Consider the following 57,671-nt stretch of genomic DNA (forward strand, 5'->3'; position numbering starts at 1 on the left):
ATTTATCCCATTTTGTAGTCCATACGGGAAGCCAAAAAGTTGGCAGCAATCGATTTGAACTCCAGGACAAAAAGGAATTTATTGGTCTTGACAATCGCTTAGTGAGGGAGCAGGTGATCGATTATCTTTTTAATAATTACGAAATTACGAATCAGACTCTATTGATTACGAACTCTGATGGAGGTCATGGATATACACCCTATGTTTTCAAAGAAATTGCGAAGGTTTTGCGAATTAAACGGCATGAACATTTTTGGGATGAGTACCATGTAAATAAGGAGTTGAAGAATTATTTAAAATTTTACTCTGAAGAACTATTAGATAGAGCTTTCCAGGCGATTAAGCAACATGATAAGCAGTTGATGAGAACTGTTCTGGATACGACTGAAAGTTATATCGAAACAGAAGAAGAACAAGAGTCATTTGAGAGGTTCAAGAGTAAAATATTGAGAAATTTCCAATACACTAAACCAGCCGAACAAAGAGGATTCAGTCATGCAGGAATAGGGATAATGGAGAGTCAGCATCGTAAGGTCACTTATAGAATGAAAAAAAGAGGAATGTACTGGACGCTTGCTGGAGCTGAAACGATGAGTCGGATAATTGTTTTGAATTATGAGGATTCTTTGAGGGAACTATTCTTTGGTAACTGGAGAGAAGATTATGAAAAATTTATTTCTTTAGAGGAAGTTTCTGCTTATACCATTAAAAAAAGAATAAGTAAAATGTGTAAAGAAAATACATCTAGATATCAATGTTACCCTGATAGTAAAAGGTTATCCTACTTCAGAAAACAATAAAAGTATATAATAAAGTATGTAAAAAGTTATATAACAATAACCTTTGTAAAAAAAGGTCTTTTTGTGCTACAATCAAGCATAAAATGCTTGCACGGTATGTAAAAATGTGTTATAATTTACTTAAATTAATCGAATAAAAAAAGACGAAAAGTGCGCTAACACTTCTCGCCTTACCGAGTAAGAACTCGTCCTTCTTACTCAGTCTTTAATTAATGATACCTGATAAATGTATCAATGTCAAGACTGAGCAAGAAATTTGTTCAGTCTTTTTTTAAAACTCGGTGATGTTCTCCTAAAAAAATTATGAATTTAGGCGTTCTAAAAAATTCTACCGCATACTTTTTTGCTGTACAAGTTTAAAAAAAAGGACAAATGTGATATACTAAAGGACGAGTATTCTATTAGAATTGGAACAAATCATATGAAACAAACAATTATTCTATTATATGGTGGACGCAGTGCAGAACGTGAAGTGTCTGTCTTGTCAGCTGAGAGTGTCATGCGTGCGGTCAACTATGATTGTTTTGCAGTCAAAACCTTCTTTATCAGCCAGTCCGGCGATTTCATCAAAACCCAAGAATTTTCCCAAACTCCTGGACAAGATGAACGTCTCATGACCAATGAAACGATTGATTGGGACAAGAAAATTGCTCCAAGTGCTATCTACGAAGAAGGAGCCGTTGTCTTTCCAGTTCTTCATGGACCTATGGGAGAAGATGGTTCCGTTCAAGGTTTCTTAGAAGTCTTGAAAATGCCTTATGTCGGTTGTAACATCCTATCTTCAAGCCTTGCCATGGACAAAATCACGACTAAACGTGTCTTGGAATCTGCTGGGATTGCCCAAGTTCCTTACGTAGGGATTGTTGAAGGGGATGACTTGGCTTCTAAGATTGCAGAAGTTGAGGAAAAATTAAGTTACCCAGTCTTTACCAAACCATCCAATATGGGTTCTAGTGTTGGTATTTCTAAGTCTGAAAATAAAGAGGAACTTCGCCAAGCTTTAGAGCTTGCCTTCAAGTACGATAGTCGTGTCTTGGTAGAACAAGGGGTAAATGCCCGTGAAATCGAGGTTGGACTTTTAGGAAACTATGATGTCAAGAGCACTCTTCCTGGTGAAGTTGTCAAAGACGTAGCCTTCTATGACTATGATGCCAAATATATCGATAACAAAATTACTATGGATATCCCAGCTAAGATTAGCAATGATGTGATATCGATTATGCGCAAGAATGCCGAAACTGCCTTCCGTGCTATCGGTGGACTTGGATTGTCGCGTTGCGACTTCTTCTATACAGATAAGGGAGAAGTTTTCCTAAATGAGTTAAATACCATGCCAGGCTTCACCCAATGGTCTATGTATCCCTTGCTTTGGGACAATATGGGAATTAGCTATCCAGAACTAATCGAGCGTTTGGTGGAACTTGCCAAAGAAAGCTTTGACAAGCGTGAAGCGCACCTATTGTAAAGACAGACATAAGGGCGGGAAGAGACTTTTTGCCCCTTTTTAAAGGAGTAAACATGAAACTTACGATTCACGAAGTTGCGCGTGTTGTTGATGCAAAAAATGACGTATCAGTCTATCCGGATAGTCCGCTAGTTAAGGCGGAGTTTGATAGTCGCTTGATTGCTGAGGGGGATTTGTTTATTCCTCTCAAGGGAGCGCGTGATGGTCATGATTTTATCGAGACAGCCTTTGAAAATGGCGCTACTGTAACCCTGTCAGAGAAGGAAGTAGCAGATCATCCTTACATTTTAGTAGAGGATGTTTTGACAGCCTTTCAAGCTCTCGCAGCCTACTATCTTCAAAAGGCAGGTGTAGATGTCTTTGCCGTTACAGGTTCGAACGGTAAGACTACTACCAAGGATATGCTGGCGCATTTGCTTTCTACAAACTACAAAACCTACAAAACTCAAGGAAATTACAATAACGAGATTGGGCTGCCTTATACAGTTCTTCATATGCCAGATGATACCGAAAAGCTTGTCTTGGAAATGGGACAGGATCACCTAGGAGACATCCATCTCTTATCTGAATTGGCTCATCCAAAGACAGCTATTGTGACCTTGGTAGGAGAAGCTCATTTAGCCTTCTTTAAAGACCGTTCTGAAATTGCCAAAGGGAAATTGCAAATCGCTGATGGGATGGAAAAGGGTGCCTTGCTTTTAGCACCGACTGATCCAATTGTAGAAGATTATCTACCTGCTGATCAAAAAGTAGTTCGTTTTGGTCCAGGTGTAGAACTCGAAATTACAGAATTAACTGAGCGTAAGGATAGCTTAACCTTCAAGGCTAATTTCTTGGAGCAGGCTCTTGACTTGCCAGTAACAGGTAAGTACAATGCGACTAATGCTATGATTGCATCTTATGTTGCTCTTCAAGAAGGAGTGACTGAAGAGCAAATCCGCCAAGCCTTCCAAAATCTTGAATTGACCCGCAATCGTACCGAGTGGAAAAAAGCAGCTAATGGAGCGGATATCTTATCAGATGTTTACAATGCCAATCCAACTGCCATGAAGTTGATTTTAGAAACGTTTTCTGCCATCCCAGCCAATGAAGGTGGCAAGAAACTCGCAGTTCTGGCGGATATGAAAGAACTTGGAGATCAGTCTGTTCAACTTCATAATCAGATGATTTTGAGCATTACACCCGATGCCCTTGATACCGTAATTTTCTACGGTGAAGACATTGCTGACTTGGCTCAATTAGCCAGTCAAATGTTCCCAATCGGCCATGTGTACTACTTCAAGAAAACAACTGAGGAAGACCAGTTTGAAGCCATGGTTAAGCAGGTCAAGGAAAGTCTTGGCGCACATGACCAGATTCTGCTTAAAGGTTCGAACTCTATGAATCTAGCCAAGCTAGTAGAAAGCCTAGAAAATGAGCACAACTGATTTCGCCAAAGCTATTCAGAGAATGTTAGCTATCACTGATACTGGGTTGACCTATTCAAAGGATCCTTATGACCGTGAACGTTATGAGGATTTACGTCAGATTTTATGGAGTGTCTTGCAGGATCAAACAGAGCTTGATCAAGAGGAATTGACTGCAATTTTAAAACCAACAGGTAGCTATGCAACTCCCTTGATGGATGTAAGGGCATGGATTGTTCAAGATCAGAAGATTTGCCTGGTTAGAGGGCAAGGAGAGGATACTTGGGCATTACCTGGTGGTTTTGGCGAGGTAGGATATTCTCCCAAGGAAAATATCCGAAAAGAAGTTCAGGAAGAAACAGGATTTACGGCAGAAGTAGGCTCTTTATTGGCAGTTTTTGATACCAATCGCTTTCAACTTCAGAACAAGCAGTATGCCAAGTTCGTCTTTGACTGTCAGTTATTGGATGGACAATTTCAAGAAAATCAAGAAATTGCAGAACTTGAATTTTTTGATATCAAGAATCTCCCACCCCTATCTGAAAAACGAATAACCCAAGAACAAATGGAAATTCTATGGCAGGTCTATCAGGGTGAGCGGGAACAATATGTCGATTAGAAGCTTTGTTTTATATTAAGATCGACAGTTTCTTTTACACAAAATTATATGAAATAAATGTAAGCTAGGCTCTATAGAGATGAGTAAGAGACCTGCTTATATGAAAATGAGGAAAGTTACATGAATGTTTGGGATGCTTTATTTAGCACGCAGCCGACGGAGCCACCCCAATTTGACCTTCTTTGGTATGGAAGTCTATTTACTTTATTGGCATTGACTGTATTTCTTGCCTATCGTTATGGTGAGAAAAAAGTTTGTCAACGATTTTTCCAGATTTTACAGGCCGTTCAATTAATTCTACTTTACGGCTGGTATTTGGTAAATCAGATGCCTTTGACAGAAAGTCTACCCTTTTATCATTGCCGTCTGGCAATGTTTATAGTGCTTTTGCTTCCTGGTGTTTCTAGAGTCAAACAGTATTTTGCTGTGCTTGGAACATTTGGGACTTTGGCAGCCTTTGTTTACCCAGTACCAGATCCCTATCCCTTCCCCCACATCGCTATCCTGTCCTTTATTTTCGGACACCTAGCCCTCCTTGGAAATTCCTTGATTTATCTTTTGAAGGACTACGATGCTAGCTTATTGGACTTCAAACGAACCCTAATCATCACATCTTCCCTTAATGCTGTGATTTTTGTGGTTAATCTAATGACGGGTGGAGATTATGGCTTTTTGACAAAACCGCCATTGGTTGGAGACCACGGTCGTTTGATCAATTATCTAGTGGTTACGCTATTCTTGACTTGTGCCATTTATTTAGTCTCTAAAATTTTTCAGACAATCCTTCAGGAACAGGAAGAAAAAAGGTTGAGAATCTGGCAGAAATAAAAAAATATTTTCCCAATCTCTTGACTTTTATCTGAGAATTTTGATACAATAGTAGACGGTATTGTTTACCCCATTTGTAAGGCCCCGGAACCTTTCAAATAACTTGCGGACCGGAACATCCGCCCTGTAAACAAAAACGATATTCATATAGGAGAAATCATGAACAAAACTACATTCATGGCTAAACCAGGCCAAGTAGAACGCAAATGGTACGTTGTTGACGCAACTGATGTACCTCTTGGACGCCTTTCAGCAGTTGTTGCTAGCGTACTTCGCGGAAAAAACAAACCAACATTCACACCACACACTGATACAGGTGACTTCGTAATCGTTATCAATGCTGAAAAAGTTAAATTGACTGGTAAAAAAGCATCTGATAAGATCTACTACACTCACTCAAACCACCCAGGTGGATTGAAATCAATCTCTGCTGGTGAACTTCGTTCTAAAAATGCAGTACGTTTGATCGAGAAATCAGTTAAAGGTATGCTTCCACACAATACTCTTGGCCGCGCTCAAGGTATGAAATTGAAAGTATTCGTTGGAGCTGAGCACACTCACACTGCACAACAACCAGAAGTTCTTGATATTTCAGGACTTATCTAAGGAAAGGAACAATAAAGTATGTCACAAGCACAATATGCAGGTACTGGACGTCGTAAAAACGCTGTTGCACGCGTTCGCCTTGTTCCAGGAACTGGTAAAATCACTGTTAACAAAAAAGATGTTGAAGAGTACATCCCACACGCTGACCTTCGTCTTGTAATCAACCAACCATTCGCAGTTACTTCAACTGTAGGTTCATACGACGTTTTCGTTAACGTTGTAGGTGGTGGATACGCTGGTCAATCAGGAGCTATCCGTCACGGTATCGCTCGTGCCCTTCTTCAAGTAGACCCAGACTTCCGCGATTCATTGAAACGCGCAGGACTTCTTACACGTGACTCACGTAAAGTTGAACGTAAGAAACCAGGTCTTAAGAAAGCTCGTAAAGCATCACAATTTAGTAAACGTTAATTCGAAAGAATTACTATACTTACAAAGAGCACCTTTAGTTGACCTGACACATAGCAGTTTAGTTAAATGGGTTAATATTAGCGAGCCAGGTCGTTTGGCTCGCTTTTTTCGTTGTTTAATTTCCCGATAAAATTATAATAAATGTCAATCTGAATAATTCGATTGCGTTTCGTGCCAGTTGGCTTATGAATAACAATCTTGTCAATCAGTTCATTCACTATCTCAACGGTTAGTTCTGGTAGCTCTGTATATTTCAAAATTCTCGTCATAAACTTGGAGATATTAAGGTTATCTTCTTGTTGTTTGGCGAGTTTTTCGGTTAAGTCAGAAATGGAAGTTTGAAGTTGTCTCTGTTCTTCTTCATAGCTCTGACTTAATTTTACAAAGCGTTCATCTGAAATTTTACCAAGTAGATTATCTTCATAAAGCTTCTGAATAATGGTGTCAATCTCTTTAGAACGGTGTTCATCTTTTTGGAGTTGCTGACGCTGATTTTTGTTGTCTTTATTAAATTGAGCTTGGCTTTGCTGTTCCAACTTTTTCAAAAAGTCTTCTTGGTTGAAGTGGGCTTCCTGAATGGTTTGGCGGAGCTTGCCACTTACAATCTCAATCAGGGCGGATTTTTGAATATAGTGGGGATTTTCACAACCATCAATCGGCTTGCGATATCCAGAACACTTGTAATGGTCGTGGTTAAGTCCATTTTTCTCTTGTGGGCAGAAATAATGCTTTCGCCCACAAGTTCCACAAAAAACCAATCCAGCAAACAAGTTTTCGTGACCAGCCCGATTTTTATACCGTTGATTTGAACGCTTATGACTTCGCATTTTTTGAACAATATCGAAAGTTTCTTGGTCAATTATCGCTTCATGAGTATTTTTGAAAATCAGCCAATCTTCTTTTGGGTTATCTACCTTACGCTTGTCTTTATAGGATTTTTTCCGTGTACGAAGATTAACCGTATGTCCAAGATATTCTTCACGCCCTAAGATAGCGCTTAGGGTTTCTCGCGTCCAAAAATAAGGCAAAGTTTCCACATTTGAACTGGAGGAAATAGGTTTCAAACCAATTTCGATTCGGTGGCGGTCTGGTTTAAAAATTTTGTCATTTTCTAACCCTTTTGCAATCTCCGAAAGGCTTTTTCCGCTTTTCGCTTCTTGAAAAATCCGTTTCACAACTTCGCTGGCAACTGGGTCAATAATCCAATTTTTAGGATTGTTTGAATCTTTTAGATAGCCGTAAGGTGGGTTAGTAGTCACTCGCTCGCCAGCTCTCGCTTTAGCTTGCACCACCGCTCGAATCTTCTTGCTGGTATCCGCCGCATACATTTCGTCCATTAAACTCTTGATTGGCAAGAAAATAGAATTAGTTTCATTAGGTTTATTCGAATCTACGCCATCATTAAGGGCGATAAAGCGAACATCAAAACTAGGAAAAGTGATTTCCGTTAGTTGACCAACCTTGATATAAGAGCGACCCAAACGACTTAAATCCTTAACGACGAAGTTTGAAACTTGCCGATTTTCTACCAAACGCAGAGCTTCTGAAATTGCTGGACGGTCAAAATTTGTTCCACTGAAACCATCATCAACGAAAAGAACTGGATTTGGCAGTTTTTCTCTCGCTACTACATCAAGAAGAATATTCTTCTGATTGATAATTGAGTTACTATCTCCGTCCAGTCCATCATCTTGACTTAAGCGACAATAAACCACCGTAATATCTGAAAGATTTGAAGTATCTACTTGTCTATAATCTGAAATTGTCAAAGTTCTGTTCATGTGTTTTTCTCCTTTTGGAGTTCACACACCTTATACTTCTATTATACCATTTTTACTACTGTTAAAGTAGTGATTTATCGCTTAAAATCAATCTTTCTAGGACATTTTCAAGATTGCGATTTCCAGTAAAACGGTGACGGATTAAGTAAGTCGTTCGACCAATTCGACAAATTTCATCGGCGGTGTATGAAGACTGTTTTGAGTCTCTATCTTGATTCTTCTGGTTCATTCAAAATTCCTCCCTTGATATAATCTGGGTATTCTTCAAGTGTTATTACAGTGAACAGTTCCCAAAAATTGTATAATTCTTTTTGAATCGCTTTCAAAATCGCCAGCTTGCGCTTGTCATCTGGCACAACCCACAAAACATAGGGAAAAACTTCCTTTTGGCGCTGTTCAATACCTGAGCGATAATATTCAATATATTTCTTGCAAGTATTTACAACGCGCGCAAGACTTTCTGTGCTTCGGTCTATTTCCAGAAAATAATGGTCTTCGTAATCGTGATTAACTAACTCTAAATAAGCATCGGGCTTTAAAGTTCTGCCTATACCAGAGAGTTTTTGGTAGCTCCGCCAAGAGTTCGGCTCAAAGGAAAAGGTTTCAAGTGACAGTTTTTCTGAATTTCGAACAGTCTCTAGTGTCTCAACAAAAACTTCCGTAATCGCCAAAGTGTGTTCAACGTGGTGCTGAGTTGGCTCGTATTTATTTTTATAGCGCAAAACAACTGTTTCATCTTGGTTTTTAAGGAATTTTAGTCCCTGAAAAGTAATTTGCCAAACATAAGAAGCAGAGCCACGGCGTGCGCCACCAATCCGCCGTTTTAAGTGTGAAACCAATCCAGCTTTTTTCAGACTTTGAAGCGCAAAATTAGTTCGGCGAATTGCGGTGTCAGCTCTCACGCTATTGGCAAAAAATAATCTTGCTAATTGGTTGGTAGTCGCAAATCTTGCTTGACTTAAAAAGTAAAGAATTTGCGTATCATTATCTATTTTGTAATTCCATTTCATCTGTTTTGTTCTCCATTAAAATTTAAAGGGTGTGCTCCCGTAAAATGTGCTTAGTTACGAAGTAAGTCGTGTGAGTGAAAATCCTGAAATCCTTTATTTGTCAGGGGTTGAAGAATCTTCTTCATCAACACGATTCGAAGAGCGATTGGAACGCTTTCTGCGTCCTAAATCTGTTAGCTGTTGTGGCGAATTGTTGTCTTTCAAAACAGTTTTTTCAAAAATGTAGTTTTCGAATTGGCTTTCAATTTCTGAAATATCTTGTCCGTATCGGCTCAAGCTATTTAAAAATGGCGTGCGACTATCTCTAATTTTTGGTTTAGGTGGGTAGGTCTTACCGATAAGCCAGCGGTAGGTATTTGGTAAGATTTCTGTTCTGATATATACCCAAAATGGTGGTAGGCTGTAAAAATCTTCTTTGTCAATCTCCAGAGTATATTTTGCCATTTCGCGAGCTTCATCAAGATTTAAGCCAAAAACAATTTTATTCGCAACATTAGATTCAATTCCAGCTTTTAACTGGGGTGACATCTGTGCAAGATGTTGGAAGCCAATATTCCAGCCAACATTAAACTGACGAGATTGCGAAAGTGCTTCATCTAAGTTAGCGTTGGGGATTCCTAGGAAACTTGGTGTTTCATCAATATAGATAAAGACCGATTGGCGTTTGCTTGGCTCAACCGAAGACTGGCGCAAAATTAACATCCATAGCATTGAAGTGATTAGGCTACCAATGAGTTTCGCAGATTCTGAACCAATTATCGCTTTATTTAGTGGAATCAATACGATTTTTCGGCTTTTGAAGATTTCTGCAAGACTGAAATTTGGATTAGTTTGTCCCAACATTGCCCGAAGTTGCGGGCGAAGCAAAAACTGGCGGAATTTATTCAAAATGGGGTTTAACATCTGGTGACGTTGAGCTTCACTGAGCAATTCAAACCAGTTCCAGAAACTTTCCAGTCCGATTGGGTCTTTTAACTCTCTTAATAGTTTATTTCGAAAGGATTGATTAGTGAGTAAGCTCGGTAACATCACTAAAGAAGTATTTGGAATGCGCGCCAAAGTTAAAAAACTGTGTGACAAAATATCCAGTGAGTAAATTCCAAAATGTTCAGGATAAAGTCCTTTAAGTAGCTCTAAAAGATAATCTGCGATAACTTCTGGCTCAATACCATATTTAGTTAGTTCAAAAGGATTTATACCGACAATTCGCTTTGAAGTGGGTGAAATCACCACAATATCTTCATCGTGTTCAGTTGGTGTGCGCTCTAATAGTTCATGAGTAAGTTGACCTTTGGCATCCACCACAACGACGCTATGATTTTTAGAGTTTATATCTGATAAAATCAAGTGACTCATAGCGGTGGTTTTTCCACAACCTGTTGAGCCGAGAAAAACGGTGTGCTTTTTGCCAGCTTGTGTTGAAATTTGAATTGGTCTTGATTGACTTTCAACCGTTTGCGCCAAACTTCGCTGATTTTTTCGGTTAATATTGTAGCCTAAAGGTGGCACTACTAATTTAGGGTGAATATTTGGCACACCTGCAATATTTTCTTCCCCAATAGGTAAAAGCATGAAACAAGCTAAGTCTGAAACAGATAAACTATATGGGAAAGCCCAAGAAGGTTGCGCTTGATTAAGTTTTTGGATGGCCAATGGTTTTAATTCAATGGTTGCATTTGATTCCATCATGCGAAAACTACTAAGTAGGCTGTCAAAAAATTCCTTTGTTCGCAAAATACTGCGAGATTGGACACCAAGGCGAATTTCACATTTAAAAGTAGATTGGTTTAGTTTTTGTTTCATCAGCTTTTTGGAGTTTTCAGAAAGCTCAGGAATATTATTCGTAATCACTTGATACCATTTAGCGGATAAATTCGGCAAATCTTTTGGTTGCGGGCGAGGTGGTGAACCTGCGCCAATAACCAACTGAACAACTACTATTTCATCTGGCTGAAGTATTTTTGAAATTGTAAGGCTTGAACGTATCATATTTTCTACAGAATCCGTTTTTAAAGCATAGTGAGACTCTTTGATGTTTACTAACCGCGCAACCGAAAGTTTTTCACGTTTTGAGACCCTTGAAAACTGAATAGTTCGGTGCGATTGAATCAGCTGGTGAATATGACGTTTATCTTGTTCTTCCGTCCCCAGAAGATACTGCACGCGATTTTTATTCATACGAACTTCAAAAACAATGCTTTTACGTCGAGTTAGACCGACCAACTGTCCAAGCAAACTTTTGACGTCTTCTTCAGAAAATGGACGTTGCCAATTCCACTCGCTCCAAGATAAGGCTTCTAACTTTCTTTTCATTTCTACCTCCATTCTTTAGATTTAATAATCCGAAAGGCGAACCAGCCAATGAAAATAACAGCAGTCACTAAAACCAAGAACCACCAAACTTCCAGAATTAGTTTCACCGCCCAGTTAATAAGCCAAGCACAAGCAACAAATCCAAGAATATATGCCATTAGTTTTCTCATAGCTGGTCTCCTTTCTGCCTTCATTTATACAAGAAAATTGGTGAAAAGTTAAATTTCACTACTTTCAGTTTTTATAGCGATTGGAATGAATTTTAAGCAATGAAACAGTAGTATATTTGAACATATTTTGACCATTTGTCTAATCTAAACAATCCTTTTATTTTCTTGAAATTTTTCGCATTTCTGCTTTAGCGACCAAGAAAAGTTCATTGATTTCTTGCCGTTTTTCCAGAAATTCTGCCAGGGCAATTTCTTCTTCGTTATAGTGCTTTTTATCTGCTTGTTTTGGTTTTTCGAACCAATCCCAAAGAAATACAACAACAATGATAATTATAAAAGATATAAAGTAGTCCATCATAAAGCTACCTCATTTCATCTTTTCAGTAGCGTAATAAGTGAATGCTTTTAGAATATAATCTGTATATGCTTTAGCTTCTGGCGTATTTTTGAGTATTTCTGCCTGCGTGAGTGCCAGATTGCCCACTTTATATAAAATATCGCTAGCGAGAAGCTCCAAGGCTTGATTATCTGCCATCGCTTCACTCAGTGTTTTAGCCACTTCTAACTGATAGGGGCTAACAAGTTGATGAAGGTCTACTTTTGGGGTTGATTTTTGAATATGATTCATGAGATTTCTCCTTTGATTTTGGTATAATTTATGTTATAAACATTGTCGACTTTGTTTATGATTATAGTGTAACGAATATTTTTATCTCATTCATCAGGTAAAAAATCTCAGAAATCTCAAGGAGAAATCGTGTGACCGAATTTAGATTAGGATGGTTTTGCTATATTTTGCAAAAATCTGAAAAGAAAAAACGAAACCAAGAAGATTTCGTCAATAGTATTTTGAATAGATTAGTGAGTGAAAACAACCCTAAAATTTCATTTATTCCAGAAATTAACCGTGTTTCTAGTAACCGCCTTTTTACGGGAGACGAAGAAATTCCAGAATTTTACCGCGAAGCTTTGCCGATTAGTGATTTAGGCTTTCAATCTCAAAGGATAGCTGATATTTTCAAAGATTTAAACTGTGACGAAACTTTCGATTATAAGCAAGCTGTTTTTAAAATCAAATCAGCTCTTTTAAACCAAGCCAAAAAAGCTACCGTTGTGTTTGGTAGCGAAAAAATAGAATTACTTAATCATTGCCAAGAAGCTGAACTTTACTTAGCAACTATTTTGATTTTCTTGGTGAATCTTTCGAATATTCCTTCCAAAAACTCAGAGGAATTAAGACAAGCACAAATCATTAACCAGCACATTTTTAAGTATCTTGAAAATGAGGTTTTATTAACGCCATATTCACATAGAAAAGTTATTGAGGAATCTTTAAAAAGCAAACAGCAGATTTTTTATTTTGATTTATATAAGCCTGAAGCGTTAAACGATAATAAAAATCTCGTTTCACCCACTTTAAAAGTTTTGATTCAAGATTCTATTTCCAAAATGCCAATTATCCAGAATGGTTTAATAATTCAAAACGAAACTATCAACGAACGAATTGCACAGTTTATTGGAGAAAATTTTGAGAACAGCCCCACACTAACTTTAATTACTGGATTTTGCCAATCTGAAGCAGATTTTTATAAAGCTTTGGATAGATTTTTACCAAAAGAAGTTATCAATAAAATTTTTATTGTTAAAAGTTTTGCTTTATCTGTAAAAGCCAGTTATGATTATACTGCTTCGAAAATGAAAAATATGATAGCCTTAACAGAAAATGTTGTAAATTATTTAGAGAAAAGAGCTTTCACAACACAAGACAAAACTGAGTTTACTGTAGGTGGAAGTAATTATTTAGAAAATGATGAAATTATTTTTTATTTACTAATTGATTTTACTTTATCTATCAAAAGATAAATGATATAATAAAAATGAAAGGGGATACAATGGATGCTTTTGTCAAAGAAATAAGGATAAAACCTATACCTAAAGGGAAATACTACTCTGAAATTCCATCAATAAATTCCATTGATTCTTTAAATTTGTCTTCTCCTATTACCTTTTTTATGGGCGAAAATGGGAGTGGTAAATCAACCTTACTTGAAGGTATTGCGGTTTCTTTAGGGTTTAATCCTGAGGGTGGAACTGTTAATTTTAATTTTGCAACTAAAGAAACTCATTCAAACCTTAGTGAATATATTCAGATTGTTAGAGGAGCTAAGCGACCACGGGATGGATTTTTCTTGAGGGCCGAAAGTTTTTATAATGTAGCTACTTATCTGGAAGATATATACAGTAGAGAGATTGCTATGGGCTATAAATTAGATTCTTACGGCGGAATCCCTCACGAACGCTCTCACGGTCAGGCATTCTTAGGTCTGGTTTTAAATAAATTTAAACCTAATGGATTATATATCTTAGACGAACCAGAAGCTGCTCTTTCGCCACAAAATCAATTAGCCTTTATGGCAAAAATATATGAACTAACGCAAAGCGGAGCTCAATTCATCATAGCTACTCATTCCCCTATTATTACAGCTTTACCAAATTCAAAAATATACAATTTTAATGAATCTATTCAAGAAATTGATTATCACGATTCTGAAAGCTATCAAATTACCAAGCTTACTTTAGAAAATCCTGAGCTTATATTGCGAAATCTTTTGAAAAAATAAAATAAAAAAGGAGGTTCCTTATGGCTCAATGTGGTGTTTGTAATGGAACTGGAATTTGTCGTTTTTGCAATGGAACCGGTGATGACAGAATAAATAATCCTCACCCCAATCCAAATAATGTTTTTTCTGGTGGAGGTAGTCGTTGTATACAGTGTGACGGGAATGGTAAATGTATAGAGTGCAATGGTTCTGGTGAGGTATAAATTGTAGTATGGAGGTTTGATATAGTGGATTTAAAATTTCAAGATAAAACCATTCAACAATTATCTAACTTAGATAGAGTATACTATTATTCTATTGTTAAGCACGAAGCAAGTTCTTTACATAATTTATTAGAGTTGGCAGAATGGCTTCGATCAGAGGGATTTGAATTAGATGACGTTTTTAATTCAGCTTACGATATATGTTTAGCTATGTATAAAAGAACGGGTATAGCAGATATTAGCTATTTTGAGGGTCTATATGGTGTATTTATTCCTATTTTTCTAAACGGTCAATGGCAGGCTTGCGTGCAGGCAGAGTCACCTAAAAAACTTGTATTAGCCTTATATTGGATTCAAGAACAAGGAGCTAATGCCGATGATTTATATAATAAGTTACTTGATTCAAAAGTAATCAGTTTATGATATTGAGAGCCAAATGGCTCTTTTTCTATATTTCTCCTCTTTTATTCCTGCTACAATAGTAAAGAAAGGAGAAATTTTGACAACCCATAATACTAATAAGCAAGAAAATATCAAAACCATAACTATCGGCTATGCTCGTGTCAGTTCAACAGATAATCGGCAAGAATTAGGGTTATCTGTTCAAAAAGAAGCACTCAGCTTTTGCGACAAGCTCTATGTCGAAAAAGATTCTGGTGGAAATCAGGAGCGAAAACAACTTGACAAAGCTTTAAAAATGGCGAAAAAATATGCCCAGCAAGGTGTTAAAACAAATTTTGTTGTGTATAAATTGGATAGACTTACCAGAAAAATGCTTCACCTCTCTGCTATTATTGAAGATTTAACCAAACATGGTATTCATCTTCAATCAATTCATGAAAATATTGAAACAGATTCTTTAACTGGAAAATTCTTTTGTTTAATGTTGGGTTATGTGGCAGAATGGGAGCTTCAAGCTATTTCTGAACGCACTAAAGACGGACTCCGCAAAGCGAAAGAAAAAGGTGTAAAACTTGGCAATAAAGGAATAGCGAAAGATAAAGAAAAGCAAATTATTGCACAATATCAGCAAAAAGAAATGTCCGTTCGAAATATTGCGAATCAGCTGAGTATTTCCACCGCAACCATATATAATGTGCTAAGGCGCAATAGTATTCAAATAAATAGAAAAAATCACCTATAATTGATTGACAAATCCTTAGAAAAATAGTACATTAAACCTATCAACAGTTTTAGCAAACGGTCGTTTGTTAAAACAATCAAAGTTATCAATAAAAATATGTCAAATGCTGATTTAATAAGGTTTTAGTTACCTTGTTGAATTGGCATTTTTTATTTTTTCATTGTTTTAGTTGACGACCGTTAACTAAAACAAGCTCAACCCCTATTGTAGCAGGGATTTTTTGAGTTTAAATAAGAAAGGGGGTATTTCGTATTTAAATAGATACGAATTTTCATGATTGCTACAAAATATATAAATTTTATAAGGAGAAAGTATGTTACTGGTTATAATTGTAGCTATTGGAGTAATTTTATGGTTTATTAGGAAATCTTCCATTAATAAGTATAGTCAGAAGCAAGAATTGGCTATGAGAATTCTTGAAACAGCTAAACAATTACGTTTAGAGCATCTTGCTGATATTAACGAACTCGGTGGGCAAATGGCTTCGGCAGACCGTGAACAATATATTAGCTTAACTCAAGAAAGAGAGTTAACTGAAACAGTTATACGGGATCTTGAAAACATTATCAGATGTTTGCAAGATATATTGCAATGGAGACCAGAACCATCAGCTGGGCGTAACAAAATACAAATCGCTATTTTTGCCTTACAACGACAAACTGGCTATACTTTGGAGGAATTAGCTCAAGATTTAGGGGTTAAATAATGTAGAAAGAGGTTTTATCATGGGAAATATTAACGCTTGGATTTGTGCTTGCGAAAGAGAGCGTGGAGCTGGAAATAAATGTGAACATTGTAGGCATGCTATTGTTAATGATTTCAGCAATCATATGTGCCAATACTATGGCCAATGCCAAAAGAAATTCGGTTGGTGATAAATATGATTAAACTAATTCGAAAACTCATTTCAGCAATTATTGAATGTCCTATTTGTGGACGAAAAACAAGCGACCGACCAGAACGGTGTAGTCATTGCGGTAATAAACTATAGGAGTATAAGTATGACTGAAAAATGCACAAAATGCCAAGAAGTTTTATGGTTTTATGCAGAAGATAGAGCGCGTGGTAAAGTAATAAAAGTTTGTAAAAATCCTAATTGTACAATGTATAATTTTCAAATCTCCTTTAGTGAACGATAGTTGAATACATGAAAAAGACGGCTCATTTGAACCGTCTTTTAATTAGCTTATAAGATGCATGAACTCAGATTATTTTAGAGTGCTGAGTGTCAGCCAGTCTTTCGGGGTGTTCTTTTTTAAATTTTCTTACTAAATTGGTGCAATTGACACAGTTGTTGCGACTTTAGTCGCTTACAAATGTGGCTGCAATCTGACAAAGTCAGTTGCCTCAAAACGTTAATCAATACGATTATATCAACGTTTACAGACATTCAAGAATTTTCTCTTGGATGTCTTTTTTTGCTTAAAAATCAATAATTTCCCTGAAAAATTCCCTGAGATTTCCCTTAATCATTTTTTGAGATTCCTAAAAGCAATTTCACCGACTGTCTGATTAACTGTATCAGCTGTATTTACATATATTTTTGTTACCTGTTTATCGCTATGAGTTAGAGCTTCAGAAATAGTCTCAAGTGAAATACCTGCTTGTTTAGCAAGATGTTGGAATTTATGAGGTCCTTGATGGATATTATTTTTCTTCATAGTATGTTGTGTTATAATGTAGATACGATATGAAAAAATTAAGATATCTCTTTAAATGCTGTAAATGTCACTTTGTGTGAACATGAGTACATTTGAATTTAGAGAATGATAGGAGATGGTTTAGAATGATAAGTTTAGAGCTGATGTCTGAAGAAAATAGCATAGATATTTATTATTTTGAAAAAGAAAATCGGGAGTATTTTGAGCGAAGTTTACCTCCTAGACCAGCTCACTATTTTGACTTAGAAGGTTTTAAAGAAATTACAAGGGAATTGTTAAGGGAACAAGAGAGCCATGATGTCTACATGCATCTTATTAGAGATGCACAAGGTATTATGGTCGGAAGAATCAATTTAAGTGTTTTAGGGAAGGATAGAAAAACAGCAGAACTTGGATATAGGATCGGGGAAAATGTTACCAATTTAGGTTATGCAAGTGAAGCGGTTAAACTCGTTTTAGAAAAGGCCTTTACTACTTATGGTTTACATAGGATTATCGCAGGGACGGCAACGGACAATCTGGCTTCTCAGAGAGTGCTTTTAAAAAATGGTTTCACCTTTAGTAAAATCATAGAAAATGACTTTCAAATGCATAACGAGTGGATTCATACGGCAGTATTTGAGATAAGGAATCTATAGTATCATCATTGCCAGTCGTTTGCCAAAACTCAACATTCCCAGTAGACATTCGTCTACTTTTTGTATATAATAAAACTAAACCAAAATGGTTGAATGTTGAAATATAGAATCAACCAACGCTGAAACATCACACTAGGAGGGAAGTCATGTACCAACCAGAAAAACTTAAGGCTCGGAGAAAAGAGCTAAAGCTAACACAGAAGGAAATTGCAGAGCAGCTTGGCATTAGTTTTCAGGCTTATTCGGCTTGGGAACGTGGAGTCAAGGAGCCTTCTGAAGAAAAGGTTGCTCAGCTAGAGAAAATCTTAAAAGTACCAAAAGGCTATTTTACTCAAATCGAAATTGTCCGTCTCTACAATAGTCTTTCTAACCAAGGGAAAGAAAAGGTGGTAGTCTATGCTCGCAACCTGGTTCAAGAAGAACAAGCTAAGAAGGTAACGGCCATGCCAGAAAAACTTTTCGAGTATCATGTCTACGAACGCATGTCAGCTGGGATCGGTGCTTCAGTTTATGATGATCGAAACTTTGACACGGTTTACTTTAATGAGGAACTAGCTCACGATTTTGCTTCCTGGGTCTCTGGGGATTCTATGGAACCCAAGTATCAAAATGGTTCCGTGGCTCTGATTCGAGAGACTGGATTTGATTATGATGGCGCTGTCTATGCAGTGGTTTGTAACAACCAGACCTATATCAAACGGGTCTATCGAGAAGAAGATGGCTTGCGTTTAGTTTCCATCAATCCTAAATACAAGGATATTTTCATCTCTTATGAGGAAGATCCGCGGATTGTAGGCATTATCGTGGGCAACTTTGTACCGATGGAGGGATAGCCTATGGGCTACTTTGATTATTCCAGAGAGCCCAAAAGTGATATTGCCTTTGTCGATATGAAGTCCTTTTATGCCAGTGTTGAGTGTGTGGAAAGAGGACTTCATCCTCTTAAAACTTCCCTTTGTGTCATGAGTCGAGCGGATAATTCTGTTGGGCTTATTCTTGCCTCCTCACCTATGTTCAAAAAGGTCTTTGGGAAAGCAAATGTAGGCCGTGCTTATGACCTGCCCTTTGATATTAAGACGCGTAAATTTTCCTACTACAATGCCAAGAAACAAGGCTTGCGGACAGACTCAGACTATGTGAAATTTATCGAAGACTGGGCTCAAGTGACCGTCATTGTCCCTCCTAGGATGGATAAGTATATCGCGGTCAATATGGACATCCAGCGTATTTTTCAGAATTATGGCAGTCCAGATGATATTTATCCCTACTCTATTGATGAAAGTTTTATTGATTTGACTAGTTCACTTAATTATTTTGTCCCAGACCAGCAGATTTCTCGCAAAGATAAGCTGGATATGCTTTCGGATCGTATCCAGAGGGATATCTGGCGGCAGACAGGGATTTACTCGACGGTCGGCATGTCTAATGCCAATCCTCTGCTTGCTAAGTTGGCCTTGGATAATGAAGCCAAGCGTACACCGACTATGCGAGCCAATTGGTCTTACCAAGACGTGGAAGATAAGGTCTGGTCCATTCCAAAGATGACCGATTTTTGGGGGATTGGACATCGGATGGAGAAGCGCTTGAATAACCTGGGGATTTATTCGATTAAAGAATTAGCCAATAGCAATCCTGATGTCCTGAAGAAAGAACTTGGTCAAGCTGGACTTCGCTTATGGTTTCATGCCAATGGGATTGACGAGAGTAATGTTCATAAACCCTATAAGCCAAAATCTCATGGTCTAGGCAATTCGCAAATTTTACCGAGAGATTATGTCAAGCAGCGAGATATCGAAATTATACTCCGAGAGATGGCTGAGCAGGTGGCTATCAGGCTTCGAAGAGCTAGTAAAAAGGCGACAGTGGTATCTATCCATCTTGGTTTTTCTAAGCATGAAGAACAACGGTCGATTCATACTCAAATGAAGGTTGAACCAACCAATAGCACGAGTCTTTTAGTCAGCTATGTATTGAAATTATTCCATAGTAAATACACTTCTGGAGCTGTTAGGAGTGTTGCCATCAGTTATTCAGGATTTGTGGACGAATCCTTTGCTTTGATTTCTCTTTTTGATGATGTTGATAAGCTAGAAAAAGAAGAAAGGCTCCAGACGGCCATTGATTCTATTCGAGAGCAATTCGGCTTTACTTCTCTCTTGAAGGCGACTGCCTTAGAGGATGCATCTAGAAGTATTGCCAGAAGTAAGCTGATCGGAGGGCATTCTGCTGGAGGATTAGATGGACTCAAATGATTGATCGTTCTTACTTACCTTTTCAATCCGCGAGGGACTACCAGGATCCAGGAATGCAGAAGTGGATGGGATTTTTCTTATCGGAGCATACGAGTTCACTCAGTGAAGAAAAAAATCGTGTCGATTTATCGACTGATTTGAATTCAGTTGAGAAGTTGTTGTTACTTTCCCAGCTATACGTCGGACGACTAAAAGGCTCTTTTGTGGTCAAGGAGAAAAATCATAAAAGCACGATATTGGGTGAACTAAGAGAATTGTCTCCTCAAGAAATCTCTGTTAAAACGGATGAGGGCTATAGATTGATAAGGGTAGATGATATTCTCGCAATCCAATTATGTCAGGAGGAAGTTCATGACTAGGAAAGAGCTTTATGAAAACAAACTACAGATGGACTATTTCTCAGATGACTACATTCGTTTTGAAGAAGATTTCCAAAAATACTCTGCCATGAATGTACCTCTGACTTTCCTGATTGACGACATTCTACGAACCATGGCCATCAACCCAAAGAACTACTTTGTCTTGAACAAGGAAAATGCCAAGGATGGCAGAGATCATTATTATTTTGAGATAGATTATTGCGTAGGATGTAGAAAATTTCACTATAAAAAGCATGTGAATAGATAATTTGAACGCTACGACAGATGAAGCCTATATTTATTTTGAAAATAAATTACCCAGTGAATTAGCACCCCTAACAGAGAGTGCTAAAACATCATAAATTCATCAAGTGATTTGAAAATTTTAAGAATAGCGGAAAAAACGTTAAAAATGTTTGATCAGTAGATAAATATATCGATGACTATATTTTTTATCATATTGTAAAATAAAAATTTCTGAAAATTTTTTTATGGATCTGAAATTTTCTCCACAAGAATACAAAGACTAGTAGATTTAAGAATGTATAGACCCCGAAAGTTAAATTTTTCGGGGGTGTAGTACAGAGGAATCCCTCCTTCTCAAAGCTTCTCTTTTGTCATGAGTTACGTGGTTTGTCCTGTAATATTAAGAAATGCAAATCTTCTGAACTATAATGCCAAGCAATAATACTTGCCAACAGATCCACCCTATGTGAAATTTATCTAAGCTTGGTTCCGAGTGCTTGTGCTTGCTCCTTATAGAGGTTGCAGTCAATATGGTGGAAATTTAGACCATTTAATGCATTCTAGAGAGTCCGATTTGTCATCAAAATAACATCTTTTTCTTAGTTCGCGTCATGGATTTGTAATGAAAATGTACTTTCTTTGTAAAAATCAAAATGCTATAATTCTCTAAACAATTTTCCTTGAACAGGGAGGTTATTATGAAAAAATATAGATTGTTTAAGAATCCTTTCTTGGCGCGTCTGCTTGGATTGCTGATGGTATTTCTCTTCCTATCAGCATTCACCGCACCTGAAAAACCAGACTATGGTATCTACGATCCAAATCATTATTTGACAGAGGACACTATCACACAAATTCGTGATTTGAATGAAGCCAATAGTAAAAAGGCAGAAAAGCTTCAAGTGGGTGTCTATATCGTAGATAGTCTTGAAGGAGAAAGTATTGAAACGGTCGCTAATGAGACGGCTAGAGCCTGGAAGGTAGGTTATTCAGGAGATAATTTTGGAAGTTTGATTGTGGTAGCTGTTCAAGATCGTAAATCAAGAATTGAAACCAGTAATAATACCGTAATTAGAATAACGGACTACCAAACCAAGCAATTGTTGGCAGCCAGTCGTACAGATTTTAAAAATGGGGACTATAGTAAGGGAATTCTAGCGATTGCCAAAGGTTTGGATAATCAGTTTTATAAGGGAACTGGAACCTTTTCATCTGATGATACGTCATTTGCAGATGCTTCTGCAAAAATCAGACGTTACTCCGATAGCATCAGTGGTAAAAAATCCAGTCGAAATAGAAGTAGTTCCTCAAATGACCGTCAAAACAGTGAACCTATGGACAATATGTTTGGGGTCGGGATCATTATTTATTTCATCGTCATCTTTATTGCCATTATCAGAGGAGGTGGAAGTTCTCGTAACGATGACTCGTCTAGTGGTGGCTGGTGGATCAGTGACTCATCCGATTCGGACTCGTCTTGGTCAGACTCAGGTTCAGATTCTTCTGGTGGCTGGGACGGCGGAGGCTTTGATGGTGGAGGTTCATCTGATGATTGGTAATGTCAGTATAAAATTTAAAGAAATGAGTAGGTTTAGATATGAAAAATAAAGGAATCATTTATGTATTGAGCATTTTGCTAGCAATTATCTTGCTGGGAGGTTGCTCGGTCGTAGGTACTTATAACGGTCTTGTCTCCGAACAGACCAAGGTAGAACAAGCTCAAGCAAATGTAGCGACAGCCCTCCAACGTCGTTCAGACTTGATTGGAAATCTGGTAGAGTCTGTAAAGGGACAAATGAACCATGAGACAGAAGTCTTTACCCAGATTGCAGAAGCACGTGCAAAAATTGGGAATGGCTCTGTTACTTCAAAGGAAAACCAAGAGGCTCAAGGTGAGTTGAGTTCAGCTATTTCACGCCTGCTTGTGTTGACGGAGAACTATCCTGAGCTTAAGAGCAATCAAAATGTGGAACAACTCATGACGGAGTTGGCTGGAAGCGAAAATCGTATTTTTGTAGCCCGCAAGGATTACAACCAGGCAGCAACTGACTACAATCAAAAATTAAGAAGCTTCCCAACTGTTCTCTTTGCTAATATGATGAACTTTAAAGAAGCAGAAACCTTCAAAGAAAGCGAAGAAGCCAAGACAGCTCCAAAGGTTGACTTTAGTACTTCTACATCAAAACAGTAGACTGGTTGTTTATTTCTAAGACTTGCAAGATCTGGAAACTACTTTCCAGGTCTTTTTGCTATAATAAAAATAGGAAACAGTTTTGGAGGTGAGGAGATGGAGAAGTTGCTACAATTGCTAGTTTTAGTGCCCTATTTTTACTTTTTTAGTTGGCAAAGGAAGGTACAACCAGGAAGTAAGCACTTTTCATTCCTTTACTATTTTTACTGGATTTATTTACCTCTCATGGCCTTGTTTAGTCTAGCTTTCACTCTTTTTTCGCTAATCTTATTTAATTTTATTTTACTAGAGCCCAAGGATCTAGCTAGGTGGTTGATATGGATAGTTTTAGTCCTTTTATCCTTACTCAATGACTGGATAGTTTATACTGGTCTAAAATTTATGAAAAAACTGAAGTTGGAAAAGAAGAAGGCTAATCTTCCTTGAGAGAACTGAGGAAATTCTTGTCTAATAACTGAAGATGATTCGTTTCTCAATGCTAAGTTAAGTAGAAGTTCAAATTAGGGAAAAATGAAGCTAAGAGTAGGAATTTTAAAGGGAACTAATCTTGATGATTAGCTCTTTTTTGCTCTAAGGGAAAACGGAATATTTCTTGAAAAAATTGGGCAAATATGCTACAATAAAAAGAACATTCTAAAATATTCAGAATTTAAAGTAAGGAAAAAAATGGCAAATTTACTAAAAACAATCATCGAAAATGATAAAGGCGAACTCCGTCGCTTGGAAAAGATGGCGGACAAAGTCTTAAGATATGAAGATGAAATGGCTGCGTTAACAGACGAGCAATTGCAAGCAAAAACAGAAGAATTCAAACAACGCTATCAAAATGGTGAGACTCTTGACCAACTTTTGTATGAGGCGTTTGCTGTTGTACGCGAGGGAGCTAAGCGTGTTCTTGGTCTTTTCCCGTATAAGGTTCAGGTTATGGGGGGAATCGTTCTTCACCATGGTGACGTTCCTGAGATGCGTACTGGTGAGGGGAAAACCTTGACAGCGACTATGCCAGTATACCTTAACGCCCTTTCAGGTAAAGGTGTACACGTAGTTACGGTCAATGAGTATCTATCAGAACGTGACGCGACTGAGATGGGTGAGTTGTACTCATGGCTTGGTTTGTCAGTAGGGATTAACTTGGCAGCCAAATCTCCAATGGAGAAAAAAGAAGCTTATGAGTGTGATATCACTTATTCAACAAACTCAGAGATTGGTTTCGATTATCTTCGTGATAACATGGTCGTTCGTGCCGAAAATATGGTTCAACGTCCACTCAACTACGCCTTGGTCGATGAGGTTGACTCAATCTTGATCGACGAAGCTCGTACTCCTTTGATCGTTTCAGGGGCCAATGCAGTTGAAACCAGTCAACTCTACCATATGGCTGACCATTTTGTGAAGTCTTTGGATAAGGATGACTATATCATTGATATTCAGTCTAAGACAATTGGTCTATCTGATTCTGGTATTGACAAGGCTGAAAGCTACTTCAAACTAGAAAATCTCTACGATATCGAAAACGTAGCCTTGACTCACTTTATCGACAATGCCCTTCGTGCTAACTACATTATGATTCTTGATATTGACTATGTGGTCAGCGAAGAGCAGGAAATCTTGATTGTCGACCAATTTACCGGTCGTACTATGGAAGGTCGTCGTTATTCTGATGGTTTGCACCAAGCTATTGAAGCAAAAGAAGGTGTGCCAATCCAGGATGAAACCAAGACATCTGCCTCAATCACTTACCAAAACCTCTTCCGTATGTATAAGAAATTGTCTGGTATGACGGGTACAGGTAAGACTGAGGAAGAAGAATTCCGTGAAATTTACAACATTCGTGTTATTCCAATCCCAACAAACCGTCCGGTTCAACGTATTGACCACTCAGACCTTCTTTATGCAAGTATCGAGGCTAAGTTTAAGGCGGTTGTCGAAGACGTTAAGGCTCGTTACCAAAAGGGTCAACCTGTCTTGGTTGGTACAGTTGCTGTTGAAACCAGTGATTATATTTCTAAAAAATTGGTAGCTGCAGGTGTTCCTCACGAAGTATTGAATGCCAAGAACCACTACAAAGAAGCTCAAATCATCATGAATGCTGGCCAACGTGGTGCAGTTACAATCGCGACCAACATGGCCGGTCGTGGTACTGATATTAAGCTTGGTGAAGGTGTTCGTGAACTTGGTGGACTTTGTGTCATTGGTACAGAACGCCATGAAAGTCGTCGTATCGATAACCAGCTTCGTGGACGTTCAGGACGTCAAGGAGATCCAGGGGAGTCACAATTCTACCTTTCTCTTGAAGATGATTTGATGAAACGTTTCGGTTCAGAGCGTTTGAAGGGTGTCTTTGAACGTCTCAATATGTCAGACGAAGCAATCAAATCTCGTATGTTGACACGTCAGGTTGAGGCAGCACAAAAACGTGTTGAAGGAAACAACTACGACACACGTAAACAAGTCCTTCAATACGATGATGTCATGCGTGAGCAACGTGAGATTATCTACTCACAACGTTACGATGTCATCACTGCTGATCGCGACTTGGCTCCTGAGGTTCATGCAATGATTAAACGCACTATTAATCGTGTTGTTGATAATCATGCGCGTGCTAAACAAGATGAAAAACTAGAAGCTATCTTGAATTTTGCAAGATACAACTTGCTTCCAGAAGATTCAATTTCACTTTCAGACCTAGAAGGTTTGTCAGACCAAGCGATCAAAGATGAACTTTACCAACGTGCCTTGAAAGTCTATGATAGCCAAGTTGCTAAGCTTCGTGATGAGGAAGCTGTTAAAGAATTCCAAAAAGTCTTGATCCTACGTGTTGTAGACAACAAGTGGACAGACCATATCGATGCTCTTGATCAGTTGCGTAATGCTGTTGGTCTCCGTGGTTATGCTCAGAATAATCCAGTCGTTGAGTATCAAGCAGAAGGTTTCCGCATGTTTAATGATATGATTGGTTCCATTGAGTTTGATGTGACTCGTTTGATGATGAAAGCACAAATTCATGAACAAGAGCGTCCACAAGCAGAGCGTCATATCAGTACGACAGCAACTCGTAATATTGCTGCGCAACAGACTGAGCTTCCTGCAGATTTGGATCTTAGCCAAGTTAAGCGTAACGACTTGTGCCCATGTGGTTCTGGTAAGAAATTTAAAAACTGTCACGGTAAACGACATTAAGAATGACTAATTTTCAGGCGGATGCCTAGTGAAAAGTGAATTTTCGCTTGGCGTCCGTTTGCTTTATAAGGAGGATGAATCATGGTATTTACAGCCAAAAGCCCTAAAATTAATATTGAAGCAGTTCGTAGTTTGTCTAAATTAGAAGGACAAGCACTTGCCAATAAACAACAACGCGATCAAGAACTTGAAGCGATTATTCGTGGTGAAGATCAACGCATTTTGTTAGTGATTGGTCCGTGTTCGTCTGACAATGAAGAAGCAGTTCTTGAGTATGCTAAGCGTTTGGCAAAACTGCAAGAAGAAGTAAAAGACCGCGTCTTTATGGTCATGCGTGTCTACACTGCTAAACCACGTACTAATGGTGATGGCTATAAGGGCTTGATTCACCAACCAAATGCCAAAGAAGCACCTAGTCTCATCAATGGCATCAAGGCGGTTCGTCACCTTCATTACCGTGTTATTTCTGAAACAGGAATGACGACAGCGGATGAGATGTTGTACCCAGAAAACCTTCCTTTGGTTGATGACTTGATTTCTTATATGGCAGTTGGAGCTCGTTCGGTTGAAGACCAACAACACCGTTTTGTAGCTAGTGGAGCAGATTTTGCGACAGGTTTTAAAAATCCAACGTCTGGGAATCTCAATGTCATGTTCAACGGTATTTATGCGGCTCAAAACAAACAAAGTTTCCTTTTTCTAGGGAAAGAAGTTGAAACGACTGGAAATCCTCTATCGCATGCTATTCTCCGTGGTGCCCTCAATGAATACGGGAAAAATATTCCTAACTACTACTATGATAATTTGATGGATACCATTGCCCAGTATGAAAAGATGGGCCTTGAAAATCCATTTATCATCATTGATACCAACCATGATAACTCAGGCAAGCAGTATATGGATCAGATTCGCATCGTTCGTCAAACTTTGATTAACCGCGACTGGAATGAAAAGATTAAAAAATATGTCCGTGGTTTCATGATTGAGTCTTATCTAGAAGACGGTCGTCAAAATGAACCAGAGGTCTTTGGGAAATCTATCACTGATCCATGTCTTGGATGGGAAAATACTGAAGCTCTTGTTCGTGAAATCTACCAAAGACTAGGAGAATAGTATGGCATTTATTGAAAAAGGTCAAGAAATCGATATTGAAGCGATTAAGGCGGAAACACAGCTGTCTGCAGAAGCCTTGCAACATAAGGAAAGCCGAGACCAAGAACTGGCTGATATTCTATCTGGTAAGGATGACCGTATTCTTTTGGTCATTGGTCCTTGTTCGTCTGACAATGAAGAAGCAGTGCTTGAGTATGCTCGCCGTTTAGCAGACTTGCAGAAGAAAGTTGCGGATAAGATTTTCATGGTCATGCGTGTTTACACAGCTAAACCTCGTACCAATGGAGATGGCTACAAGGGCTTGGTTCATCAGCCAGATACTTCTAAAGCGCCAAGTTTGATTAATGGTTTGCAGGCTGTTCGTCAACTTCATTATCGAGTTATTACAGAAACTGGATTGACTACAGCAGATGAAATGCTTTATCCATCCAATCTAGTCTTGGTTGACGACTTGGTAAGCTACCATGCCGTAGGTGCACGTTCAGTAGAAGATCAGGAACATCGTTTTGTAGCTTCAGGGATTGATGCACCAGTGGGTATGAAAAATCCAACCTCTGGAAATCTGTCTGTTATGTTTAATGCCATCTATGCTGCACAAAACAAGCAAACATTTCTTTACCATGGACAAGAAGTTGAAACTTCAGGGAATCCCCTAGCTCACGTTATCCTTCGTGGAGCTATGAATGAATATGGGAAAAATGAACCAAACTTCTACTATGAAACTCTCTTAAATGCTATCGGGCGTTATGAGTCTATGGGGCTTGAAAATCCCTTTATCATGATTGATACCAACCATGATAATTCAGGGAAGCAATATATGGAGCAAGTTCGAATTGTTCGTCAAGCTCTGCTCAATCGTGACTGGAATGAAAAGATTAAGAAAACAGTTCGAGGTTTCATGATTGAATCCTACTTGGCAGATGGTCGCCAAAATCAACCAGAAATCTTTGGTTGTTCCATTACAGACCCATGTCTAGGATGGGAAAATACAGTTGCCTTGGTAGAAGAAATCTATACTACCTTAACAAAATAAGTGAAAAGGATGGAGTTGGGGGTATCTCAACTCCTTTTGACGAAAATGATAGTTGGACACGGAATTGATATTGAAGCATTAGCTTCCATTCAAAATGCAGTTGAAAAAAGAGAAGGATTTGCACGGCGTGTCTTGACAGACAAGGAAATGGAGCGCTTTGCCAGTCTCAAAGGTCGTAGACAAATCGAGTATTTGGCTGGGCGTTGGTCAGCAAAAGAGGCTTTCTCAAAGGCTATGGGAACGGGAATTGGGAAATTAGGTTTTCAGGACTTGGAAGTTTTGAACAATGAAAGAGGGGCTCCCTACTTCAGCAAATCCCCATTTTCAGGAAAAGTGTGGCTATCGATCAGCCATACAGATCAGTTTGTGACAGCTAGTGTTATTTTGGAGGAAGATTATGAAAACTAGTCCACATAGACCAACCAAGGCCCTCATCGATCTAGGTGCTATCCGCTACAATATCCAACAAATGGGAGAGCACATTCCTAAAGATACTCTTAAATGGGCGGTTGTGAAAGCCAATGCCTACGGACACGGAGCGGTAGCTGTTGCAACAGCTATTCAGGATGATGTTGACGGCTTTTGCGTTTCTAATATCGATGAAGCCATCGAGCTTCGTCGGACAGGAATTTCTAAGAAGATTCTTATTTTGGGAGTATCTGAGGTTGAATCTCTTTCATTGGCCAAGGACTTTGATATTACCTTGACAGTGGCTGGATTGGAATGGATTGAGAATCTCCTTGCTACTGATTCAGATTTATCAGGCTTAACCGTTCACCTTAAAATTGATTCAGGTATGGGACGAATTGGTTTTAGAAGTGCAAGCGAGGCGGCACAAGCCCAAGCTTTACTTAAGGAACATGGAGCAAATGTTGAGGGAATATTTACCCACTTTGCAACTGCTGATGAAGAATCGGATAGCTACTTTAAGCAACAGTTAGAGCGTTTCAAGGGAATACTTGCAGGCTTGCAAGATGTCCCAGAACTAGTCCATGCTAGTAACTCCGCAACGACTCTATGGCATGCGGAAACTATTTTCAATGCGGTTCGTATGGGAGATTCCATGTATGGTCTCAATCCAAGCGGACAAGTTTTGGAATTGCCTTATGAACTAAAACCTGCTTTGACCTTGGAAACAGCCATCGTTCATATCAAAACAGTAGAGGTTGGTGCTTGTATGGGTTACGGAGCAACTTATCAAGCAGACGGTGAGCAAGTCATTGCAACGGTACCGATAGGTTATGCAGATGGTTGGACACGAGATATGCAGAATTTCTCAGTTCTAGTGGATGGACAATTGTGCCCTATCGTAGGGCGGGTATCCATGGACCAAATCACGGTTCGTTTACCTAAGCTGTATCCATTAGGTACCAAGGTAACCTTGATTGGTGCAGACGGTGATCAAGAAATTACTGCAACAGATGTAGCGGTTTACCGAGGAACCATCAATTATGAGGTAGTTTGTCTCCTCAGTGATCGAATTCCGAGAGAATATCATTAAAAGAGAGAAGGAAAGGAGAGGAGCATGAATTTACATCAACCCTTGCATGTCTTGCCTGGAGTGGGACCAAAGTCAGCAGAGAAATATGCCAAACTAGGAATTGAAAACCTGCAAGATCTCTTGCTCTACTTTCCTTTCCGTTATGAAGATTTTAAGACCAAGCAGGTGCTAGAGCTAGAAGACGGTGAAAAGGCTGTCCTATCTGGTCAGGTGGTGACGCCAGCTAGTGTTCAGTATTATGGTTTTAAGCGCAATCGTCTACGCTTTAGTCTCAAGCAGGGAGAAGTTGTGTTTGCAGTGAACTTCTTTAACCAACCCTACCTGGCTGACAAGATCGAGCTAGGAGCGACTCTGGCTGTCTTTGGAAAGTGGGATCGCGCCAAGGCTAGTCTCACAGGGATGAAGGTTTTAGCCCAAGTGGAGGACGACCTTCAACCTGTCTATCGTCTCGCACAAGGTGTCAGTCAAGCAAGCCTTGTTAAAGTCATTAAAACTGCCTTTGATCAGGGCCTAGATCTATTGATAGAGGAAAATCTCCCCCAAACTTTGCTCGATAAATACAAACTCATGTCTCGCTGTCAGGCTGTTCGTGCCATGCATTTCCCTAAGGATTTGGCAGAATACAAGCAGGCTCTCCGTCGAATCAAGTTTGAGGAACTTTTCTATTTCCAAATGCAATTACAGACCCTCAAGTCTGAGAATAAGATTCACGGAAGTGGTCTGGTCCTGAATTGGTCGCAAGAAAAACTAACTGCGGTTAAAGAAAATTTGCCTTTTGCTTTGACGCAAGCCCAAGAAAAGAGCCTGCAAGAAATCCTGGCAGATATGAAGTCGGACCATCACATGAATCGACTCTTGCAAGGGGATGTCGGTAGTGGGAAGACAGTGGTTGCGGGTCTAGCGATGTACGCAGCCGTAATGGCTGGTTATCAGGCTGCCCTCATGGTTCCAACAGAGATTCTTGCAGAGCAGCATTTTGAAAGTCTAGAAAGTCTCTTTCCTGATTTGAAACTGGCTCTCTTAACAGGTTCATTAAAAGCTGCAGAAAAACGCATGGTTTTAGAGACCATTGCCAAGGGCGAGGTCGATGTGATTGTTGGAACTCATGCTCTGATTCAAGATGGGGTAGACTATGCTAAACTCGGTTTGATTATCATCGACGAGCAACACCGTTTTGGTGTGGGACAAAGACGTATTTTACGTGAAAAAGGAGAAAATCCAGATGTCCTCATGATGACGGCGACTCCGATTCCACGAACCTTAGCCATCACCGCCTTTGGAGATATGGATGTTTCCATTATTGACCAGATGCCTGCTGGGCGCAAACCAATCGTAACTCGCTGGATCAAGCATGAGCAATTACCACAGGTCCTGACTTGGTTGGAAGGAGAAATTCAAAAAGGGTCTCAAGCCTATGTCATTTCGCCCTTGATTGAAGAATCTGAAGCCCTGGACCTAAAAAATGCTATTGCTTTATCGGAAGAATTGACGGCTCATTTTGTAGGAAAAGCAAAAGTTGCTCTCTTACACGGTAAGATGAAGAGCGATGAAAAAGACCAGATTATGCAGGAGTTCAAAGAGAGAAAGACAGATATTCTGGTTTCGACAACGGTTATCGAAGTCGGGGTCAATGTGCCAAATGCGACGGTTATGATTATCATGGATGCTGATCGCTTTGGTCTTAGTCAACTTCATCAGCTCAGAGGGCGTGTAGGTCGTGGGGACAAGCAGTCCTACGCAGTTCTCGTTGCCAATCCTAAGACTGACTCTGGAAAAGATCGCATGCGCATCATGACGGAAACGACTAATGGATTTGTCCTTGCAGAGGAAGATTTGAAAATGCGTGGTTCGGGTGAGATTTTTGGAACCAGACAGTCAGGTCTACCAGAGTTTCAAGTAGCTGATATTATCGAAGATTTTCCGATTCTTGAAGAAGCACGTAAGGTAGCTAGTTATATCAGCTCACTGTCTAACTGGCAGGAGGACCCAGAGTGGCATATGATTGCTCTAAATCTAGAAAAGAAAGAACATTTAGATTAATTCTCTTCAAAAATCTCTTCAAACCACGTCAACGTCGCCTTGCCGTATATGTAGGATACTGACTACGTCAGTTCCATCTACAACCTCAAAACAGTGTTTTGAGCTAACTTCGTCAGTTCTATCCACAACCTCAAAACGGTGTTTTGAGCAACCTGCGGCTAGCTTCCTAGTTTGCTCTTTGATTTTCATTGAGTATAAGCTTTCTCTAAGAAAATCTTAAGTTTGCTTTTAGGGTTATTGTCTATACTAGGGTCATCAAAAAGAAACGAGGACTCTCACATGACAATGACGATTAAAGTAAATTATCAAAAAACCTTTCAAGAAGTAGTGGAAGCAGAAAAGGTTGCTACAAAATAGTAGTTATTAAGGGCGATAGAGCCCTTTTTAAATACTTGCTTTAGGCAAAATATGATAGATTTTTAGTAGATAGAATCGGCAGAATCACGCTATACCAATTTTTATTCTTGACAAGTAAAAGAAACAAGTATATACTGTTTTTGCTGATTCTGCAAATCGAGAATTAGACTATACCAATTTAAGGGGAAAGCACAGCTTGTCTGTGTCGTATATACTATGTGTGGAATTGTTGGTGTTGTTGGAAACACAAATGCAACTGATATTTTGATTCAAGGGCTTGAAAAGCTCGAATACCGTGGTTATGATTCTGCGGGAATTTTTGTCCTAGGTGGTGCTGAAAACCATTTGGTGAAGGCTGTTGGTCGTATTGCAGAATTGTCTGCTAAAACTGCTGGCGTTGAGGGGACAACTGGTATTGGACATACTCGTTGGGCCACTCACGGTAAACCAACAGAAGACAATGCTCACCCACATCGCTCTGAGACAGGACGTTTTGTATTGGTCCACAATGGGGTGATTGAGAACTACCTTGAAATCAAGGAAGACTACCTTGCAGGTCACCACTTCAAGGGACAAACAGATACAGAAATCGCTGTACACTTGATTGGAAAATTTGTTGAAGAAGACGGCATGTCAGTACTTGAAGCCTTCAAAAAAGCTCTTCACATTATCCGTGGTTCTTATGCCTTTGCCTTGGTTGACTCACAAGATCCTGAAGTCATCTATGTAGCTAAGAATAAATCACCACTTTTGATTGGTCTTGGAGATGGTTACAACATGGTCTGCTCAGATGCTATGGCTATGATTCGTGAAACTAACCAATACATGGAGATCCATGACCAAGAGTTGGTGATTGTGACGGCAGATGGCGTTGAAGTGCAAGACTATGATGGCAACAGTCGTGAGCGTGCTAGCTACACTGCAGAGCTCGACTTGTCAGATATCGGTAAGGGAACTTACCCTTACTACATGCTTAAAGAAATCGATGAGCAACCAACAGTGATGCGTAAGTTGATCCAAGCCTATACAGATGAGGCTGGTCAAGTAGTGGTGGACCCTGCTATCATCAAGGCTGTTCAAGACTCAGACCGCATCTACATTCTAGCAGCTGGGACTTCTTACCACGCAGGATTTGCTTCTAAGAAAATGTTGGAAGAATTGACAGATACGCCAGTTGAACTTGGTATCTCATCTGAGTGGGGCTACGGTATGCCACTACTCAGCAAGAAACCACTCTTCATCTTTATCAGCCAATCTGGTGAAACAGCTGATAGCCGTCAGGTTTTGGTCAAGGCCAATGAAATGGGAATTCCAAGCTTGACAGTGACAAATGTGCCAGGATCAACTCTGTCACGTGAAGCCAACCATACTATGTTGCTTCACGCAGGTCCTGAAATTGCCGTTGCTTCAACCAAGGCATATACTGCGCAAATCGCAGCTCTTGCCTTCCTTGCGAAAGCGGTCGGTGAAGCAAATGGCAATGAAAAAGCCAAAGCTTTCGATTTGGTTCACGAATTGTCTATCGTGGCTCAGTCTATCGAATCAACTCTCTCAGAAAAAGAATTGATTGATAGCAAGGTTCGTGATCTTCTTGAAACAACACGTAACGCCTTTTATATCGGACGTGGTCAAGATTACTATGTAGCCATGGAAGCCAGTCTCAAACTCAAAGAGATTTCTTATATCCAATGTGAAGGTTTTGCGGCTGGAGAGCTCAAGCACGGAACTATTGCTTTGATTGAAGAAGGAACGCCTGTATTGGCCCTCTTGTCAGATCCGGTTCTTGCTAATCACACTCGCGGAAATATCCAAGAAGTGGCAGCGCGTGGCGCTAAGGTCCTCACTATCGCAGAAGAAAATGTTGCCAAAGATACAGACGACATCGTTCTTACGACCGTACACCCTTACCTCTCACCAATCTCAATGGTCGTACCAACACAATTGGTCGCTTACTTTGCAACTCTACACCGTGGACTTGATGTGGACAAACCACGTAACCTTGCTAAGTCAGTAACGGTAGAATAAACCCAAAGTTTAAATCATAAGCAAAAGTGAACAAAATAGTTTTCTGGAAATCAGAATGCTATCTTGTTCACTTTTTTGTATACTTAATGAAAATCAATGACCAAACTAGTTCTCTTGTGTAGATGTCTCCAAGCATCGCTTTGAGGTTCTAGATAAGAGTGACGAAGTCAGTCTGATTACACCAATTTGATATTGTAGAGAAAACGGATCAAGACCTCAGCCAAGGTAGTTCAAGTCAAGATTGAAGAGGATTGATTCATACTCTTCGAAAATCTCTTCAAACCGCGTCAACGTCGCCTTGCCGTATATATGTTACTGACTTCGTCAGTTCTATCTACAACCTCAAAGCAGTGCTTTGAGCAACCTGCGGCTAGTTTGCTCTTTGATTTTCATTGAGTATCACTCCTTTTAAGAATTCATGAGAAATAAATCTAAACTTAAATGTTATCCCAGTTTCTATTAAAACTAGAATTCTTTTTGAAAGCTATGCTTGTGAAAGGCTGGAAAGCTATAAAAAAACTCTAAGAGCTGGACGATAAGGATCCAACTCTTAGAGGAGTGAGTGTCGTATTTTACTTGCGATATAAACGATCGTATTGGTAGTAAGGATCAAAGGTTACATTGATTCCTAGTTTGCGAAGAACATTTTTGTCTTCGTCTGTTAGGATAATCGTAGAGTGAGCTTCGCTTCCTTTGAGGTTTCCGAGTTCTTTCATGGCACGATCTGCATCAGGATTCTGCATAGCTGTGATTGCAAGTGCGATAAGGATTTCATTTGAGTGGAGTCGAGGGTTACGGCTACCCAAGTGATTGATTTTCAAACCTTGAATTGGTTTCACCACTTCTGGTTCAATTAATTTTGTTTCAGCATCGATGTTAGCTGACTTCTTGATTGCATTGATCAATGCAGCCGCTGTGGGACCAAAGAGTTCTGAGTTCTTACCAGTAACGATTTCACCAGAAGGTAATTCAAGAGCTAGAGCAGGTCCGCCTGTTTCTTCTGCTTTTTGACGTGCGGCAACAGCAACCTTTCTATCAGCTGGTGTGATACCTAGGTCATTCATGAGAAGCTCAATCTTCTTCACAGCAGTTTCTCCAACCTTCTCAGCTTTGAAGTCAAGAACTGTCTGGTAATAGCGACGGATAATTTCCTGTTTAGATGCTTCAATGGCAGCGTCGTTATCAGTGATTACAAAGCCAACCATGTTGACACCCATGTCAGTTGGAGATGCATAAGGAGACTCACCCAAGATACGTTCCAGCATACGCTTAAGAACAGGGAAAATTTCAATGTCGCGGTTGTAGTTGACTGTGGTTTCTCCATAAGTTTGGAGATGGAATGGGTCAATCATGTTGACATCATCTAGGTCTGCTGTAGCAGCTTCATAAGCCAAGTTGACTGGGTGATGAAGTGGGAGATTCCAAACTGGGAAGGTTTCAAATTTGGCATAACCAGACTTGATACCATTGATTTGGTCGTGGTACATGTTAGACATACAAGTTGCCAACTTACCTGAACCAGGCCCAGGAGCAGTCACGACAATCAAGTTACGACTAGTTTTGATATAGTCGTTTTTCCCCATACCTTCAGGAGAAATGATGTGATCCATATCTGTCGGATACCCCTTGATAGGGTAGTGGAGATAAGAGTCGATACCATTTTTCTCTAATTGATTACGGAAGGCATCAGCTGCCGGTTGGCCTGCATATTGAGTAATGACGACTGAACCAACAAAGATACCAAGTTCATTGAATTTATCGATCAAACGAAGCACTTCTTGGTCATAAGAAATTCCCAAGTCTCCACGAGCTTTTGAGTGCTCGATATTGCTAGCGTTGATGGCAATCACAACCTCGACCTGTTCCTTTAACTCTTGCAAGAGTTTGATTTTGTTATCTGGTTCATATCCAGGAAGGACACGAGCAGCGTGGAAATCTTCTAACATTTTACCACCAAACTCCAAGTAGAGTTTGCCGTCAAATTGGTTGATGCGTTCCAAGATATGGTCGCGTTGTAGATTTAAGTATTGTTCAGAACTAAAAGCTTGTTTTTTCATTTTTTTACCTCTGACCTCTATTATATAAAAAAAATGGAAGATAAGAAACAACGGAGGTTCGAAATAAGGAAAAAGATTAAAGCAAACGCTTGCATAAAATTAAGAAAAGGTCTATGATGGAATAAAGTGAATGTTAAAAGGGGAAAAAAGATGCAAGAAAAATGGTGGCACAATGCCGTTGTTTATCAGGTCTATCCAAAAAGTTTTAAGGATAGCAATGGAGATGGGATTGGTGATTTACCTGGAATTACCAGTAAGCTAGACTATCTAGCTAAGTTAGGGATCACAGCGATCTGGCTTTCTCCAGTCTATGATAGCCCCATGGATGACAATGGTTATGATATTGCCAATTATCAAGATATCGCGGCTATCTTTGGAACCATGGAAGATATGGATGAGCTGATTGCTGAGGCTAAAAAACGAGATATCCGAATCATTATGGATTTGGTGGTCAATCATACATCAGATGAGCATGCTTGGTTTATCGAAGCTTGTGAAAATCCTGATAGTCCTGAGCGAGACTACTATATCTGGCGTGATGAACCTAACGAATTGGAGTCAATTTTCAGTGGTTCTGCCTGGCAATATGACGAAAAGGCTGGTCAATATTATCTGCACTTTTTCAGTAAGAAACAACCAGACCTTAACTGGGAAAATGAAGAACTACGCCAAAAAATCTATGAAATGATGAATTTCTGGATTGATAAAGGGATCGGTGGATTTCGTATGGACGTTATTGACATGATTGGGAAGATACCTGATCAGAAGATTGTCAACAATGGTCCTATGCTCCATCCTTATCTCAAGGAAATGAATCAGGCTACTTTCGGCGACAAAGAGCTCTTGACAGTAGGGGAGACATGGGGAGCGACACCAGAAATCGCAAAACTCTATTCAGATCCAAAAGGACAAGAACTGTCTATGGTCTTCCAGTTTGAACATATCTGTCTTCAGTATCAGGAAGGACAACCTAAGTGGCAGTACCAAAAAGAGCTAAATGTTGGGAAATTAAAAAAGATTTTCAACAAATGGCAGACAGAATTAGGAGTTGAGGACGGCTGGAATTCGCTCTTCTGGAACAACCATGACCTCCCTCGTATCGTCTCAATCTGGGGAAATGACCGAGAATACCGCGAAAAATCTGCTAAAGCGTATGCAATCTTGCTTCATCTCATGAGAGGGACTCCTTATATTTACCAAGGGGAGGAGATTGGGATGACCAATTTCCCATTTGAAAACTTGGAGCAAGTAGAAGATATTGAATCCCTCAACTATGCGCGTGAAGCCCTTGAAAAAGGTGTTTCAATGGAAACAATCATGGATAGCATTCGTGTGATTGGACGTGACAATGCGCGTACTCCAATGCAGTGGGATGAGACAAAAAATGCTGGTTTCTCAGACGGACAACCTTGGTTGGCTGTTAATCCAAACTACGAAGCAATCAACGTTCAGGAAGCACTGGCAAACCCGGATTCTATTTTCTATACTTATCAAAAATTGGTAAACATTCGTAAGGGAAATAGCTGGTTGGTGAGAGCTGATTTTGAACTCCTTGAAACGGCTGAAAAAGTCTTTGCATACATCCGTAAAGATGGCGACCGTCGATTCCTAGTTGTGGCAAACTTGTCCAACCAAAAGCAAGAGTTCGCAGTTGAAGAATCAATCACATCTGTCTTGATTGAAAATACCTCAGTAGAAGCAGCTTTAGCTACACAGACCTTGGCTCCATGGGATGCCTTCAGTGTCGAATTAGCCAAATAAACCTAGAAACTCAAGTATCCAAAGATGCTTGAGTTTTTTCTAAAATAAGTGTAGAAATTTCTTTAATAAATATTAGTTTGAATTTTCTAAAAAATACCCTTAAAACCCTTGCTTTTATATAAAAATAGGGTATAATGGTGAAAAATAGTATTTTAAAGGAGAATACCTATGAAATCGAAAAAGTGGCTCGCAGTAGCAGGGATAACGATGAGCGCAGCTCTTCTTTTGGCGGCTTGTGGCAAGACTGAGAAAAAAGCAGATGCTCCAACAACATTTTCGTATGTTTATGCTATTGATCCAACAACATTGGACTATGGCGTTACTAGTAAAAGTTCAACATCAGATGTCATCTCCAACCTGGTCGACGGACTCTTGGAAAATGACAAATATGGAAACTTAATTCCATCGCTTGCTGAAGACTGGTCTGTTTCACAAGATGGTTTGACTTACACATACAAGCTACGTAAAGGTGTCAAATGGTATACTTCTGAAGGAGAAGAGTATGCTGAAGTCAAGGCCCAAGACTTTGTGACTGGTTTGAAACATGCAGCTGATGGTAAATCAGATGGCCTAACACTTATCCAAGACTCCATCAAAGGATTGGCAGAGTACGTTAGCGGTGAAACGAATGACTTCTCAACAGTCGGTGTCAAAGCAGTTGATGACTATACGGTTGAGTATACCTTGAACAAACCAGAAAGCTTCTGGAATTCTAAGGTAACAACAGCAACCATGCTCCCAGTTAATGAAGAATTCTTAAATTCTCAAGGAAAAGATTACGGTGCGGCAGCCCCTTCAGGTATTCTCTACAATGGTCCGTATATTTTGAAAAACTTCACTTCAAAATCCGTGATCGAGTACGAAAAGAACCCAAATTATTGGGACAAAGACAATGTTAAAATTGACCACGTCAAACTTACTTTCTACGATGGATCTGACCAAGAATCATTGATTCGTAGTTTCTCATCAGGAGCCTATACAACAGCTCGTCTCTTCCCAACTAGCTCAAGCTTTGATTCAACTAAGAAAGAATACGGCGATAAGATCGTTTATAGTCCGCAAGAAGCGACAAGCTATTACTTTACTTTCAACGTAAATCGTCAGTCTTACAATAAAACAGCTAAGACAGATGAAGCCCAAAAAACTTCAACTAAAGAAGCACTTCTCAATAAAAACTTCCGTCAAGCCATCAACTTCGCTCTTGACCGTCATGCTTACTCTGCACAGATGAATGGTGAAGAAGGTGCAGACAAGATTATCCGTACCAGCCTTGTGCCTTATGACTATGTTCAAGTTGGTGAAAAGACCTTCGGTGAATTGGCTCAGGAATAACTGGTAACATACGGAGACCAGTGGAAGGATGTAGCTTTGACAGATGGTAAAGATACCCTTTACAATCCAACAAAAGCAAAAGCTGCATTTGAAAAAGCAAAATCAGAATTGCAAGCTAAAGGTGTAACCTTCCCAATCCATTTGGATATTCCAGTTGAGCAGACTGATGTCATTGCTGTACAGCAAACCAACTCTCTCAAACAGTCTGTCGAAGCAGCACTTGGAAGTGAAAATGTTGTCATCGATGTACTTCAAATGACTGACAATGAGAAAATGAGCATTACATCTCAAGCCAAAGTTCCTTCTCAAAAAGACTATGACTTGAACGGAACTGGATGGGGACCAGACTATCAAGACCCAGCAACCTACCTCAATATCTTAGATGCTAAGAAGGGTTCTGCTCTTAAACACTTGGGTATCACAAAAGGTAAAGATCCAGAAGTCATGGCTCAAGTTGGACTTGATGAGTACAAGAAACTCTTGGATGATGCAGCATCAGAAACAAGTGATCTTAACAAACGCTATGAAAAATATGCCAAAGCACAAGCTTGGGTTTCAGATAGCTCACTTCTTATCCCTGTAGCTTCTTCAGGTGGTTCTCCGACAGTTAGTCGCACAGTGCCATTCACCAAAGCTTACTCTCAAGTTGGTATCAAGGGAGATCCATTTGTATTCAAGGGCTTAGAATTGCAAAACGATATTGTAACAGCTAAAGAATACGAAGAAGCTCTCAAGAAATGGCAAAAAGAGAAAATTGAAACAAATGCCAAATACCAAAAAGAACTAGCAAATCACGTTAAATAGTCTTTTGTAATGAATAAAGAAATCCTGTTTTGAAGCGGGATTTCTTTGTTTTTTGATTTTCAATGAGAGGTCAAATCAGTATATAACTTTACTTTTTGGACAAAATTTGTTAAAATATAACCATGTTACAAAACCTAACATATGAGGAGAAATAAAACATGAAACTTAAAAAACGTTTGATTGGAGCGGGGTTGACACTGGCTGCTGCGGTCCTATTGACAGCATGTGGCCAGTCAGCAACAGACGGCAAAACATACTCGTCTACCTTTGGTGCAGATCCAACAACCTTCAACTATCTCTTGGACTACGCTGGTGATAACACTGCTATTGTAACCAACTTGGTAGATGGTTTGCTTGAAAATGATAACTATGGAAACCTCATTCCTGCCCTTGCAGAAGATTGGAGTGTTTCTAAGGATGGTTTAACTTATACCTACAAACTTCGCCAAGATGCCAAGTGGTTTACAGCTGACGGTGAAGAATACGCTCCCCTTAAAGCACAAGACTTTGTAACTGGTATCAAGTATGCTGCTGACAACAAGGGACAAGCCTTGGACTTGATTCAGAACTCTATCAAGGGCTTGGATGATTATGTAACAGGTGCAAATACTGACTTCTCAAATGTTGGTGTCAAAGCCTTAGATGACTATACTGTCCAATATACCTTGACACGACCAGAACCATTCTGGAACTCAAAAACAACCAACAGTATCTTATTCCCTGTAAACGAAGAATTCCTTGCTTCTAAAGGTAAAGACTTCGGAACTTTGAAACCTGACAGCATTCTTTATAGCGGACCATATTTGTTAAAAGATTTTACATCTAAGTCTTCTATCGAATATGTGAAAAACCCACATTACTATGACCAAGAAAAAGTAACGATTGAAAAGGTAAAATTGGCCTACTTTGATGGTTCAGACCAAGACTTGACAATTCGTAACTTTGAAAGTGGTGCTTACTCATCTGCAGGTGTTTATCCAAATAGCTCAAACTTCGCTAAGACAAAGGAAAAATACAAGGACAATATCGTTTATAGCTTGCAAGATGCAACATCTTGGTACTATAACTTTAACGTCAACCGTGGTGCTTATAACTATACTGCAAAAACAAGCGATGAACAAAAACAAGCAACTCAAGCTGCAGTTTTGAATAAAAACTTCCGTCAGGCAGTTAACTTCGCCATTGATCGTACAGCCTACTCAGCTCAATCAAATGGTGAAGAAGCAGCTAAGAACACTCTTCGTAACTCGCTTGTACCACCAACTTTCGTACAAGTTGGAGACAAGACTTTTGGTGAAACAGTTGCTTCAAAATTGGTCAACTATGGTACACAATGGTCAAATATGAATCTTGAAGATGCTCAAGATGGTTATTTCAACAAAGAAAAAGCGCAAGCTAAGTTTGCAGAAGCTAAGAAAGAATTAGAAGCTCAAGGTGTGAGCTTCCCAATTCATTTGGACTTGCCTGTAGACCAGGTTAACAAGACCTTGCTTTCTGGAACAAACTCAATCAAACAATCAATCGAATCAACGCTCGGTTCTGAAAATGTAGTGGTTGATGTTATCCAATTGTCGACAGATGATTATATAAATGCAACAGTTCAAGCACCAACTCCAGCTGATCATGACTATGATTTGAACTTGGATGGATGGTCAGCTGACTACCAAGATCCTTCAACTTACCTCAATCCTTTCAACGCTGAAGATGGATTCTATCTCAAGATTTTGGGACTTGATCCGAGCAAGGATGCTGATAAGATTACAAGTATCGGATTGGACCAATATACTCAAAAATTAAAAACAGCAGATGCAGAAAATACAGACGTAGCTAAACGCTATGAAAACTACGCAGATGCACAAGCTTGGTTGATTGATAGTTCCCTTCTAATCCCAGTTGTGTCAAACGGTGGTGGTGCTTCAGTGACTCGTGTGACACCATTTACACGCGCTTACTCACTAGTTGGTATCAAAGGAACTGGAAGCAACTACAAATACATGAGATTACAGACAGATGTTGTTACAAGCTCTCAATTTGCTGACGCCAAGGCTAAATGGGAACAAGAACGTAAAAATTCTGTCGAAAAGAGTCAAAAAGACTTTGAAAGTCACGTGAAATAAACATAAGAAGAGGTTGGGACAAACATCCCAGCCTTACTTTTTATTAGCGATAAGTTTTCGATGTGACAGCTGGTTGGATTTTTTTGTTAATTTTTTGGATTCTAGAAATCTTTTTTGGGGGAAAATCTTGTATTCCTTACTTACAATATTTGATAACCCAGTCGATTGTTAAAACATCGTAGATTTGGAACTAGGAAGTCGAGGTTTGATTTAACAGTTTATAACCCCGTCTTTTTTAGATTAGATACCTCTTTCAAGCGACATTTTAGCCATTTTATCATTGGAATTTACTATTCATGTTTTTAAGGTGAATAAAAACGGTTACTTAACATGTGTTGATGGTATCCAGCAATACTTTGTGATATAATGAAAATGAAAAATACTTTGTAGAGGTGTAAGTTGAGTAGACATTCAAAAGAAAGCAAAACGAGCAAGTTTCAACAAAGCATCAATATTATTTTGTTGTTTGTATATATAGTGCTTGCTTGTTTTTTGTTGTTTTTAATATTCAGATATCATATTTTAGCAATTAGCTATGCCAATGTCTTTATAGCGATCGTTATGATCCTGCTTGCGCTAATAGCCTTGCTTTTGATTCTAAAAAGAAAAGCTAAGATCTTCACCATGATTTTACTATTAGTGTCGGTCTTTGTTAGTTCCATTTCTTTGATTGGAGTTCATCAATTTCTCAGCCTAGCAAATCAACTCAATGCGACATCTAACTATTCTAGTTACTCTATCAGTGTTGCAGTTTTGGCGGATAGCGAGATTGGAAATGTCTCGGAATTATCCAGTGTGACGGCTCCGACCAAAACAGATGCAGAAAATATTAAAAAACTGCTCGATGATATTAAGACAAGTCAGAGTAAAGACTTAACGGTTGAAGAGAGTGCTTCCTATCTTGCTGCTTATAAGAGTTTGCTGGCTGGAGAGACCAAGGCAATCGTTTTGAACAGTGTCTTTGAAAATCTGATAGAGCAAGAGTACCCAGATCATGCCAAAAAGATCAAGAAGATTTATACCAAAGAACTAACCAAGACTGTTGAGGCACCTAAGGTTTCTCAAAACAAGGCATTTAATATCTATATTAGTGGGATTGATACATACGGACCGATTAGCTCCGTTTCTCGTTCGGATGTCAATATCATCATGACGGTCAATCAAGAAACCAAGAAAATTCTCCTGACAACGACACCTCGTGATGCTTATGTGCCCATAGCTGACGGTGGAAACAATCAAAATGATAAATTGACCCATGCAGGTATTTACGGCGTGGATGCTTCCATTCATACATTAGAAAATCTCTATGGAATTGATCTGAATTACTATGCACGACTTAACTTCACCTCCTTCTTGAAATTGATTGATCTCTTAGGTGGTGTTGATGTTTATAATGATCAAGACTTCACATCGCTTCATGGGAACTATCACTTCCCTGTTGGAAATGTTCATCTAAACTCTGAGCAGGCTCTAGGCTTTGTTCGTGAACGTTATTCCTTGACCAATGGTGATGGAGATCGTGGGCGTAATCAACAAAAAGTCATCGCTGCTATTATTCAAAAACTAACTTCAGCAGAAGCCTTGAAGAATTTTGATAGTATTATGCAAAGTCTGCAAGATTCTGTACAAACCAATATGCCTCCTGAAACCATGGTTAGCTTAGTAAATGCCCAACTAGCAAGTGGAGGGAAATATACTGTCATCACTCGAGATCTAAAGGGAACTGGTCGTATGGATCTTCCTTCCTATGCCATGCCTGACAGCAGCCTTTATATGCTAGAGGTCGATCCAAATAGCTTAGAGACACTCAAAACAGAGATCAAAGATATCATGGAAGGAAAATAAGATGATTGACATCCATTCACACATAGTTTTTGATGTAGATGATGGTCCGAAGAATAAGGCAGAGAGTATAGCCCTCCTGAAGGAAGCTTATGCTCAAGGAGTTCGTACCATCGTTTCGACTTCTCATCGTCGGAAGGGGATGTTTGAAACACCAGAAGAGGACATTGCAAGAAATTTTAAAGTTGTCAAGGAATTGGCTAAAGAAATTGCTCCCGACTTAACCATCTTGTATGGAGCAGAAATCTATTACAGCAGTGATGCTTTAAACAAATTAGAGAATCAACAGATTCCTCAATTAAATGGCACTCGCTATGCCTTGATAGAATTTAGTATGAATACCCCTTATCGTGAAATCCATAGCGCATTGACCAATATTTTGATGTTGGGAATAACCCCTGTTATTGCCCATATAGAACGTTATGATGCTTTGGAAAATAATGAAAAAAGGGTGCACGACCTCATCAACATGGGATGTTATACCCAGGTCAATAGTTCAAGTGTCCTCAAACCAAAACTGTTTGGCGATACCTATAAATTCATGAAAAAGCGTGCTCGCTATTTCTTAGAGAGGGATTTGGTCCATATAGTTGCTAGTGATATGCATAATCTAGAGGGGCGTCCACCTTATATGCGAGAGGCTTATGAGTTAGTGAGCAAAAAATATGGCCAAGATAAGGCTCGGGAACTCTTTGTGGAAAATCCCCAAAAAGTCATTAAAGATCAAATAATATAGGAGTTAAAATGAAAGAACAAGATACTATTGAAATCAACGTTATTCAGTTATTAAAGGCGCTATGGAAAAAGAAATTGCTAATCCTTCTTGTAGCCATCGTAGCAGGAGCTGCTGCATTTGCGTATAGTAGTTTTGTGGTCAAACCTGAGTATAGAAGTACAACGCGAATCTATGTGGTCAATCGAAATCAAAACGATAAAGCAGGACTAACAAATCAGGACTTACAAGCAGGGGCCTACTTGGTCAAGGACTATCGTGAAATCATTCTATCTCAAGATGTCCTAGAGAAAGTAGTTGCTGATCTTGGCTTGAACGTTAATGCAAAAGCATTGGCTAAAAAGGTTCAAGTAACGGTCCCTGCAGATACACGTATCGTATCTATTTCAGTTAGTGATCATAAACCTGACGAAGCTAGTCGTATTGCAAATGCACTGCGAGACGTTGCAGCACAAAAAATTATCGCAGTTACTCGAGTTTCGGACGTAACGACTCTTGAAGAAGCACGTCCAGCTACTGGTCCTTCATCACCAAATATCCGTCGCAATACCTTAATGGGAATCGGTGCTGGTGCAGGCTTGGTGATTGTTGTGGTTCTATTGGTTGAACTTCTAGACGACCGTGTTAAACGTCCAGAAGATATCGAAGATGTTATGAAAATCTCACTCCTTGGAGTCATTCCAGACCTGAATAAATTAAAGTAAGGGAGAACATATGGTAAAGTTAGAATTAGCACAACAAAAACTGAACTCTTTAAAAAAGGCGGAAGAGTATTACAATGCTTTACGTACAAATATACAACTGAGTGGGAATAACTTAAAGGTTATTGCAGTTACATCGGTCGATCCGAGTGAAGGAAAATCTACAACTTCTACAAATATCGCTTGGGCTTTTGCGCGTGCAGGCTACAAAACGCTATTGATTGATGCCGACATCCGAAATTCAGTCATGTCTGGAGTATTCAAGTCAAGAGAAAAAATCACTGGTTTGACAGATTATCTAGCTGGGACTCAGGATTTGTCACATGGTCTCTGTGAAACAGACGTTGAAAATTTATTTGTAGTTCAATCAGGAGCAGTTTCACCGAATCCAACGGCTCTCTTACAAAGCGCCAACTTTGAAAAAATGATTGAGACTTTACGCAAATATTTTGACTATATTATCGTCGATACTGCACCTATAGGGGTTGTAATTGATGCAGCCATTATTGTACAAAAATGTGATGCATCCATTTTAGTTACTGAAGCTGGTGTGGCAAAACGAAGAGAAGTGCAAAAAGCTAAAAGTCAGTTAGAACACACTGGGAAACCATTTCTAGGTGTAGTTTTGAATAAATTTGATGTTCAACGTGAAAAATATGGTTCTTATGGTGGCTATGGCAATTATGAAAAAAGATAAAATGAAGTTAGGGAGTCCAGTATGGAAGGAAGGGTTTTCTACAATGTAACTCTGGCATTCTTACAGAGTATACTTGTTAGTGTATTAGCTTATATACTGATTGCAATTTCAGAAACTGATATTGTTCCAAATACAGTATTCGTCTTATTTTTTCTTCACTTTGCAGCCTTCTACATTAGTGATTATGGTAAAGATTTTTTCAAACGAGGCCAGTATGTTGAGCTAGTAGAAACGATTAAATACATCCTCTTTTATGCCTTGTTGATTAGTTTTTCAAGTTTCTTCTTAAAAGAAAAATTTGTGATTTCTAGACGAGGGATGCTCTATTTACTTTCTTTGTATGGTGTTTTGAATTATCTCCTCTGTTTCTTTTTGAAGCGTTATTGGAAAACCTTTAACCATAATTTGAAGAGCAGTCGTAATATTTTGTTGATCACAGCGACATCACGTACTGAAAAAGTGTTGGACCGTTTGTTAACCGCTAACGATGTTCAAGGGAAACTGGTTGCAGTCAGTGTTTTAGACATGCCAGACTTTACTCATGAAAAGGTGACGGTTGTTCCGAGGGAACAGTTGATCTCTTATGCAACGCACGAGGTAGTGGATGAAGTCTTTGTCAATCTTCCAAGTGAAGACTACGACATTGGAGCTCTTATTTCTCAGTTTGAAACCATGGGAATCGCTGTCACAGTCAATCTCAATGCTTTCGACAAAAACTTAGGTCGTGATAAACAAATCCATGAGATGGCGGGCTTGAACGTAGTGACATTTTCTACAAATTTTTACAATCCGAGCCATGTCATTGCCAAACGCATCCTTGACATTTGTGGTGCTATCGTTGGGTTGATCCTTTGTGGAATTGCTAGTCTATTTCTAGTTCCCATGATTCGTAAAGATGGCGGACCTGCAATCTTTTCACAAACTCGTGTCGGAAAAAATGGTCGTCACTTTACCTTTTATAAATTCCGCTCGATGCGAGTCGATGCAGAAGCCATCAAGGAGCAGTTGATGGATCAAAATACCATGCAAGGTGGTATGTTTAAAATTGATAACGATCCTCGAGTGACTAAGATCGGACAATTTATCCGAAAAACCAGCCTGGATGAATTACCACAATTTTGGAATGTTTTAATTGGAGACATGAGTCTGGTCGGTACACGCCCACCAACTGTAGATGAGTACGAAAAATACACACCTGAACAAAAACGTCGTCTCAGTTTCAAACCTGGTATTACAGGTCTGTGGCAAATTAGTGGTCGAAGTGAAATTACAAACTTCGATGAAGTCGTGAAACTGGATGTGGCTTATATCGATGATTGGACCATCTGGAAAGATTTTGAAATATTGCTAAAAACTGTAAAAGTTGTATTGATGAGAGATGGAGCGAAGTAAGGGATGACAAATAGAATCAAAGTTTTAGGTATTAACATTGATCCTCTTACGATGAGGGAAACAGTGGATGCTGTTGAACAATACGTACTGGGGAAAAGAGCATTACACTTAATGGGAGTTAATGCTGATAAAATTAATCAGTGCCATACAGATGAGAAAATCAAAAAAATTGTTAATGACTCAGGAATCATAAATGCCGACGGCGCTTCCGTTGTTCTTGCAAGTAAGTTTTTAGGAACACCTGTTCCTGAACGAGTAGCAGGGATTGATTTGATGCAATCTCTTTTAGAGTTATCGAATAATAAAGGATATTCAGTATACTTTTTTGGAGCAAAAGAAGAGGTTTTGCAAGATATGCTCAAAGCATTTAAGAATGATTATCCTAATTTGATAGTTGTTGGATACAGAAATGGTTATTTTTCTGCAGATGATGAGCAAGATATTCAAGAAGATATTCGTGAAAAGAACCCTGATTTTGTGTTTGTTGGCATTACGTCTCCTAAAAAAGAATATATTATTCAAAAATTTATGGATAACGGTGTCAATTCGGTATTTATGGGAGTTGGTGGTAGTTTTGATGTCTTGTCTGGTCATATCCAACGAGCACCTCTATGGATGCAAAAGTCAAACCTTGAGTGGTTGTTTCGTGTAGCAAATGAGCCTAAACGCCTCTTTAAGCGTTATTTTGTAGGGAATGTTTCATTCATAGGAAAAGTTTTAAAAGCAAAAAGAGGTGTAAAATATTGAACCAAACAGAAATGGTAAAATTGATTCAGCAAGTTGAATTAGATGCTATAAAAGAGTTTCAAAAAATTTGTAAAGAGAATAATATAGACTTTTTCCTCCGTGGAGGTAGTGTACTTGGGGCAGTCAAATACGATGGCTTTATTCCATGGGATGACGATATGGATATCGCAGTACCTCGTGAAGGCTACGATAGACTTCCGGAAATTTTTAAGGATAGAATTATCGCAGGCAAATATCAGGTTCTTGCTTATCAATATTGCGACACTTTGCATTGCTACTTTCCTCGCCTATTCCTTTTGGAAAATGAAAGAAAACGTTTGGGCTTGCCACGAAATACAAATTTAGGATTGCATTTGATTGATATCATTCCTTTGGACGGTGCCCCAAATCATTCGTTTTTAAGAAAGCTTTACTTTGGTAAAGTATACTGGTATCGTTTTTTAGCAAGTTTAGGAACAACCTATGTTGGCGACCATGTGGATATGCATTCCGCTAAGCAAAAACTAATTATTGGTTTCTTTAAAAAACTAGGATTTGCAAAACTATTTCCTCAAAATTCTGTATACAGACGTTTAGATAATCTCTATAAAAAGTATGATTGGAAAAAGCAGCAGTATGCTGGGACTATCAATGCTTCTTTATTTGCTAAAGAAGTTATGCCGGTAGAGATTTGGGGAGAAGGAGTAGAGAAGCCTTTTGAGGATACCTTTTTTAAAGTTCCAACGGAGTATGACCGCTACCTTAAAAGACTTTACGGAGAAAACTATCTTCACGAAGAGCCTAGTGATGATGAAAAGAAATCGCATTTAGGAGGACACTAATTTGTTTTGTTATATTATTTTGCATTACAAAGTCTTAGAAGAAACTATTTCTTGTGTTAAATCTATAAAAGAAGGCAATTCTAATGCAAAGCAAATCGTTATTATTGATAATTTCTCTAATAATGGTACTGGTGAAAAACTACAAGAGCTTTATGAATCAGATTCAGAAATTGATGTTTTGATTAACCATGAAAATGCTGGTTTTGCTCGTGGAAATAATGTAGCTTATCAATTTGCTAAGGAAAAGTATAACCCCGATTTCATGGTTATCATGAATAACGATATTGAGATAGAAACAGAAGATTTTGAAAAAATCGTGACAGATATCTATAGTGAGGAGAAATTCCATTTGCTCGGGCCAGATATCTTCTCGACTACTTACCAACTTCACCAAAACCCAAAACGGTTGACACATTATACTTATGAAGAAGTTAAAGCTCTAAATGAAAAATTTAAAAAAGGGAGCCAAGTTAGTCTTGCTTTAAAAATCAAATGTTGGTTGAAAGCTAGTAAAGCTCTTCGAACAGCAATCTATCAAAATAGACGTAAAAAAGGATCAGTAGACTATAGAAAACAGGTAGAAAATCCAATTCTTCATGGTTCGTTTATTGTATATTCGAGAGATTTTATCGAAAAAGAGGAGTATGCTTTTAACCCTAACACCTTCTTCTATTATGAAACAGAGATATTAGATTATGAAGCTGAATTAAAAGGATACAAGAGAATTTACACACCGAAGATTAAGGTATTGCACCATCAAAATGTTGCAACTAATCAGGTTTATACAAACTTAGTAGAAAAAACTTTGTTTTCAAACAAATGCAACTTTGAATCCACTAGTTATTTTTTAACTTTAATGGAGAAAAATAAAATTAGTCGGTAATTATTAAAAATGAATAAAAAAAAGATGAAAAAAATTTTATATGTGACAAATGTTGATTGGAATTGGATAAAACAGCGTCCACAATTTATTGCAGAAAGCTTATCTAATTTTTATGAGATACTAGTTCTGTATCGCTATTGGTATAATAGAAAAGGATTGACTGAGGATAGAAATACTAACATTACAAATATATCACGTATTTATGCCTTACCTTTTGTTAATAGATCACCTAAACTAAAGCAACTGAATGATAAAATTGTTGCTTGGAATATTCGAAGAAAAGTTAAGGCTTTTAAACCAGAATATGTATATTTGACAAATCCAATGCAGTTTGCATCTCTTGTAGACAATTCAGAACAAAAAATAATATATGATTGTATGGATTATCATGTGGCTTTTATAGAAGATAGAGAAGAACGCCAGCGATTAAAGGATTTAGAAGAGAAACTGGTCAATAGAGCTAATTTAATCTTAGTTTCGAGTGAGAAATTAAGAGAAAATATTATTTCTGATTATAACTTGGAAGAACAGGTTGATAAAATAGTGGTGGTTAGAAATGGTTATAATGGTAAAATCTTAAGCATTCCTACTCAGCATAAAAAGAATAACCAAAAGCTTGTACTTGCATATGTTGGAACTATCAGTCATTGGTTTGATTTTGATATCATTTTACGAAGTTTAGAAGATTTTGATAATATTGAATATAAGTTGATTGGTCCGATTAGCAAAGCTGTTATTCCTGAACATGATAGAATTCATTATTTAGGAAGTGTACCACACAAGAAGATTTATCAGTATATTGAGAATGCAGATGTTCTTATTATGCCGTTTCAAATTAATGATATTGTTGAAGCAGTGGATCCGGTTAAGTTATATGAATATATTAACTTTAGCAAAAATATACTTACGGTATGTTATAAGGAAATTCTGAGATTTGAACCATTTGTATACATGTATTCAAATTATTCAGATTACCAAATGAATCTGGTGCAATTGATTGAAAATAATAATTTGAAATATGACAGTATAGCTAGAGAAGATTTTTTGAAAAGTAATACTTGGGAAAAAAGAGCGGAGATGATTCATCAGCTGATTAATCAGTTGTAATTTTTTGTGGAGAGATGAATGAAGAGACAGAAGTTTGAATTTATAGAGATTCTATACTATTTTACAGTGATGCTATCAGTGGGAATGTTTCTTATGTTTTCCCTCAACTTATATTGGCACAGAAACTTATTAACTATTTTATCTATTGCACTCTTATTTTTAATGATTCCTATACTGATTGTTAATGCTAAAAGAATTTCTAAATCAGCTTTTATCTATGGTACTTTTTTATCTATATGTATTATATACGAGATATCAAGAGCTAAAACTCTTTATAATTATAGTGTGAGTAATATTTTTTTGGCATCCCGACAATATATATGGATTTTTCTATTTTTTGTATTGATTTACCTTTTTAAGAACAAACAAGAAAACATGAGAAAAATTTTAGATAATACACTCAATATTTTTATGTTTTCTCTTGGGATTAGAGCATTCACATGGTTTTTATATACAGTATTTCAATTTGAACTATTTCCATCTATTTTAAGAGAATTCGGAGATTTGTGGTATCGAAATGAATTTTCTGTACGAATAGATGGAACACCATTAATTATAATAGGTTTGTTAATCTCCACTTTTTTCTATTTTAAATTTGGAAACAGGAAATACTTTTATTATTTATTCTCGATATTAATGTATATAACATTTGTAAATCAGACAAGGATGCTACTGGTTTCTGTTTTGATTTCAATTTTTCTCATGTTTGTATATTCTAGAAGAACTTCTAGATTGCTCACCTCTTTAAGTTTTATAACTGTAATTATAGTATTCGTTTATGGAGGTGGATTGGATTATATTAAAGCATATTTAAATATCGACACTGGATCATTTGATATGGGGTTAGGATTTAGATACTGGGAGTTGAAATACTATCTTGGTTTATTAGCTAATGATGTATGGAAACTTGGGGTTGGAATTCTAACATCAAGCAACATAAATAGTAATTTTATTTTGGCTGGGCCAGGTGCCGTTAAGATGTATCTAGATGATTTAGGTTTTTTAGAGTTATTCGTTCAATTTGGTGTAGCTGCAATTTTTATGTATGGTTATATATTTTATAAGATAATTAATTTAATTCTAAGAATGTCAAATGATAAATATAGAGTTGACCGAGCCTTTTTTATTGCACTCTTAACTAATTTAATAATTACTTCAATTTCTTTAAATATCTTTGGAGCGCAGAGAAGTTTCTCATTGGCAATTGTTCTTGCATTAATATTCTACTATGACTATAGGCTAAAAAATGACATAGAAAATTAGGTGTATAATGGATAAAGTATGTATAGTTATTCTCAATTATAATAATTATGAAGATACGATTGAATGTGTACAAAGTTTGAGAAGTACTATAAATTCAAATGAGTATGACATCGTGATTGTAGATAATAATTCGGTTAATGATAGTGTCAAAGAGTTATCTAGGGCGCTATCCCCTATTAAGATTATTACTAGTTTAGAAAATAGAGGATATGCGAATGGAAACAATATTGGAATAAAGTATGCTGAGGATAATGGATATGATTACATTTGTATATTAAACAACGATACACTAATTGAAGTTGATTTTTTGGAATCGTGTAAACGAGAACTAGAAGATGATTCCTCTGTTGCTTTTGTTAGTCCAGTGTTAGTTGAATATAAAAATAATAACTTGGTACAATCTACAGGTGGTGATATTTTTATTAATAGAGGAATTGTAACTTTAAAAAATCATGGTGCTCAGAGAGACAAACTTCCTTCTAAAATCGAAAGTGACTATATTGGGGGAGCATGTTTGATGTTTAAAACCTCTATCTTGAAAATTATTGGATATATACCTGAAAGCTATTTTCTATTTTATGAAGAAACAGAATGGTGTTATAGAGCTAAAAAATTAGGCTATAAGAATATATGTCTTACTCAAAGTTATGTTTATCATAAAGGTTCGGTCTCTATAAAAGCGGTCAATGGACTTCAAGAATATTTAATGGCGAGAAATAGAGTTGTATTTGTTCGTAGAAATGTAAATAGTAAACTAAGGTATACTGTTTTCTTGATCTATTTATTCATGCAACAACTTTATCATTGTTTCTCGAGAAGGGATTGTTCTAAAAGAAAGTATAAATCATATTTAGATGGTGTGTTTAATAGAATTGATCCATCCTACCCATTTATTTTCATAAACGAATGAGTTACTGCTTATAACTGTAGATGTACCAAGATAATTAGATTAAATAAGCAAATAGAGTGGTCATTATAGGATCATAATTTTAAATAGTTAGGTGAAACATGGAAGTGTTTGATATATCTCAAATAAAAACAAAAATAGTTGCATTTGATTTTTTTGATACTGTTGTACATAGGAATTGTCATCCTGAGCAAACTTTGTATCAGTGGGCTAAGGAAATGGCTTTGGAGCTGAATTTTGATGTATCTCCTGCAATATTATACCAGATTAGAAAAAGTGTCGAAAACAATAAAGAGTTAGGCACTGAAGAAATGTGTTATACAGATCTTTTGTCTGGAATATACGATAAAATTAAAGATAAGATAAAAATTTTATCAAAAGAAGAGTTTATTCATAGAGCTAAAACTCTAGAGTTGAAAATTGAATTACAACATATTTACTTGGATTCGGAGATTCAAGAAGTTTTAAAAAGATTGAAAAGTGATTCAAAACAGATTATTTTAGTTTCTGATTTTTATACTGATAAAGAATTAATAGAAACTGTATTAAAAAAGTTTGAAATTTTGGATTATTTCTCTTCTATCTATATTTCGAGTGAGAAAGCTTGCCGTAAATCCACAGGAAATTTATATAAGTTAATTTTAAAAGAATTAGGCTTAAAACCTATAGAAATTACCATGATAGGAGATAATTATAAATCTGATTATGAAGTGCCACGTTCTCTAGGATTAAATGCTATTTATAGACAATGCATAGATAAAAATACAACAGTAGCAGAGAAAGAGTTGGTAAGACTCTATAATCAAATTTTATTTTCTAACAGTAAAAAAGCACCGTTTAATATTTTTTTAGCTGACATCGTATTCTTTATTTCGAAATTGCATAAAAAGATGATTCAAGATGATGTTCAAATAGCACTCTTTTGCTCAAGAGAAGGACAGTTATTGAAAAGACTTTTTGATATATATCAAGATACTTTTTTTGAGAAAAATCAAAAGATTTGTACAGAATATTTTTATGTTTCTAGACGATCGACATTATATTCTTCTTTTACTTCTTTAGAGGATGAAGAATTTGAGATGATTTTTCGCCAATATAAAAAAATTACATTACAAAATTTCTTGTTAAATTTAAACTTTTCTGATAATGAAATCATATTGATTTGTCAAGATTTAAAAGAGAAACCAACATATGTATTAACAGTAGACGATCATTTATTAGAGAAACTAAAAAAACATCCTCAGTTCATTACGAAGTTCAATAAAGAGAAAAAAGACAGTCAATTACTACGTGATTATATAGAACGTTTAACTAAAAACCAAAATGAAGTATATTTAGTCGATGTGGGTTGGAAAGGAACGATACAAGATAGTATCAAAAAGGCTCTTCCAGATAAGAGAATAGTAGGTTATTATCTAGGATTGATGCTTAATGTTTACTCAGTAGAAAATAAAACGGATAAAACTGGTTTATTATTTTCTGATTATCCAAATAAATCGGAATTTTATGATATTGTGAGTAGAAATTTTGAATTTTATGAAGATATTTTTGTAGCAGATCATGGTCCAGTTTTGAAATATAAAAAAGATAGTGAAATTATTCCTATTCTTGAAGATGATAAGAAACATGTGAGTATTTATCAGGCAGTTAAAGATTATCAAGAAGAGTTAGTATTTGGATTTTCAGAAATTTTGGAAGCTTATAAGAAAATGAAGTTTCTCCCTTTTGAACAAAAAAATCTATGGCTAATGATGTCGCTAAAAAAAGAATGTATTTATATACCTAAGTTACAATCATTTTCTGAATCTTTAAAAGAAAAAGTTGTTGAAAATTTTGGTGAGATAGTAACTCTTAAGACTACGAAAAAATCTTTAAAAACGTTATTAAGAGAGAAAAGCGATCTACTTTGGGTTGATTTCGTTTATAGATTGTTTGGTGGTGTCAATTTCCTATTTATTCCAGAATTATATACAAGAGTTATATTTTTATTGAAATATTTAGATTTGAAATTGAGGTTGAAAAATTATGGGGAATAAATCCATAAAGTTGAATGCATTATTAAATATTGTCCTGACGCTATCAAATATCATCTTCCCATTAATCACTTTTCCTTATATATCTAGAATATTGAATCCAACTGGTATAGGTTTAACTTCATTTTTTAGTTCAATAGGGAATTATGGTATTTTACTTGCTTCTCTGGGAATTTCAACTTATGGTATCAAAGCAGTAGCAAGTGTTAGAGATGACAGAGGCAAGTTGTCAAAGGTAGTGCAGGAGTTAATGATTATAAACGTTGCTATGTCTATAATAACAACTGCAATACTATTATTTTTGACTATATTTATAACACAATTGAATAAAGAATTTTCACTCTTATTGCTCACATGTGGGACAATTTTATCTTCTCCTTTTGCCTTAAATTGGTTGTATAGTGGAATGGAAGAATATACTTATATTACTACCCGGTCAGTAGTGTTTAAAATTCTATCATTAATATTGATTTTTCTACTTGTGAAAAGGCCAGAGGATTATATTGTTTTTGCTAGTATTTCATTGTTTTCTTCTCTAAGTTCAAATATCTTAAATCTATGGCATAGCCGACATTTCATTAATATTAAATTATATAAAAATTTACAATTTAAACATCATTTTAAACCAATGTGGTATTTATTTGCATCATTACTTGCGGTAAATATTTATACTAATTTAGATACAGTTATGCTCGGTTTTATTAATGGTAATGAGGCTGTGGGATACTATTCTGTGGCATCAAAGGTTAAGTGGATTTTGCTTTCTCTTATTACATCTATTAGTGCAGTTTTGCTACCGAGACTTTCATTTTATATTAGTAAAAATGACACCTCGAATTTTAGAAAAATATTAAAGGAGTCATCTGCGGTTATATTTTTTATTGCGATTCCATTGATGGTATTCTTTATTGTAGAGGCAAAAGATAGTATCTTATTACTAGGAGGAAGTCAGTATCTTCCTGCGACTTTAGCCATGCAAATACTTATGCCAATTTTACTTATTTCTGGTTTCTCGAATATTACAGGAAATCAAATATTGATTCCAATGAATAGAGAAAAATATTTTATGGTTGCAGTAACGATTGGTGCTGTGATTAATCTTATTTTGAATCTACTGTTAATGCCTAAGTTTGGAATTATTGGTGCTTCTGTCGCAACTCTTTTTGCGGAATTGTCGCAGATGATGGTACAACTACATTTTTCAAAAGAATATTTAGTATCGAATATATCGATAAAGAGTTTGGTTAATGTGATAATTGCAACAGTTGTTTCTACAATACCACTAATCATTTTGAATCAGCTGATAACGATAACTATACCATTTTATTCTCTAATGCTAGCAGGTGTTGCTTTCTTTTCATTATATTTAGTAATTCTGCTTTTATTAAAGGAGGAAGTGACGATTCAATTATTTTCTCTTATTGCAAAGAAGAAGTAAATTGGTCAGAAATTGAAATGTATAAACAAATAAAGAATTTAATTATTGATTTAGGAGGAAATCATGAAGATAATGCTAGTTTTTGGTACACGTCCAGAAGCGATAAAAATGTGTCCATTAGTGAATGAGTTGAAAAAACAGGCAGATATGGAAACAGTTGTTTGTGTAACTGGTCAGCACAAGGAGATGGTTAGTCCTGTTTTGGAATTGTTTGGAGTTCAACCAGACTATGATTTAGAAATAATGAAAGCTAATCAAACCTTGTTCTCTATAACAACAAGTATTTTAGAAAAAATTAAACCTGTTTTAGAAGAAGAACAACCAGATATTGTTTTAGTTCACGGTGACACTACTACAACATATGCAGCAGCTTTGGCAGCATTTTATCTTGGAATTAAGGTTGGCCATGTTGAAGCTGGGTTACGAACTTACAACCTGCAAAGTCCCTTCCCAGAAGAATTTAATAGACAATCGACTTCTATTATTGCGAATTATCATTTTGCTCCAACTGAATTGGCTAAAGAAAATCTTTTAAAAGAGGGTAGAGAGAATGTTTATGTAACTGGAAATACAGTTATTGATGCACTTACAACTACAGTACAAAAGGATTATACACATCCTGATTTAGATTTAAACGTTAACACCCGTCTTATTCTACTAACTGCTCATAGACGTGAAAATCTCGGAGAACCTATGAAACACATGTTTAGAGCTGTTAAACGAGTTTTAAATGAATATGATGATGTTAAGGTAATTTATCCAATTCATAAAAATCCCTTGGTGCGTGAAACAGCTGCGGAAATTTTTGGAGACACAGAACGTATTCAGATTATTGAACCTTTGGATGTTCTTGATTTTCATAATTTCATGAATCACAGTTACATGATTTTAACTGATTCAGGAGGAGTTCAGGAAGAGGCTCCTTCTTTAGGAAAGCCTGTATTGGTCATGCGAGATACGACAGAAAGACCAGAAGGAGTAGCTGCCGGAACATTGAAATTGGTTGGAACTGATGAAGAGACTATTTATCAAAACTTTAAGATGCTTTTAGACGATTCTGAAG

Annotated in this window: 53 protein-coding genes and 1 pseudogene (1 of these 54 running past the window's edge); 44 read left to right on the forward strand and 10 right to left on the reverse strand. The window is 37.6% G+C overall.

Going from position 1 to position 57,671, the window contains the following annotated elements:
• The 7 genes from QM460_RS07325 to rpsI all read left to right on the forward strand — a co-directional run.
• On the forward strand, positions 1 to 800 hold an 800-nt coding region (locus tag QM460_RS07325; protein ID WP_414289673.1), incomplete at its 5' end, for a UPF0236 family transposase-like protein.
• Between the two features lie 421 nt (positions 801 to 1,221).
• Entirely contained in the window at positions 1,222 to 2,265 is a 1,044-nt protein-coding gene (locus QM460_RS07330; RefSeq protein ID WP_414289674.1) for a D-alanine--D-alanine ligase, read from the forward strand.
• Between the two features lie 53 nt (positions 2,266 to 2,318).
• A complete protein-coding gene (locus tag QM460_RS07335) occupies positions 2,319 to 3,692 on the forward strand; it encodes a UDP-N-acetylmuramoyl-tripeptide--D-alanyl-D-alanine ligase (RefSeq protein ID WP_414289675.1) in 1,374 nt (457 codons plus the stop codon).
• Positions 3,679 to 4,290, forward strand: coding sequence for an NUDIX hydrolase (locus tag QM460_RS07340; RefSeq protein ID WP_414289676.1), 612 nt, complete (start codon positions 3,679 to 3,681; stop codon positions 4,288 to 4,290). Before QM460_RS07335 ends, QM460_RS07340 begins: the two co-directional genes overlap by 14 nt.
• A 120-nt stretch (positions 4,291 to 4,410) precedes the next feature.
• On the forward strand, positions 4,411 to 5,118 hold the full coding sequence (locus QM460_RS07345; protein WP_060956192.1) for a TIGR02206 family membrane protein: 708 nt from the start codon (positions 4,411 to 4,413) through the stop codon (positions 5,116 to 5,118).
• Between the two features lie 159 nt (positions 5,119 to 5,277).
• On the forward strand, positions 5,278 to 5,724 hold the full coding sequence (rplM, locus tag QM460_RS07350; RefSeq protein WP_414289677.1) for a 50S ribosomal protein L13: 447 nt from the start codon (positions 5,278 to 5,280) through the stop codon (positions 5,722 to 5,724).
• Positions 5,725 to 5,742: 18 nt separating this feature from the next.
• On the forward strand, positions 5,743 to 6,135 hold the full coding sequence (gene rpsI / locus QM460_RS07355) for a 30S ribosomal protein S9 (protein ID WP_000075973.1): 393 nt from the start codon (positions 5,743 to 5,745) through the stop codon (positions 6,133 to 6,135).
• Positions 6,136 to 6,212: 77 nt separating this feature from the next.
• Here rpsI and QM460_RS07360 read toward each other — a convergent pair whose 3' ends face one another.
• The 7 genes from QM460_RS07360 to QM460_RS07390 all read right to left on the reverse strand — a co-directional run bounded on the left by QM460_RS07360 (position 6,213) and on the right by QM460_RS07390 (position 12,037).
• Entirely contained in the window at positions 6,213 to 7,916 is a 1,704-nt protein-coding gene (locus QM460_RS07360) for a recombinase family protein (protein ID WP_414289678.1), read from the reverse strand.
• Between the two features lie 61 nt (positions 7,917 to 7,977).
• Positions 7,978 to 8,145 (reverse strand): hypothetical protein, encoded by a 168-nt coding sequence (locus QM460_RS07365; protein ID WP_414289679.1) that lies wholly within the window; start codon positions 8,143 to 8,145, stop codon positions 7,978 to 7,980.
• Positions 8,123 to 8,926, reverse strand: a complete 804-nt coding sequence (locus tag QM460_RS07370; RefSeq protein WP_414289680.1) for a replication-relaxation family protein — start codon at positions 8,924 to 8,926, stop codon at positions 8,123 to 8,125. The genes QM460_RS07365 and QM460_RS07370 overlap by 23 nt, the downstream gene beginning before the upstream one ends.
• 93 nt (positions 8,927 to 9,019) lie before the next feature.
• Positions 9,020 to 11,239, reverse strand: coding sequence for a type IV secretory system conjugative DNA transfer family protein (locus QM460_RS07375; RefSeq protein ID WP_414289681.1), 2,220 nt, complete (start codon positions 11,237 to 11,239; stop codon positions 9,020 to 9,022).
• Between the two features lie 2 nt (positions 11,240 to 11,241).
• Complete coding sequence (locus tag QM460_RS07380) at positions 11,242 to 11,409, reverse strand: hypothetical protein (RefSeq protein ID WP_261014728.1); 168 nt, start codon at positions 11,407 to 11,409, stop codon at positions 11,242 to 11,244.
• Between the two features lie 157 nt (positions 11,410 to 11,566).
• Positions 11,567 to 11,767, reverse strand: a complete 201-nt coding sequence (locus QM460_RS07385; RefSeq protein ID WP_153209935.1) for a hypothetical protein — start codon at positions 11,765 to 11,767, stop codon at positions 11,567 to 11,569.
• 9 nt (positions 11,768 to 11,776) lie between these two features.
• Positions 11,777 to 12,037: a hypothetical protein gene (locus tag QM460_RS07390; RefSeq protein ID WP_414289682.1), complete on the reverse strand. Its 261-nt coding sequence runs from the start codon at positions 12,035 to 12,037 to the stop codon at positions 11,777 to 11,779.
• Between the two features lie 131 nt (positions 12,038 to 12,168).
• Between QM460_RS07390 and QM460_RS07395 the strand changes: the two genes are divergently transcribed.
• The 6 genes from QM460_RS07395 (at position 12,169) to QM460_RS07420 (ending at position 16,516) form a co-directional block, all read left to right on the forward strand.
• Positions 12,169 to 13,272 (forward strand): hypothetical protein, encoded by a 1,104-nt coding sequence (locus tag QM460_RS07395; protein ID WP_261014732.1) that lies wholly within the window; start codon positions 12,169 to 12,171, stop codon positions 13,270 to 13,272.
• A gap of 14 nt (positions 13,273 to 13,286) precedes the next feature.
• Positions 13,287 to 14,030 (forward strand): AAA family ATPase, encoded by a 744-nt coding sequence (locus tag QM460_RS07400; protein ID WP_153209936.1) that lies wholly within the window; start codon positions 13,287 to 13,289, stop codon positions 14,028 to 14,030.
• Positions 14,031 to 14,257: 227 nt separating this feature from the next.
• Positions 14,258 to 14,656, forward strand: a complete 399-nt coding sequence (locus QM460_RS07405) for a hypothetical protein (protein ID WP_153209937.1) — start codon at positions 14,258 to 14,260, stop codon at positions 14,654 to 14,656.
• 76 nt (positions 14,657 to 14,732) lie between these two features.
• A complete protein-coding gene (locus QM460_RS07410) occupies positions 14,733 to 15,377 on the forward strand; it encodes a recombinase family protein (protein ID WP_414289711.1) in 645 nt (214 codons plus the stop codon).
• Positions 15,378 to 15,690: 313 nt separating this feature from the next.
• Positions 15,691 to 16,083: a hypothetical protein gene (locus QM460_RS07415; protein ID WP_153210211.1), complete on the forward strand. Its 393-nt coding sequence runs from the start codon at positions 15,691 to 15,693 to the stop codon at positions 16,081 to 16,083.
• Between the two features lie 295 nt (positions 16,084 to 16,378).
• Positions 16,379 to 16,516 carry a hypothetical protein gene (locus QM460_RS07420; RefSeq protein ID WP_194251989.1) on the forward strand — a complete coding sequence of 46 codons (138 nt, stop codon included), beginning with the start codon at positions 16,379 to 16,381 and terminating at the stop codon, positions 16,514 to 16,516.
• Positions 16,517 to 16,846: 330 nt separating this feature from the next.
• On the opposite strand, the gene QM460_RS07425 is transcribed toward QM460_RS07420, so the two are convergent.
• Positions 16,847 to 17,038 carry a site-specific integrase gene (locus QM460_RS07425; protein ID WP_223140159.1) on the reverse strand — a complete coding sequence of 64 codons (192 nt, stop codon included), beginning with the start codon at positions 17,036 to 17,038 and terminating at the stop codon, positions 16,847 to 16,849.
• 125 nt (positions 17,039 to 17,163) lie between these two features.
• On the opposite strand from QM460_RS07425, the gene QM460_RS07430 reads away from it, so the two are divergent.
• The 13 genes from QM460_RS07430 (at position 17,164) to recG (ending at position 31,591) form a co-directional block, all read left to right on the forward strand.
• The gene (locus QM460_RS07430) at positions 17,164 to 17,676 is read left to right on the forward strand and encodes a GNAT family N-acetyltransferase (protein WP_414289683.1); all 513 of its coding nucleotides are present in this window, start codon (positions 17,164 to 17,166) and stop codon (positions 17,674 to 17,676) included.
• A gap of 146 nt (positions 17,677 to 17,822) precedes the next feature.
• The gene (locus QM460_RS07435; protein ID WP_414267764.1) at positions 17,823 to 18,509 is read left to right on the forward strand and encodes an XRE family transcriptional regulator; all 687 of its coding nucleotides are present in this window, start codon (positions 17,823 to 17,825) and stop codon (positions 18,507 to 18,509) included.
• Between the two features lie 3 nt (positions 18,510 to 18,512).
• Entirely contained in the window at positions 18,513 to 19,928 is a 1,416-nt protein-coding gene (locus QM460_RS07440; protein WP_414289684.1) for a Y-family DNA polymerase, read from the forward strand.
• The gene (locus QM460_RS07445) at positions 19,925 to 20,287 is read left to right on the forward strand and encodes a hypothetical protein (RefSeq protein WP_414289685.1); all 363 of its coding nucleotides are present in this window, start codon (positions 19,925 to 19,927) and stop codon (positions 20,285 to 20,287) included. The genes QM460_RS07440 and QM460_RS07445 overlap by 4 nt, the downstream gene beginning before the upstream one ends.
• Positions 20,280 to 20,555, forward strand: a complete 276-nt coding sequence (locus QM460_RS07450) for a DUF5960 family protein (protein WP_414289686.1) — start codon at positions 20,280 to 20,282, stop codon at positions 20,553 to 20,555. The genes QM460_RS07445 and QM460_RS07450 overlap by 8 nt, the downstream gene beginning before the upstream one ends.
• Positions 20,556 to 21,231: 676 nt before the next feature.
• Positions 21,232 to 22,092, forward strand: coding sequence for a TPM domain-containing protein (locus QM460_RS07455; RefSeq protein WP_414289687.1), 861 nt, complete (start codon positions 21,232 to 21,234; stop codon positions 22,090 to 22,092).
• 38 nt (positions 22,093 to 22,130) lie between these two features.
• The gene (locus tag QM460_RS07460) at positions 22,131 to 22,724 is read left to right on the forward strand and encodes a LemA family protein (RefSeq protein ID WP_000790850.1); all 594 of its coding nucleotides are present in this window, start codon (positions 22,131 to 22,133) and stop codon (positions 22,722 to 22,724) included.
• Between the two features lie 666 nt (positions 22,725 to 23,390).
• Complete coding sequence (secA, locus tag QM460_RS07465) at positions 23,391 to 25,904, forward strand: preprotein translocase subunit SecA (protein WP_414289688.1); 2,514 nt, start codon at positions 23,391 to 23,393, stop codon at positions 25,902 to 25,904.
• 81 nt (positions 25,905 to 25,985) lie between these two features.
• Positions 25,986 to 27,017, forward strand: coding sequence for a 3-deoxy-7-phosphoheptulonate synthase (locus tag QM460_RS07470; RefSeq protein ID WP_414289689.1), 1,032 nt, complete (start codon positions 25,986 to 25,988; stop codon positions 27,015 to 27,017).
• 1 nt (position 27,018) lies between these two features.
• Positions 27,019 to 28,050, forward strand: coding sequence for a 3-deoxy-7-phosphoheptulonate synthase (locus tag QM460_RS07475; RefSeq protein WP_075228792.1), 1,032 nt, complete (start codon positions 27,019 to 27,021; stop codon positions 28,048 to 28,050).
• A gap of 45 nt (positions 28,051 to 28,095) precedes the next feature.
• Positions 28,096 to 28,458 (forward strand): holo-ACP synthase, encoded by a 363-nt coding sequence (acpS, locus tag QM460_RS07480; protein WP_281335636.1) that lies wholly within the window; start codon positions 28,096 to 28,098, stop codon positions 28,456 to 28,458.
• Entirely contained in the window at positions 28,448 to 29,551 is a 1,104-nt protein-coding gene (gene alr / locus QM460_RS07485; protein WP_414289690.1) for an alanine racemase, read from the forward strand. Before acpS ends, alr begins: the two co-directional genes overlap by 11 nt.
• 24 nt (positions 29,552 to 29,575) lie before the next feature.
• Positions 29,576 to 31,591 carry an ATP-dependent DNA helicase RecG gene (gene recG / locus QM460_RS07490; RefSeq protein WP_414289691.1) on the forward strand — a complete coding sequence of 672 codons (2,016 nt, stop codon included), beginning with the start codon at positions 29,576 to 29,578 and terminating at the stop codon, positions 31,589 to 31,591.
• Between the two features lie 18 nt (positions 31,592 to 31,609).
• Here the strand turns inward: recG and QM460_RS07495 are convergent, their stop codons facing one another.
• The gene (locus QM460_RS07495) at positions 31,610 to 31,780 is read right to left on the reverse strand and encodes a hypothetical protein (protein ID WP_045762824.1); all 171 of its coding nucleotides are present in this window, start codon (positions 31,778 to 31,780) and stop codon (positions 31,610 to 31,612) included.
• A gap of 384 nt (positions 31,781 to 32,164) precedes the next feature.
• Here QM460_RS07495 and glmS point away from each other — a divergent pair, with 384 nt between their 5' ends.
• Positions 32,165 to 33,973 (forward strand): glutamine--fructose-6-phosphate transaminase (isomerizing), encoded by a 1,809-nt coding sequence (glmS, locus tag QM460_RS07500; protein ID WP_060956168.1) that lies wholly within the window; start codon positions 32,165 to 32,167, stop codon positions 33,971 to 33,973.
• 572 nt (positions 33,974 to 34,545) lie between these two features.
• On the opposite strand, the gene QM460_RS07505 is transcribed toward glmS, so the two are convergent.
• The gene (locus QM460_RS07505; RefSeq protein WP_414289692.1) at positions 34,546 to 36,030 is read right to left on the reverse strand and encodes a DUF1846 domain-containing protein; all 1,485 of its coding nucleotides are present in this window, start codon (positions 36,028 to 36,030) and stop codon (positions 34,546 to 34,548) included.
• A 150-nt stretch (positions 36,031 to 36,180) separates the two neighbouring features.
• Between QM460_RS07505 and QM460_RS07510 the strand changes: the two genes are divergently transcribed.
• From QM460_RS07510 to wecB, 17 genes and pseudogenes are all read left to right on the forward strand, one after another.
• Entirely contained in the window at positions 36,181 to 37,791 is a 1,611-nt protein-coding gene (locus tag QM460_RS07510; RefSeq protein WP_061863836.1) for a glycoside hydrolase family 13 protein, read from the forward strand.
• Positions 37,792 to 37,959: 168 nt separating this feature from the next.
• Positions 37,960 to 39,927, forward strand: a pseudogene (locus QM460_RS07515) (peptide ABC transporter substrate-binding protein).
• 158 nt (positions 39,928 to 40,085) lie between these two features.
• Positions 40,086 to 42,044 carry a peptide ABC transporter substrate-binding protein gene (locus QM460_RS07520; protein ID WP_414289693.1) on the forward strand — a complete coding sequence of 653 codons (1,959 nt, stop codon included), beginning with the start codon at positions 40,086 to 40,088 and terminating at the stop codon, positions 42,042 to 42,044.
• A 399-nt stretch (positions 42,045 to 42,443) separates the two neighbouring features.
• On the forward strand, positions 42,444 to 43,889 hold the full coding sequence (locus QM460_RS07525; protein ID WP_414289694.1) for an LCP family protein: 1,446 nt from the start codon (positions 42,444 to 42,446) through the stop codon (positions 43,887 to 43,889).
• Position 43,890: 1 nt separating this feature from the next.
• Positions 43,891 to 44,622, forward strand: coding sequence for a capsular polysaccharide biosynthesis protein Cps4B (gene cps4B / locus QM460_RS07530; RefSeq protein WP_414289695.1), 732 nt, complete (start codon positions 43,891 to 43,893; stop codon positions 44,620 to 44,622).
• A gap of 8 nt (positions 44,623 to 44,630) precedes the next feature.
• Positions 44,631 to 45,323, forward strand: a complete 693-nt coding sequence (locus tag QM460_RS07535) for a CspC family polysaccharide chain length determinant protein (RefSeq protein WP_414289696.1) — start codon at positions 44,631 to 44,633, stop codon at positions 45,321 to 45,323.
• A 10-nt stretch (positions 45,324 to 45,333) separates the two neighbouring features.
• Complete coding sequence (locus QM460_RS07540) at positions 45,334 to 46,017, forward strand: tyrosine-protein kinase (protein WP_414289697.1); 684 nt, start codon at positions 45,334 to 45,336, stop codon at positions 46,015 to 46,017.
• Between the two features lie 21 nt (positions 46,018 to 46,038).
• Positions 46,039 to 47,409: a sugar transferase gene (locus QM460_RS07545; RefSeq protein ID WP_301560042.1), complete on the forward strand. Its 1,371-nt coding sequence runs from the start codon at positions 46,039 to 46,041 to the stop codon at positions 47,407 to 47,409.
• Between the two features lie 3 nt (positions 47,410 to 47,412).
• Positions 47,413 to 48,156, forward strand: a complete 744-nt coding sequence (locus QM460_RS07550; RefSeq protein ID WP_414289698.1) for a WecB/TagA/CpsF family glycosyltransferase — start codon at positions 47,413 to 47,415, stop codon at positions 48,154 to 48,156.
• A complete protein-coding gene (locus QM460_RS07555) occupies positions 48,153 to 48,977 on the forward strand; it encodes a LicD family protein (RefSeq protein ID WP_414289699.1) in 825 nt (274 codons plus the stop codon). Before QM460_RS07550 ends, QM460_RS07555 begins: the two co-directional genes overlap by 4 nt.
• A gap of 1 nt (position 48,978) precedes the next feature.
• A complete protein-coding gene (locus tag QM460_RS07560) occupies positions 48,979 to 49,860 on the forward strand; it encodes a glycosyltransferase (protein WP_049530530.1) in 882 nt (293 codons plus the stop codon).
• A gap of 24 nt (positions 49,861 to 49,884) precedes the next feature.
• Positions 49,885 to 50,967 (forward strand): glycosyltransferase, encoded by a 1,083-nt coding sequence (locus QM460_RS07565; RefSeq protein WP_414289700.1) that lies wholly within the window; start codon positions 49,885 to 49,887, stop codon positions 50,965 to 50,967.
• 375 nt (positions 50,968 to 51,342) lie between these two features.
• Positions 51,343 to 52,230, forward strand: coding sequence for a polymerase (locus QM460_RS07570; RefSeq protein WP_414289701.1), 888 nt, complete (start codon positions 51,343 to 51,345; stop codon positions 52,228 to 52,230).
• Positions 52,231 to 52,237: 7 nt separating this feature from the next.
• Positions 52,238 to 53,140 (forward strand): glycosyltransferase family 2 protein, encoded by a 903-nt coding sequence (locus tag QM460_RS07575; protein ID WP_223140550.1) that lies wholly within the window; start codon positions 52,238 to 52,240, stop codon positions 53,138 to 53,140.
• A 98-nt stretch (positions 53,141 to 53,238) separates the two neighbouring features.
• Positions 53,239 to 55,173 (forward strand): HAD-IA family hydrolase, encoded by a 1,935-nt coding sequence (locus QM460_RS07580; RefSeq protein WP_414289702.1) that lies wholly within the window; start codon positions 53,239 to 53,241, stop codon positions 55,171 to 55,173.
• Complete coding sequence (locus tag QM460_RS07585) at positions 55,163 to 56,608, forward strand: flippase (RefSeq protein WP_414289703.1); 1,446 nt, start codon at positions 55,163 to 55,165, stop codon at positions 56,606 to 56,608. Before QM460_RS07580 ends, QM460_RS07585 begins: the two co-directional genes overlap by 11 nt.
• A gap of 60 nt (positions 56,609 to 56,668) precedes the next feature.
• A protein-coding gene (gene wecB, locus QM460_RS07590) for a non-hydrolyzing UDP-N-acetylglucosamine 2-epimerase (RefSeq protein WP_301560062.1) crosses the window boundary here: on the forward strand, positions 56,669 to 57,671 show its 5' portion. It continues 86 nt past the right edge of the window; the window shows 1,003 of its 1,089 coding nt (coding positions 1–1,003); its start codon is at positions 56,669 to 56,671; its stop codon lies beyond the right edge, outside the window.

The organism is Streptococcus infantis (assembly GCF_047464415.1).
Lineage (GTDB): Bacteria > Bacillota > Bacilli > Lactobacillales > Streptococcaceae > Streptococcus > Streptococcus infantis_AE.

Coding starts and splice junctions, on each gene's coding strand:
- QM460_RS07330 (WP_414289674.1), top strand. CDS start 1,222: ATGAAACAAACAATTATTCTATTATATGGTGGACGCAGTGCAGAACGT.
- QM460_RS07335 (WP_414289675.1), top strand. CDS start 2,319: ATGAAACTTACGATTCACGAAGTTGCGCGTGTTGTTGATGCAAAAAAT.
- QM460_RS07340 (WP_414289676.1), top strand. CDS start 3,679: ATGAGCACAACTGATTTCGCCAAAGCTATTCAGAGAATGTTAGCTATC.
- QM460_RS07345 (WP_060956192.1), top strand. CDS start 4,411: ATGAATGTTTGGGATGCTTTATTTAGCACGCAGCCGACGGAGCCACCC.
- rplM (WP_414289677.1), top strand. CDS start 5,278: ATGAACAAAACTACATTCATGGCTAAACCAGGCCAAGTAGAACGCAAA.
- rpsI (WP_000075973.1), top strand. CDS start 5,743: ATGTCACAAGCACAATATGCAGGTACTGGACGTCGTAAAAACGCTGTT.
- QM460_RS07360 (WP_414289678.1), bottom strand. CDS start 7,916: ATGAACAGAACTTTGACAATTTCAGATTATAGACAAGTAGATACTTCA.
- QM460_RS07365 (WP_414289679.1), bottom strand. CDS start 8,145: ATGAACCAGAAGAATCAAGATAGAGACTCAAAACAGTCTTCATACACC.
- QM460_RS07370 (WP_414289680.1), bottom strand. CDS start 8,926: ATGAAATGGAATTACAAAATAGATAATGATACGCAAATTCTTTACTTT.
- QM460_RS07375 (WP_414289681.1), bottom strand. CDS start 11,239: ATGAAAAGAAAGTTAGAAGCCTTATCTTGGAGCGAGTGGAATTGGCAA.
- QM460_RS07380 (WP_261014728.1), bottom strand. CDS start 11,409: ATGAGAAAACTAATGGCATATATTCTTGGATTTGTTGCTTGTGCTTGG.
- QM460_RS07385 (WP_153209935.1), bottom strand. CDS start 11,767: ATGATGGACTACTTTATATCTTTTATAATTATCATTGTTGTTGTATTT.
- QM460_RS07390 (WP_414289682.1), bottom strand. CDS start 12,037: ATGAATCATATTCAAAAATCAACCCCAAAAGTAGACCTTCATCAACTT.
- QM460_RS07400 (WP_153209936.1), top strand. CDS start 13,287: ATGAAAGGGGATACAATGGATGCTTTTGTCAAAGAAATAAGGATAAAA.
- QM460_RS07415 (WP_153210211.1), top strand. CDS start 15,691: ATGTTACTGGTTATAATTGTAGCTATTGGAGTAATTTTATGGTTTATT.
- QM460_RS07420 (WP_194251989.1), top strand. CDS start 16,379: ATGACTGAAAAATGCACAAAATGCCAAGAAGTTTTATGGTTTTATGCA.
- QM460_RS07425 (WP_223140159.1), bottom strand. CDS start 17,038: ATGAAGAAAAATAATATCCATCAAGGACCTCATAAATTCCAACATCTT.
- QM460_RS07430 (WP_414289683.1), top strand. CDS start 17,164: ATGATAAGTTTAGAGCTGATGTCTGAAGAAAATAGCATAGATATTTAT.
- QM460_RS07435 (WP_414267764.1), top strand. CDS start 17,823: ATGTACCAACCAGAAAAACTTAAGGCTCGGAGAAAAGAGCTAAAGCTA.
- QM460_RS07440 (WP_414289684.1), top strand. CDS start 18,513: ATGGGCTACTTTGATTATTCCAGAGAGCCCAAAAGTGATATTGCCTTT.
- QM460_RS07445 (WP_414289685.1), top strand. CDS start 19,925: ATGATTGATCGTTCTTACTTACCTTTTCAATCCGCGAGGGACTACCAG.
- QM460_RS07450 (WP_414289686.1), top strand. CDS start 20,280: ATGACTAGGAAAGAGCTTTATGAAAACAAACTACAGATGGACTATTTC.
- QM460_RS07455 (WP_414289687.1), top strand. CDS start 21,232: ATGAAAAAATATAGATTGTTTAAGAATCCTTTCTTGGCGCGTCTGCTT.
- QM460_RS07460 (WP_000790850.1), top strand. CDS start 22,131: ATGAAAAATAAAGGAATCATTTATGTATTGAGCATTTTGCTAGCAATT.
- secA (WP_414289688.1), top strand. CDS start 23,391: ATGGCAAATTTACTAAAAACAATCATCGAAAATGATAAAGGCGAACTC.
- QM460_RS07470 (WP_414289689.1), top strand. CDS start 25,986: ATGGTATTTACAGCCAAAAGCCCTAAAATTAATATTGAAGCAGTTCGT.
- QM460_RS07475 (WP_075228792.1), top strand. CDS start 27,019: ATGGCATTTATTGAAAAAGGTCAAGAAATCGATATTGAAGCGATTAAG.
- acpS (WP_281335636.1), top strand. CDS start 28,096: ATGATAGTTGGACACGGAATTGATATTGAAGCATTAGCTTCCATTCAA.
- alr (WP_414289690.1), top strand. CDS start 28,448: ATGAAAACTAGTCCACATAGACCAACCAAGGCCCTCATCGATCTAGGT.
- recG (WP_414289691.1), top strand. CDS start 29,576: ATGAATTTACATCAACCCTTGCATGTCTTGCCTGGAGTGGGACCAAAG.
- QM460_RS07495 (WP_045762824.1), bottom strand. CDS start 31,780: ATGAAAATCAAAGAGCAAACTAGGAAGCTAGCCGCAGGTTGCTCAAAA.
- glmS (WP_060956168.1), top strand. CDS start 32,165: ATGTGTGGAATTGTTGGTGTTGTTGGAAACACAAATGCAACTGATATT.
- QM460_RS07505 (WP_414289692.1), bottom strand. CDS start 36,030: ATGAAAAAACAAGCTTTTAGTTCTGAACAATACTTAAATCTACAACGC.
- QM460_RS07510 (WP_061863836.1), top strand. CDS start 36,181: ATGCAAGAAAAATGGTGGCACAATGCCGTTGTTTATCAGGTCTATCCA.
- QM460_RS07520 (WP_414289693.1), top strand. CDS start 40,086: ATGAAACTTAAAAAACGTTTGATTGGAGCGGGGTTGACACTGGCTGCT.
- cps4B (WP_414289695.1), top strand. CDS start 43,891: ATGATTGACATCCATTCACACATAGTTTTTGATGTAGATGATGGTCCG.
- QM460_RS07535 (WP_414289696.1), top strand. CDS start 44,631: ATGAAAGAACAAGATACTATTGAAATCAACGTTATTCAGTTATTAAAG.
- QM460_RS07540 (WP_414289697.1), top strand. CDS start 45,334: ATGGTAAAGTTAGAATTAGCACAACAAAAACTGAACTCTTTAAAAAAG.
- QM460_RS07545 (WP_301560042.1), top strand. CDS start 46,039: ATGGAAGGAAGGGTTTTCTACAATGTAACTCTGGCATTCTTACAGAGT.
- QM460_RS07550 (WP_414289698.1), top strand. CDS start 47,413: ATGACAAATAGAATCAAAGTTTTAGGTATTAACATTGATCCTCTTACG.
- QM460_RS07565 (WP_414289700.1), top strand. CDS start 49,885: ATGAAAAAAATTTTATATGTGACAAATGTTGATTGGAATTGGATAAAA.
- QM460_RS07570 (WP_414289701.1), top strand. CDS start 51,343: ATGAGAAAAATTTTAGATAATACACTCAATATTTTTATGTTTTCTCTT.
- QM460_RS07575 (WP_223140550.1), top strand. CDS start 52,238: ATGGATAAAGTATGTATAGTTATTCTCAATTATAATAATTATGAAGAT.
- QM460_RS07580 (WP_414289702.1), top strand. CDS start 53,239: ATGGAAGTGTTTGATATATCTCAAATAAAAACAAAAATAGTTGCATTT.
- QM460_RS07585 (WP_414289703.1), top strand. CDS start 55,163: ATGGGGAATAAATCCATAAAGTTGAATGCATTATTAAATATTGTCCTG.